We start from the raw sequence: 57,274 nt of genomic DNA, 5'->3' as shown, positions 1-57,274 counted from the left end.
AGCCGTCGCTATCTTCCGGAGCGGGCAGGGGATGGAGCGCATTGAGCGGGATACCATCCTGCCGTACGGCGGCTTGCAGCATGTTCCGGGCTTCTGCGCTGATCGAGACAGGAACCGGGATCCAGCGCTCATCTATTCGAACGCCCTGTTTTTTCGTCCTGGGGCTGTCAGGCATATTCACCTTCCTTTTATTTTCGACGGGGTCGCGAAGAGAGGTAAAGGGCACACATAATCATAACTCTGGCAGCATGGGAGATATATAGGCATGTTTATACGATGTATTGTTCTGCACTGGCGGTTAAACTATCAGCAAAAAGATTGCCATGAAATTTGATCGCTTAACATGAAGCTACGTTTTCTTTGTGTCAGAATTAATCATCTGCTGATAACCGACGGGGTTATGGATGTGAAGAAGTTCCTTATCTTTTGCCTGTTGCCACTTTTTCTGACGGGTTGTAAACCGGGGGGAGAGAAGGCAATGCAGCTGGCACAGGCCGCGGTAGCCAATGATATGAACGATCCTGAAACGACGAAATTCCGCAATGTATATTATGTGCAGGAAGAAGAGAAACCGGATGGTACCCTCAGGGGCACTGTCTGTGGAGAGATCAATGGCAAGAACATGTTTGGCGCTTATGATGGCTATCAACCATTCCTGGTGGTGCTGGAAATGAAGTCTAAGGGAACCTTCTCTAAGGGGGTAACCTATACTATTCCTTTTAAGCATGTTTTTGCAGATATCGTAGCGGCAAGGCAAACAAAGATATATCGCGATCGCTGTGCGAGACAAAAATAACGTTAATCCGTAGCCCACCTCCAGCATCAGGTGGGTTTTTTATTGTATCTTTAAAGTGGTTTTAGCTCTGCATTGTAGATGCTGGTTCGCCCCTCATTAATTTGTAACAGATATCTCCTAAATTCGGACAGTCCGTTATTTACAGTCTATTCTTAACTACACGCCGTGATACCTGTGTCATGATTGACAGGTATGACATCCATACGTCTGTAGATGAGGGAACTATGAAAAAAACAATCGTCGCGCTGTCTGCGCTTTTCCTGGCCGCTCCGGTGTTTGCTAACACGATTACACATGCATCCGATGAAACCGTTGCCGAAGCGCATAAGGGCGCTAACGCGGCAAAAGAGAAGCTGCATCAGGCGCAGAATAAAGGCGAGGAGCTGAAGCTGAAGTCGGAGCACGCAGCAGAAGGGAAAAGTGACACCATGGGCAGCAGGGTGAGTGAAAAATCTCAGGAAACCTGGCATAAGACCAAAGAAGGCACTGAAAAGGGCTGGAACAGCACCAAAGAAGGCGCCGAGAAGGGCTGGAATAAGACGAAAGAGGGCGCTGAGAAGGGCTGGGATAAGACAAAAGAAGGTACAGGTAAAGCCTGGGATAAGACCAAAGAAGGGTCTGAAAAAGCCTGGGATAAGACCAAAGAAGGCGCAGAGAAAGGTTGGGATAAAACCAAAGAAGGCGCTGAAGATCTGAAGAAAAAAGTGACCGAATAATCATACTGATTCGGAACATTAACAGCCCACGCAATGCGTGGGCTGTCGTGTTTATAGCATCTGCCAGACAAAACCCACTTTCAGCATTGTCTGGCGATGCGCGCTGCTGCTGGAAACAGAGGTATTTTTTAACTCAATAAATGGTGCCAGACTTTTGGTAAGCCGGTAGCTGACTTGCAGTTTCCCTTCTGCGTCTTCCCGGTGCTTGCGATACAGCGGTTGGTTGCTTTTCTTATATTTAATCCCGTAGTTTAGGGTCGTTCTGGCTATTTTGTAGCCGTTCATTAACTGCCAGATTTGGGTCTGCTTACGCGCTTTGCCTGTAGTCCTTTTTATCTCATAGCGATACATCAGCGATAGTTTCTGACGATCGCTATAGTGATAGCTCAATTTCACCTGTGGTTTATATTTACGGGAATTGGTTTTTCTGCTCCAGCCCATTTCCGGAGTGACATCCAGCAATGAGGACAAATGAAATTTCTGCTTCAAGTGATATTTTAATTCATCGTGGCCGTCGTGGCTCCATGCGGCGACTCCTGGGGACCGGGCAGAACGTTTATATTCCAGACCTGCACCGAAGCCGCCGGAAAAGCTATGGCTGATACCCAGGCTTTCTTTATGGATCTTATCGACATCGGCGATTTCATGGTAATACTTCAGCTCCAGCGCGCAGGCGTGATGAACCGCACTGCACAGGAACAGCAGCAGCGAAATAAGGTATTTCATGATGGATGGGCTCCGCGCCGCGCTATTGCGGCGAAGCGGCCCGCAGGGAAGGATTCCGCTGCGGGCGTTCAGTCAGTTGTTATTACCACTCAGAGTGCCAGTCGATCTCCGGCAGGGCGTCTGAATCGATAGCCTTATGCATATGATCCAGGCTGGAGGCCAACGGGCAGAGGGTTCCGACCTCGGTTTTACGGCAGTCCGGGGCGCGATACTCGGTTTTCAGCAGCGGGTGCTGGTTATCCAGCGACGTCAGGTTGCGAACCTGATCCAGACTCTGGGACTGGAACAGAATACGGATATAGCGCTGTCCGCTGTCGTTGTCACGCCAGCGTTCGAACACCAGGCTGCCTGCCGGCGGAATATTGCCCTGCGGGTAGTTGCTCTGCTGCCAGTTAAAGCCCAGCAGCGTACGCAGAAACGCAACGTTGGTATCATGGGCCACAATCAGCAGCCAGCGCGCTTCGGGCGGCCCTTTTGGGTCACGTTTACCGGGCTGTAGCGCCAGCGCTATCTGGTTAAGCAGCACCGAGCCGCCGCGCCGGGCCACCAGCGGAATATCGTTGGTCAGACTATATCGCAGGGTGAGCAGCGGCATCAGGGCTGCGACCTCTTCAGCGTTACGGGCATGCCCAAAGGCGACCTGTTCCGGCGGCAGATTTTCGCTCCAGCCCAGGCGAATGGTCTCTGCCATATTCGACAGTACATTCAGCCCCTGAATTGCGACCTTGCCATTGGCGCTGACCTGCGGCGTCCAGGGCTCATCGAAGGCCGGGCAATTATCGCCAGCGCAGACTGCCTGCTTCAGTCGGGCGACATCCCCGGCATAGCGCTGTTTTAGTTGTTCGGGAGAGCCCTTCATCGCCTTATCGATAGCGGCCTTCGCCTGCTGTGGATCCAGCGTAACCAGTCCCATTTTCAGCGCGTGAAACAGCGGGTCATGGTCACCCTTCAGGCCATGGATCGCGACGCCGCAGCCGGGAAAGGCGCCATCGGTCAGCGCCCTGGCGGTGGCGCGGGTACGCTGTAGCGGGCTGGCCCAGACATAGAGATCGCCCGGGGCGGGGCAGCCCGCCGACAACAGACCGTGCTGGCGCAAGCTCTCCGCTTCGGCCCGGCCTTTCAGCAGGGCGGCGGCATAGCCGTGACCGGTAAGCTCGCCGTCGCGGTTATACCAGACAGGCCAGGCGCGACCGCTTCCGGCCTCCATGGCGCTACGGTTGCCCGGCGTCGGGGGGCGAACTCCGTGGCGGCTGACCTCCACGACTTTTTCCAGCGTCCAGGAAGAAGCCGCCTGTGCGCTGCCTGCGGAAATGGCGGCAAGAAAAAGCCCCGCCAGGAATTGACGTAATCTAAACATGCTGTTGTCCTTATTGGTTTGATGTCGGCCTGAATCAGGCGCTGACAGAGTGCCTGAGGCTGTTGCGTCGGATAACAATCGCGGCGGTGATGCAGGACATCAGCACAGAGGCCAGTCCGGTCGCCACCCAGAATATCGACAGGGCATGGAAATTGTAGAGCGTTTGCCCCGCTTCGATAACGGACGTTTTACTGATGATAACACCGGTAATAAATTCGCCCACTCCGGCGCCGACATAGCTGGCGATGCCGATAGTGCCCAGCGCCGCGCCGGCGGCTTTCTTCGAGGAGATATCCACCGCGATAAGCCCCCCCAGGAAGCAGGTGAGCGCGCCAATAGAGGCGCCGAACAGCACCATGGCGCAGATATCGCTGTAATAGTGGCGAGGGAACCAGAGAATCAGCGCCAGACCCGCCAGATTCAGCATACCGATCAGGGCCGCCATAATGCTGCGGTTATTGGAAAAGAAGCGATCGGAGAGGACGCCGGCGATAAGGGTACCGGCAATACCGGCTACGGCGTTAACCCCAACGATACCGGATGCCTCCAGGGTGCTGTAATGTTTGGCCTGCTGCAGGAAGAAAATTCCCCACGAGTTAATAGCGTAACGGTCGACGTACATAAAGGCGGAGGCCAGCGCCAGAGTCCAGAGAGCCGGATTACGCAGCGAAAACAGCTGCTTTTTCAGTACCGAACCGCTGGTGTGGGTATCATCTTCTTCCTGAGGCGTCATAGCGGGGTAGCCGGCGCTTTGAGGAGAATCACACATCAGAAACAGAATCAGCACGATGCCCACCGCCCCCAGAGCGGCCGTGGTCAGGTAGCCAGCATGCCAGCCGTAGCCTGCAATGACTGCGGCGATAACGATGTAGGTCATCGCTTCGCCGATATTATGGGCGGTGGACCAGATACCGTAAAAAGTACCGCGTTCCTGATCGCCGTACCAGCGCGCCAGCGATACCGCGCAAGGGCCAACGCCCATCGACTGAGCCCAGCCGTTAATGCCCCAAAACAGCGTCAGCAGCACTACGTTAGTGGTTACACCCATCATCAGATTCATGACGGCGCTCAGCAGCAGGCCGAAAGCCATAAAGCGCACGACATTGGCGTGATCCGCCAGAAAGCCGTTGACCAGCTTGCCCACGGCGTAGGTGAAGAACAGAGCGGAGCCAATCACTCCGAGATCGGTGGGCGTTAGTCCCAAATCCACCAGGGCGCTTTTGGCCACGGTGAAAGAGAGGCGGCAGACGTAAAACATCACATAGGCGACGGTCATCGCCAGGAAGGTGCGCCAGCGTAGCAGGCGGAACGCCTTTTCGTTAGATCCCCCTCGCGATCGAATTGCGGGAGATGCTTTAAAAAAAGCCAGGATACCAGACATTGTTCTTACTCCACGGTAGGGATTGAATATCAACGTGGCTATGTGTTCACTGACTTCTTCCTTAGGTCATCGACTCTGTTTTGCGTTGGCGTTTCGTTGCGGACGCATTTCGCCGCTCCGATACCGCCAGGGCGCATCAGAGTGTTTCAGTTGGGCATACCACTATGCCTGCCGCAGCCTGATCTGTGCACAAAGGTGACTTTCCGCTGTCGCACATCAGCCAACGTCGTCGTTCAACGGCGGCTTGTTATTGTTCTGGCCGCCGTTTTGTCACAACCGGATTCCGGTTGTGAAGCTGCTACTTCAGTGGTTGGGCGATCATCTCCGCCAGCTGCGGATAGAGCGCTGGCGTACTCATTAATACCGGATTGCCGTGGGCCAGGCCGCCGTCTTCCAGGTAGCGATTGACGACGCCCCCCGCCTCCTGTACCAGAACCAACCCTGGCAGGCTATCCCAGGGATTCATATGCGGTTCGTAGTAGCCAATCAGGCGGCCGGCGGCGACCTGGGCTGTCATCAAGGCCCCGGATCCGCTACGAATGAACATGCCGCCGGCAGCGAGCAGATGGCCGATAAAGGGGACGAAATCTTCTGGCTTCACCCGATGCGAAGTACCCACGCCCATCACCCCTTCTTGCACCGTATGGGCGCCGTGTACCCTGATGCGCTCCTGGTTCAGGAAAGCGCCATGGCCACGGCAGGCGTGAAACAGCTCCTGGTGGTTGGGATCGCACACGACGCCGACGATAGGTTCGCCGCGATAAAGTATCGCCAGCGAGACGCACCAGGTGTGCAGGCCGTTCAGAAAGCAGGCGGTACCATCGATAGGGTCGACCACCCACAGATACTCCGAATCCCGGGGCTGTCCGCCGCTTTCTTCACCCAGGAAACCGTCATGTGGGAAGGTGGCGGTCAGGGTATCACGAACCAGATTTTCCACGTCACGGTCAGCCTGGCTTACCACATCCTGCAAGTCACTGCCTTTATGCTCTACGGCAAGCTTCTGACGCTTGCGGTAAAACGTCATGGCCCGCTGTGCCGCCCGCTCTGCCAGTTCGCAGGCGAACTGATAACGTCGCGCTATTTCCGCGGAGATTTCCGGGGGTAATTCTGTGGTCATATGTCGTTTTCCTTTTGATTGCACACGTGTGCAATTTCAGGGTTAAAAAAATGCCCGACCGGCAGAAGGCAGTATGGGCACATTTCCGACCCGGTTCTGTGATCCCTGCCAAATAAAACAAACATTCTGTTTTTGTGTAAATAAAATAATAATTTCGCTTAGCGGCGGGCAATTAACTGAACGGGAATCACCTTTTTAACCGGCGGGCGACTCTCGTCTTCCATACGCTGGATGAGCAGCGATACGGCTTCAGTGGCCAGCTGTTCCACATCCTGGCGCAGGGTGGTCAACTGCCGGGCGGCATATCCGGCTTCCGGAATATCGTCAAAGCCTATCAGCGGTAGCGTCGGAGTCGTCCTTCCCCGTTCCAGGGCATCGCGCAATCCCAAAGCCAGGGTATCGGTGGCACAGAACACGCCGTCGATACCCGGTTGCCTGATTAAGGGCTCAATCGCGTTGAATCCCGCATGGTAGTCGCTGCCGTGAACATCGATACAGGTAACGCCGCTCAGCGCCTGACAGAAAGCTTCCCGGCGCTGTCGGGTGCTAAAGTTAGCGGGCTGTTCGCCAATAAACGCCGGATGGCGGCAGCCGCGCTGCTGCAACCAGCGGGCGGCCTGACGCGCACCGTCGACGTTATCGCTATAAACCACGTCGGTACCCGGCAGGTCGGTGTCGCGATTGATGATTACTACGGGAATGCTACGGGCCACATATTCCTGGGCCAGCGACAACGGCGGCGCGCCGGAAGTCATAATAATCCCCGCGACGTGATAGCTCATCAGATCCCGCAGGCCGGGCGCTTGCTGGCAGCTATCTTCAGCGTTAACCAGCAGAGGAATCAGCCCCTGGCGCGCAAGCTGGTGGGTGAGGGGGCCGATCAACTGGTTGCGAAAGGCGTTGCTGAAGCCCGCGGTTACCAGCCCGACAAAATTGCTGCGTCCTTTGTTGATACTGCGGGCCAGAATATTGACCTGATAGCCCAGCGTCCGGGCCGCTTCTTCCACCCTGCGACGGGTTTCGGGCGCCACGGACGCCCCCGGGGTAAAGGCGCGCGAAACGGCGGAGCGGGAAACACCAGCCAGCCGGGCGACATCGCTGGCAGTAACCCATTTTTTCTCGGTGCTCATGGCTTCTCCGGTGGACGATAGCAGACTTCTACTCTACTGGAAGTGGTCTGTGCTATCTATCGTTCATAGGAAGCATCGCTTGCTTATGCGAAACTCCCGACGTCGTGGCTTCGACAGCGTAGCGACCTGCGTATACACTTTCCCCCGAAATTTTATTTGAGCCAGGATTACCCTATGACCTCGCTGCAAAGACCCGTACTGACGCTTCCGGACGGCGCCGATAAACTGTTACTGCACTCCTGCTGCGCGCCATGTTCAGGGGAAGTGATGGAGGCCATTCAGGCGTCGGGCATCGACTACACGATCTTTTTCTACAATCCGAATATCCATCCGCAGAAAGAGTATCTTATCCGCAAGCAGGAAAATATCCGCTTCGCGCAGCGGCACGGCGTACCTTTTGTCGACGCCGACTACGATACGGATAACTGGTTTGAGCGGGCAAAAGGGATGGAGTGGGAGCCGGAGCGTGGCGTTCGCTGTACCATGTGCTTTGATATGCGCTTCGAACGTACCGCGCTGTACGCCTGGGAGAACGGCTTTCGCGCCATCAGCAGTTCGCTGGGTATTTCACGCTGGAAGAATATGCAGCAAATCAATGACTGCGGGCGACGCGCCGTGGCGCCTTATGCCGGAATGCATTACTGGGACTATAACTGGCGCAAGCAGGGCGGTGCGGCAAGGATGGTGGAAATCAGCAAGCGCGAGCGTTTTTATCAGCAGGAGTATTGCGGCTGTGTTTATTCATTACGCGATACTAATCTGCACAGGAAGAATCAGGGGCGGCCGCTGATTAAGATAGGCGTTCGTTACTATGGCGACGACAGCGATGCGGAGTAACGTCAGCTCCCGGCAACAGAGGTGAAACGGATGGAAGCACAATATTGTCCAGACTGCGAAGGTTTACTGGTACAAGAGGGGGAGCGGGCCCACTGCCCTGACTGCGGGCGGGATTTTCAACTGCAGGCGCGCTGCCCAGAATGCCATCAGCCGCTGGAAGTGCTGAAAGCCTGCGGCGCGGTGGATTACTTTTGCCGTAACGGTCATGGTTTGATCTCGAAAAAGCGGGTGATCTTTGCCCCCGGCGCCGGTGATTAGAGATCGCCGCACGCCTCGCCGTGCTCCCACAGATCTTTTAGCGCTGGTGGGGCGCTAGCCTCCGGCACCAGCAGGATCAGATCCTGATACTGCGTGCTGACGTGGCGGGTCCAGGTTATCTGGATCCGGTAGTAGCGTTGGTCGCCCCGGCCGGGGGAGTTCGGGCGCCCGGGGGGCAGCCCCAGCGGCAGCACCTGGCGCAGAATATCGCATACCCGGCGGCGGCTCGCTTCGTCGAGCGTGGCCAGTATGATGCGCCGCCGGGCGGAAAGGCGAGGAATCCAGGCAAAGCCGCCTTCACGGGCCAGCTCTACGATGGCGTCATCGGTCAGTTCGGGAAAGATCTCCATTACAGAACGCCCACTGTTTTCCACGCCTGCTCAATGGCGCCAGCGACTGCGTGGTCAAAGCGCCGACGGGCGTGATTCAGAGTCAGTTGCGCAAAGGTGGCGAAGTTGGCATCCTGGGGCAGTTCGCTGTCGCACAGCGTATCGTACCAGACGCGTCCGGCTTGCTCCCAGGCGTAGCCGCCCAGCGCGCTGGCCGCCAGATAAAAGGCGCGATTGGGGATGCCGGAATTCAGATGGACGCCGCCGTTATCTTCCCGGGTTTTGACAAAATCATTCATATGGCCAGGTTGGGGATCCTTGCCCAGCAGTGGATCGTTATAGGCACTGCCGGGATCGGACATTGAACGTAACCCCTTGCCGTTAATTCCTGACGCCAGCAGATCGGCGCCGATCAGCCAGTCGGCCTCATCGGCGCGCTGGCGCCTGTGATATTGCTTCACCAGACTGCCGAACACGTCCGACAGCGATTCGTTCAGGGCGCCCGCCTGTTCAAAATAGACCAGCGCGGCTTCGTGCTCGGTTACGCCGTGGCTCAGCTCGTGGGCCACCACGTCGATAGCAATAGTAAAGCGGTTAAAAATTTCGCCGTCGCCATCGCCGAATACCATCTGCTGGCCGTTCCAGAAGGCGTTCTGATACTCCTGCCCGTAGTGGACGGTGCCGATAAGCGACATACCCTGGTTATCCAGCGAATCGCGCTGGTATTCACGCCAGAAAAAGTCGTGAGTGATACCCAGATAGTCGTAAGCTTCGTCCACGGCGCTGTCGCCGCTGGCGGGCTGGCCCTCTTTACGCGCTGATACGCCGGGAAGCTGTTCCTGATGCTTCGCGTCGTAGATATCGCGCGTCAGCGTGCCTTTAGCGCCAGCGGCGGCATGGCGTTGCCGGGGGTAGCCCTGGGCCATTAGCGTCTGTACGTGGGTTAGCGTCTGAAGAGCGCAGCGCTGCTGGGGCGCCGAGCCGTGGGTGATAATTCGGGCCAGGATATAGGGTGGAATTACGCCGGGAAAATGGTTACGTCTCATATGGCCTCCCTGATATCGGATGCCTTCCGGTACGTCGCTTAAGTATAGCCGCCGGAAGACGTACCGGTGGTTCAGGGGGCTTTTTTTGCGCGTTGCTTTTTTTCGGGCGTGACGCGGGTCACCTGGCTTTCCACCCAGCCATCCGCCAGGCGGGTGGTCAGGCTGTCGCCAGCGTGTACCTGGGCGGTCTGTTTCAGCACTTTGCCGTCAGCGGCGGAGGTCACGCTATAACCACGGGCAAGGGTCGCCAGCGGGCTAACGGCCTCCAGATGAGTCAGGGCGCTGGCGAAGCGCTCGCGGGTGGCGCTCAGGCGTCGGGACAGGGTCTGAGACAGCCGATACTCCAGATTCTGAACCCGGCTGGCGGCGCGATGGATACGGGGTAGCGGCTGCTGCTGGTCAAGTCGCCGGCCCAGACGCAGCTGACGCTCATTCGCGCGCTTCATTTGCTGCTCCAGGGCGCCGTCCATTCGCTGGCGCAGTCGGATAAGTGCGGTCTGCTGGCGGGCCAGTCGCAGCTGCGGATGCTGCTGCTGCAGACGGTGATTCACCTGGGCATAGCGCCGGGCGCAACCGGCCAGGTAATAGTCCATCGCCATTTCCAGCCGGTGCTGTTGGCCCTGGAGCTGGCGCAGCAGCTCCTGCTGATTGCGGCTGACGATCTCCGCTGCGGCTGAAGGGGTCGGGGCACGCAGATCGGCCACGAAGTCGGCGATGGTGACATCGGTTTCATGGCCCACGGCGCTGACAACGGGAATGCGACTGGTGAAAATGGCCCGGGCCACCCGTTCGTCGTTAAAGCTCCACAGATCTTCCAGCGAACCGCCACCGCGCCCGACGATCAGTACGTCACACTCATTACGGCGGTTAGCCAGTTCGATGGCGCGTACGATCTGCGCGGGCGCTTCGGCGCCCTGAACGGCGGTAGGGTAGATAACCACCGGCAGCGAGGGATCGCGGCGCTTCAGTACATGCAGAATATCGTGCAGTGCGGCGCCGGATTTCGACGTCACCACCCCCACCCGGTGGGCCGGGGCGGGCAGCGCCTGCTTCAACGCCGGATCGAACAGACCCTCTTCGCTAAGCTTTTGCTTAAGGCGTTCGAACTGCTGTTGCAGCAGACCATCGCCGGCGGGCTGCATGCTTTCGGCGATAATCTGGTAGTCGCCGCGCGGCTCATAGAGCGTGATATTGGCCCGAATCAGCACCTGCTGGCCCTGTTCCGGTCGGAAAGTGACGCGGCGGTTGCTGTTGCGGAACATGGCGCAGCGCACCTGGGCGCCGTCGTCCTTCAGCGTGAAGTACCAGTGGCCGGAAGCCGGGCGGCTAAAGTTGGAGATTTCGCCGCTTATCCAGACCTGGCCCATTTCGCGTTCCAGCAGCTGGCGCACCGTCTGGTTAAGACGAGTGACGGTAAAAACGGAGGCGGGGAGAGTCGAAGGCATGTGAGCTGGATCAAATTCCAAATCAGCAGGTTATTCAGTCGATAGTACCGCTCCGACAGGTGAAGGCAAGTTTTTTAGCAAAAAAATGTAGATGCAACCGATTACCACCTGTATAATGCCGCGGCAATATTTTATCTGTTCTCCAACTCCCCAGGTCGAGATATTGCCCATGCTACGTATCGCTAAAGAAGCACTCACGTTTGACGACGTTCTGCTGGTTCCCGCACACTCCACCGTTCTGCCGAACACTGCCGACCTCAGTACTCAACTGACCAAAACCATTCGCCTGAATATTCCGATGCTCTCTGCGGCCATGGATACCGTGACCGAAGCGCGTCTGGCGATTGCGCTGGCGCAGGAAGGCGGTCTTGGTTTTATTCACAAGAATATGTCCATTGAGCGCCAGGCCGAAGAGGTTAAGCGCGTGAAGAAACACGAAAGCGGCGTGGTGACCGACCCGCAGACCGTTCTGCCTTCCACCACCCTGCAGGAGGTGAAAGAGCTGACCGAACGTAACGGCTTTGCCGGTTACCCGGTGGTTAACGAAGCTAACGAGCTGGTGGGTATTATCACCGGTCGCGACGTGCGCTTTGTGACCGACCTCAGCCAGCCCGTCAGCGCCTATATGACTCCGAAAGAGCGTCTGGTTACCGTGCGCGAAGGCGAAGCCCGCGACGTGGTACTGACCCGCATGCATGAGAAGCGCGTTGAGAAGGCGCTGGTGGTGGACGAAGGCTTCCATCTGCGCGGTATGATCACCGTTAAGGATTTCCAGAAAGCCGAACGTAAGCCGAACGCCTGTAAAGACGAGCATGGCCGTCTGCGCGTCGGCGCTGCGGTTGGCGCGGGCGCCGGTAACGAAGAGCGTATCGACGCGCTGGTCGCTGCGGGTGTCGACGTACTGCTGATCGACTCCTCACACGGCCATTCCGAAGGGGTGCTGGAGCGAATTCGCGAAACCCGGGCCAAATATCCGGATCTGCAAATCATCGGCGGCAACGTTGCGACCGCCGCCGGCGCGCGCGCGCTGGCCGATGCCGGCGTCAGCGCCGTGAAAGTGGGGATCGGCCCCGGCTCTATCTGTACCACCCGTATTGTGACCGGGGTAGGGGTTCCGCAAATCACTGCCGTTTCCGACGCCGTCGAGGCGCTGGAAGGCACCGGCATTCCGGTTATCGCCGACGGTGGTATCCGTTTCTCCGGTGATATCGCTAAAGCTATCGCCGCCGGCGCCAGCGCGGTGATGGTCGGCTCCATGCTGGCGGGCACCGAAGAGTCTCCGGGGGAGATCGAACTCTATCAGGGCCGCGCCTTTAAATCCTACCGTGGGATGGGCTCGCTGGGCGCGATGTCCAAAGGCTCTTCCGATCGCTACTTCCAGAGCGACAACGCCGCCGACAAACTGGTGCCGGAAGGCATTGAAGGGCGAGTCGCCTATAAGGGCCGCCTGAAAGAGATAGTGCACCAGCAGATGGGCGGCCTGCGCTCCTGTATGGGCCTGACCGGCTGTGGTACTATCGACGCCCTGCGGACTAAAGCTGAGTTTGTACGCATCAGCGGCGCGGGGATTCAGGAAAGTCACGTTCACGACGTGACCATCACCAAAGAGTCCCCCAACTATCGTCTGGGCTCCTGATATTACTCGCCCGGCCTCTGCGCCGGGCGATTTACTTTAATTGCTACTGCCTCGGAATAAACGTCAATGACGGAAAACATTCATAAACATCGCATACTTATTCTCGACTTCGGTTCTCAGTATACCCAGCTGGTGGCGCGCCGCGTGCGTGAACTGGGCGTGTACTGCGAACTCTGGGCGTGGGATGTGACTGAAGAACAGATTCGTGAGTTTAACCCTAACGGGATTATTCTTTCCGGCGGTCCGGAGAGCACCACGGAAGCTAACAGCCCGCGTGCGCCGCAGTATGTCTTTGAGGCGGGAGTGCCGGTATTCGGCGTGTGCTACGGCATGCAGACCATGGCGATGCAGTTGGGCGGCCATGTTGAAGGCTCCAGCGAGCGTGAATTCGGCTATGCCCAGGTGGAAGTCACCACCAATAGCATGCTGGTGGAAGGCATTGAAGATGCCCTGAGCGCCAGCGGTAATCCGCTGCTGGATGTCTGGATGAGCCACGGTGACAAAGTCACCGCCATCCCCGACGGTTTTGTCACCGTCGCCAGCACCGAAACCTGCCCGTTCGCCATTATGGCTAACGAAGAAAAACGCTTCTACGGCGTGCAGTTCCACCCGGAAGTCACTCATACCCGCCAGGGCCTGCGGATGCTGGAGCGCTTCGTGCGCGATATCTGCGGCTGCGAAGCGCTGTGGACTCCGGCGAAAATCATCGACGACGCCGTTGAGCGCATCCGCCAGCAGGTGGGTAACGATAAGGTGATCCTCGGCCTGTCCGGCGGCGTGGATTCGTCTGTGACCGCAATGCTGCTGCACCGCGCCATTGGCGATCGCCTGACCTGCGTCTTCGTAGACAACGGTCTGCTGCGTCTGAACGAAGCGCAGCAGGTGATGGAGATGTTCGGCGACCACTTCGGTCTGAACATCGTTCACGTCCCGGCGGAAGATCGCTTCCTGTCGCAGCTGGCGGGGGTCGATGAGCCGGAAGCCAAGCGTAAAACCATCGGTCGCGTGTTCGTGGAGGTGTTCGACGAAGAGGCGCTGAAACTGGAAGACGTGAAGTGGCTGGCCCAGGGAACCATCTATCCGGATGTAATCGAGTCCGCGGCCTCTGCTACCGGCAAGGCGCACGTGATTAAGTCTCACCACAACGTGGGCGGCCTGCCGAAAGAGATGAAGATGGGCCTGGTCGAACCGCTGAAAGAGCTGTTTAAAGACGAAGTGCGCAAGATTGGTCTGGAGCTGGGGCTGCCGTTCGATATGCTGTATCGCCATCCGTTCCCGGGGCCGGGTCTGGGCGTACGCGTGCTGGGCGAAGTGAAGAAAGAGTACTGCGACCTGCTGCGTCGCGCCGACGCTATCTTCATTGAAGAACTGCGTAAGGCCGATCTGTACGACAAGGTCAGCCAGGCATTCACCGTCTTCCTGCCGGTGCGTTCGGTCGGCGTTATGGGTGACGGCCGTAAGTACGACTGGGTGGTTTCCCTGCGCGCGGTGGAGACCATCGACTTTATGACCGCTCACTGGGCGCATCTGCCTTATGAATTCCTGGGTCGCGTTTCTAACCGCATCATCAATGAAGTGGATGGCATCTCCCGCGTGGTGTATGACATCTCCGGCAAGCCGCCGGCAACCATTGAGTGGGAATAAACTGATAACCCTTCCTGTGTTTTCATGAACAGGTAAAAATGCAATCAACCCTCTGTGTTTTTACAGGGGGTTTTTATTTATGTGCATTCGTGTTTCCTCACTCCTGTTCACACTTTTTAGCGGTATTTCTCACGGGGAACGATGGTCAAGTTATGTTTCATTCGTAATTGAATGATAATAAAGGATTTAACCATCATGTAGCGGTTTGTTGTTTTATGATGACTTGCGGGTAAGGGAATTATTTTTTATATGAGGCGACACAATTTGTGATTCCGGGGCTGATAGTGCTCCGGAGGTTTTGCCAGCGTCTTAAGCGTTAATACACTGAAATAAGAGAAGATCCGCAAAGGCTCGCTAAAAGCCTTTTAGCGAGCCTTTGCGGGCGCACATTGTTTATTCAGGGGCAGGATTTTTTTGCCCGAAAATATTTGTAAGCGCCAGTTCTTCCTGCATTGGTAGAGCGCTGTCTGTTGAAATGCTGTCGCAACATGCCCTTCTTTTGTATATCCCATTGACATATCCCATGATTACCTTATGCTGGCTCTGTGTACAAAACTTCACCACGGGAGGTGAGGATGGAAAAGACAACCGTATTCAAAAGCAACCGTAGCCAGGCGGTGCGTCTGCCAAAAGCGGTAGCTTTACCGGAGGATGTCAAACACGTGGATATCGTCGCGGTAGGGCGAACGCGCATTATTACTCCCACAGGCGAAAGCTGGGACAGCTGGTTTGATGGTGAGAGCGTGACGTCTGACTTTATGGCCGCCCGTGAGCAGCCTGGTGATCAGGACAGGGAAGGGTTCTGATGCTCAAATACATGCTGGATACCAATATCTGTATCTATACAATTAAAAATAAACCTCAGGCAGTCCGGGAGGCGTTTAATCAGCATTACGGGCGGATGTGTATCAGCTCTGTCACTATGATGGAGCTGATTTACGGCGCGGAAAAATCTGTCAGCCCGGAGAAAAACCTGCGCGTGGTCGAAGGATTCATCGCCCGGCTGGAGGTGCTGAATTATGGTATCGATGCGGCGGTACAGGCGGGGCAAATCCGGGCAGAACTGGCAAGAGCAGGTACGCCCGTTGGTCCGTATGACAGCATGATTGCGGCCCACGCTCGCGCACTGGGTTTAATTCTGGTGACGAACAATACCCGTGAGTTCGAACGTATTAATGGATTACGTCTGGAAGACTGGAGTATTAGCTAAGTTATTTAGTTCAAAGACAATGACAGGGGAATGATTTAACGTCTGGCGCATAAAAGCGATAAACCCCCTCTAATCCCGCGTGAATGCGGGCTTTTTTGTTTTTGGGCCCGCCTTGTGCTACTGAATACGGACACTTGTACTAACGACGAATTAATCAAATCGGGAGAACGCAAGATGTCTGATAAACCCACTGTTGCGCTTCTTGGCCCGGGGGCAATCGGGACCACTATCGCCGCGTTATTGCATGACGTTGGCCAGACGCCGGTGCTTTGCGGGCGTACCGCGCATCCGCAGTTAATTTTGCGGCACGATGAGGAGGCGATCGTGGTGCCAGGCCCGGTATTGAACGAGCCGGCGGCTATTGATCGCCCGTTCAGTCTGGTGTTCGTCGCGGTGAAAACCACCCAGGTCGCTGACTGCGCCGGCTGGCTGGCTGCGTTGTGTGATAAAAATACCGTGGTATGCGCGCTGCAAAATGGCGTCGAGCAGGAAAGCCAGTTAGCGCCCTACGTCAACGGCGCGACGGTGCTGCCTTCGGTGGTCTGGTTTCCGGCCCAGCGTGAGCCGGATGCCTCAGTCTGGCTGCGCGCCAAGCCGCGCCTTACCCTGCCCGACGTGCCGCAGGCAGGGCGGATAGTTAATGCGCTCAGTGGTTCAGGGTGCGCGGTTGAGCTATCAGCCGATTTTATCTCCGTCGCCTGGCGTAAGCTGCTGCAAAACGCGGTCGCGGGTCTGATGGTGCTGGCTAACCGGCGTGCCGGAATGTTCTCGCGAGAAGATATCATCGAACTGGCGCTGGCTTATCTGCGCGAATGCCTGGCGGTGGCCCGTGTCAGCGGCGCGTCGCTGAACGATGATGTTCCCCGGGAGATCGTCGATCTTTTCCGCCGCGCTCCTGCTGATTTAGGCACCTCAATACTTGCCGACCGCCAGGCTAATCGCCCGCTGGAGTGGGATATCCGCAATGGCGTGATACAGCGTTATGGTCGCGCTCACGGTATTCCTACCCCCATTAGCGACGTGCTGCTACCCTTGCTGGCGGCAGGGAGCGAGGGGCCGGGATAAGGCTTATCTCCCTGCGGGCTCGATGAGTGATTAGCTGATACGTTGTGCGGCTGCCGCGGGGGCCGGTTGCGCGTTTTGGTCTTCCGCTCCGCGGATGAATCGCGCTCGCCAGGGTTTTAGCACCAGCAGCGCCAGAAGGGCGCAGGTAATGTCCAGGCTAATGGCGCAGCCGAAGACCAGGTTCCAGCTGGCGGTATGCTGATAAAGCAGCGCCGCCAGCGGCCCGCCGAAGACCGAACCTATGCCCTGAGAAATATAAAGCCAGCCGTAATTGGTGGTAGCGAAGCGGGTGCCGAAGGTATCGGTCAGAGTGGCGGGAAACAGCGAGAAAATCTCGCCCCAGCCGAAAAATACCACGCCGGAAAGCAGCACGAACAGCAGCGGGTCGTCCTTGCACAGCAGCCACAGCGTCATGGCGATGCCTTCCAGACCAAAGGCGCAAAACATCATCTTTTCCCGGCCGATGCGGTCAGAGAGATAACCGCATACCGGTCGGGTCAGACCATTCATCACACGATCGATGGTCATGGCCAGCGGCAGCGCCGCCATACCCAGAATGGTGATGGAGGTGATACCAAAATCACCGGCGAAGATGGCCATTTGCGACGTCACCATCAGGCCGGAAGTCGACATCATGGCCATCATGGCGAACATCAGCCAGAACAGCGGCTGGCGTAGCATTTCCCGGGGGGTAAAACTGCGGGCGCTGACGTTAAGTGGCGTATCGACCTGTTGTGCTGGCTGGGGTTTTGGTGCGCGCAGCCCCTGGCCGGCGATAAACCCTATTACCGCCATCAGCAGGCCGAACTGCCACAGGGTATTTTCCAGCCCTTTTGTCGCCAGCGCGATGGTGATTGGGAAGGTGGTCAGTATTGCGCCCATACCGTATCCTGCGGCCACCATGCCGGTCGCGAAGCCGCGCTTATCCGGGAACCAGCGCACCATCAGCCCGACCACGCCAATATAGACAATACCGGTTCCCAGACCGCCCAGCACGCCGTAATAGAGATACAGCTCCGTCAGGGAGTTGATTCGGGCCGCCAGCATCCAGCTGATGCCGGTTAATACCGTGCCCAGAGTAATCAGGCGGCGTGGGCCAAAGCGGTCGATTAGCCGCCCCTGAAACGGTGAAAAGAAGGTTTGTAGAATAATCAACAGTGAAAAGGTGAGCTGAATTTCCGCCAGCGGCGCCTGCAACTTTTCCATCATGGGCCGGGTAAAGAGCGCCCAGACGTATTGCGGGCTGGAGATCGAAATCATGCAGACTAACCCCAGCGCCAGCTGGCCCCATTTCATTTTATGACTGGCAACAACTTCGCCCGATATCGTGGTATTGGTCATATCGCCGCTCCGGTTCAGTGAGAGTGAACCTGCGTTGCATCAACCGTGCCATACCAAAAAAATCAGCATTCAGCCCATATTGGTCAAGGGCTGGCGCACTGGTATTGCCATAATGAAGGCGTTGCTGGTTGCCCTGTCATGAAGCAGAAGGGGCGTTTGGGGTGCAACGGAAAGCGTTTCACGACTATTTTGTGGCGTGCTTTCTGGTTTTCCTTTTTGGGGCTGGACAGGCAGCTCCAAAAGCGCGATTTACTTTGCTGGAAATGTGGACATGGGATGAATGGCCGGCATTCGCGGTTGTCCGGAGCGGGCGTTGCAGGTGACTTGCGTTGAGCCGGAAATGGCGATGGCGGCACCGGAGTTTCTGACGGTACTGAGCGCCATCATGCAGATGCCAGCGCATGTGCTACCTCAATCGGGTTAGAACCCGTCGCTTATGTGGTTTTTGGGCTGGAATAAGTCGATAATTAGTCGATGATTCTTTACTCAAAGGGACAGGTTCGGGGTATGATCCGGGCCCGTTATCGCAGCAAGGCGCAGAAGCGGTTATGACGTTACTGGCGTAAGACGTTATCCTGGGAAGCGGTCAGGCTGGTTTGCTGGGCGCTGACTTTTTCCTGATGGTGGTGCCATGCGCCGATGGAAGAGTAAACGAAGCGGGCAAAGAAAACGATAAAGCTGATAAGCAGTACGATACGGATCATGCGACCGTTCGATCGCTGTCGTTTTCGCGTGCCGGTAAACTGTGTCACGAAGAGGTCCTGTCGGTAAGCCCGGGTGGGCGATAGTTTCATTAGGGCACAGCAGGAATGTGGGGTCAATGTTTGTACTGTAAAAAAACGTCAGATGTCTGAGATGTTATATAAGTGTTTTTAATTAATCACCGGCTTGCTGGAAAAAAACGGTGTACATAAAAAAACAACCTTAAATAGTCATTGCAGGCTATGTAAATTGATTTTAATCAATTTTAACTTTCAGTGAGTCACTAAAATCAGCACTCACTTAAGAGAGGGGGAGCTGTGAGCCACTTTTCACCACAACGGTCAGGTTGGATGCCTGTCTGAAAATACCGTCAGGGATCTTCTGGTATTCTGAAGGACATCTAATGCAATTATCTGGCTGGTACCAACGACATAAAAATAAATGGTGGTGTCTTCCGTTAATTATTCCGGTTTTGATTCACCCACTAGCATTTTATTTTTCTGTCTATACGGAGCTGCACGGTGTTCGTGTGGTTCTTTACTATATGATGCCGGCGTTGATGCTGGCGCTGATGATGATCTTTAGCTGGGCGGCTCTGCCGGGGATCCTGCTGTCTATACTGCTTCATTACTTACCGCTGCGCGGCAGCTTTGACGGATTTGCCTCGGCGTTGCACTATTTATTGACGCTGACTATCTGCTGGGGCGGCTACAGTCTTTTTGTGCCGCGGCGTAATAACGTCAAGTTTGGCAATATGTATCAGACGGCGGCCCGTATGTTCTGGCTGGTATTTTGCAGCTCAACCCTCTTTTTTATGCTGTATCAGAGCGCTATTCGCTTTGGTTTATATGCGGCTCAGGTCAGCCTGTTGGGAAGTAATCCATGGAAAATCAGTACGCTGATTAATTATCAGGCGCAGCTGGTGAGCTGTCTTACCGGTTTGCCGTTTTGCTATTTTATTATTCGTATGTTGCGCCATCCCCGCTTTGCGCGCAGCTTTTTCTCGCAGATGCGCGCCCAGTTTCATCCCAATACCACCCGGCTGGAGCTGGGGTTGTGGTGGTGCTGCATTTTGCTGTTGATGAGCCTGCTGCTGCTACCGCTTACCGACGCCAGTACCATCTTTAATACCAACTACACCTTTACGTTAATGCTGCCGGTGATGATCTGGGGAGCTATGCGTTTCGGTTTTCTGTTTATCACTACGGTCTGGACGGTCATGCTGCTTATCGTCAGCCACTATTTTTACCGTTACCTGCCGCCCGGCCTTGATTTCGATAATCAGATGGCGCTGACCGTCTCCTGCTTTCTGGTGTTCTCATTTTCCATCTACCTGATGGCGGAAGTGACGACGCGCCAGCGCGTCAGTCATGAAAAAGTGCGCTATGCAGCCTATATCGATCCCGTGGTGCAGATGCCGAATCTGCGTGCCCTGAACCGGGATCTCAACAGCCATGCAGGTTCGATGCTGTGTCTGCTGCGCTTTCCGGAGCTTGAACTACTGAGCCGTAATTACGGTATGCTGCTGCGCATTACCTTTAAGCAGGAGTTGGCGAACTGGTTGAACGGCATGTTGCTGGAAGGGGAACAGCTCTATCATTTGTCCAGCGATGAACTGGCGCTGCGCCTGAATGGTGAAACCCAGAAGGAGCGCATCGAGGCGCTGGATGAACAGATTCGGCAGTTTCGTTTTAGCTGGGACGGTATGCCGTTTCAGCTCCAGGTCGGGATTAGCTACAGCTATGTACGCGCTCCGGTGGTTCATCATCACCTGTTGCTGGGGGAGCTCGGCACCATGGCGGACCACTCGGTGCATACCGGCTACCCGGAAAGCCTGCAGCTTTATGGCGCCCGCCATGTGCAGAACGCAGTAAAGAGCAAGGTGGATATGATGAACCATCTGCAGCGAGCGCTGGATAACGATGGTTTCTTTCTGTTGGCCCAGCCCATCGAAGGGGTGCGCGGCGACATCTATCATGAAGTATTGTTGCGCATGAAGGATGAAAACGGCGAGACTGTCGAGCCAGAATGTTTTCTGCCGGTGGCTCACGAATTTGGCCTGTCGTCGAAGATAGATCTGTGGGTGCTGGAAAAAACCATGGCCTTTATTTCCGATCATCGCGAAGTCTTGCCTGCCTGCCGCTTATCGGTGAATCTGACGCCGGCGTCGGTATGCCGCCCGCGTTTTGTGAATGACGTTCAGCGCCTGCTGAAACGCTATGATGTCCAGGCCTGGCAACTGGTGTTCGAGGTGACAGAGAGCCACTCGCTGACCAACGTTGAACAGGCGGGACGCACGCTTTCAGCGTTGCAGCACATGGGCTGTCGGGTGGCGATTGACGACTTTGGCACCGGTTACGCCAGCTATGCGCGCCTGCGTGACCTGAACGCTGACATTATGAAAATCGATGGCAGCTTTATCCGCAATCTGCTGGCCAGCAGTCTCGACTATCAGATTGTGGCTTCCATTTGCCAGCTGGCGCGTACCAAGAAGATGCAGCTGGTGGCCGAATCGGTTGAAAACGAAGAGACCCGGGAGGCCATCCGTAAGCTGGGGATTGACTATATGCAGGGCTGGGCTATTGGGCGCCCTCAGCCGCTGGCAACGCTGGCACAAGGCAAATAGCAAGGGTCGCCTGACGGCGGCCCTTATGGTTTATCAGGCGCCCGGTGCTGGCTCCTCTTCAATATTTAGCTTCCAGCCAGTGACGCTGCGCCAGTATTGCTGTTCTTTTTCCAGATCCAACAGTGACAGTGCGTTCTGGCTGAACCAGCCGTGGGGAAAACGCAGCGTCCAGTGATGGTCGTCGGTTTCCAGTACCAGCGTGGGGGGCGGGGTCGACGCCTGACGTTGATTATTCAGCAACACGCCCAGGCGCAGCAGCTTAATCAGTGGAATAAACTGTTTCTTTTTAAACAGCGTGAAGCGCGGTAGCTCATCAAGCTTAATGGCCTTACGGTGATAGCGTACCAGGGTTGCCATTAGCATCTGTTGCTCCTGGGTAAAACCAGGCAGATCGCTGTGCTGAAGAATATAGGCTGAATGGCGGTGCAGGCCGCTGTGGTTAATATTTAGCCCCACTTCATGCAGCATGGCGGCCCACTTGAGCAATACCGCCATCTGCGGATTGGCGAGCCTGGGATTCTGCTCCTGCCACTGTTCGAACATTCGCAGAGTCATTTCCAGCACCCGTTTCGCCTGCTCGCTGTCGATATTGTACTGGCTTGCCAGGCTCTGGGCCGTGCGACTACGGATATCCTGATGGCGAAAACGGCCCTCCATCTCGTACAGCACGCCTTCGCGCAGAGCGCCATCGGAAAGGCGCAGTTCTTTAATACGCAGCGAGTCGAAAACGCCGCACAGAATCGCCAGTCCAGGCACAAAGACCGCCCGACGTTCATCGGACAGGCCGGGCATTTTAAGCGAGCTGATGCGTTTATATTTCAGAACCTCGTTGCACAGTAGCTCCAGGCGTTCCGGTGTGATCATGCCATCTTTTTCGCCCATCGCCTGCAATATTTCATGGGCCGCCTTGATGGTACCGGAAGCGCCCAGGGCGACGTTCCAGCCTTCGATGCGAAACTGCCAGGCCAGGCCTTCCAGCTTCTGGGTAGCGGCCAGCCTTGCGCGGTTAAACCGGGCAGGAGAGATCTCGCCTTCCGGGAAGAAATTCTGCCCGAAGCTGACGCAACCCATGCGTCGGCTTTCCACCAGTCGCGGTTCGAAATTTTCGCCGATCACCAGTTCGGTAGAACCGCCGCCAATATCGATAACCAGCTTGCGCCCCCGTTCCGGCTGAGTATGTTCCACACCCATAAAAATCAGGCGCGCTTCTTCGTTACCGGAGATGATTTCAATCGGGTAGGGGATGACAGCCTCGGCGCGTTTCAGAAACTCCGCCGCATTCGCCGCCTGACGCAGGGTATGGGTGCCGACGATAGAGACATTGGCGGCGCTGAATCCCTGGAGCCGTTCAGCGAACAGCGCCAGGCAGGCCAGACCGCGATCCATGGCCTCTTCGCTCAGGATGTTATCGGCGTCAAGACCATCGGCCAGATGAACGCGCTGCTTAAGGCGGCCGATTATCTGCATTGCGCCATCCACCACCCGGGCGATGACCATGTGAAAGCTATTTGAGCCGAGATCGACCGCTGCGAACTCCTGCGGTCGGGGGGCTTGTTGAGTGATCGGCATAGATATTATTCAGGCTGTTCCAGAGATTTGATGTATTCATAAATCGCCTGCTGCGAGCGTACTTTACGGCGGTTACCGCGCGGTACATAGCGATTACTGAGCTCTTTGTCGATGATGCGCGCCTTAACGGTGTCGCTAAACAGAATAGCGATAATGTCCAGCACTCGCTGCTTCAGGCGTGGATCAAGCAGGGCAACGGCGACTTCAATGCGGTAATCGATGTTACGCGTCATCCAGTCCGCCGAAGAGAGGAAGACTTTTTTGTCGCCCCCGTTTTCAAAGACGTAGACCCGATCGTGCTCCAGGTAACGATCGACGATGCTGATGACCCGAATATTTTCGCTGATACCTTCCAGATCGGGGATCAGCGAACACATGCCGCGCACCAGCAGATTCACGGGGACACCGGAACTGGAGGCGGCATACAACCGATCCACCAGGCCTTTATCGACCAGGTTATTCAGCTTCAGAGTAATGCCTGAAGGCAGTCCCTGTTGCGCGTTGGCGATTTCGTTATCCACCAGTTCGTAGAGCAGGCGACGCGAGTTCTGTGGCGAAACCATCAGGTGGTCGAAGCTCACGGGTCGATAGGGGTTTTCAATAAAGTTAAATACCCGGCGCACCTCGTTGGTAATACGGGCGTCGGCAGTCAGCAGCGAGTAGTCGGTATAAAGACGCGCAGTCTTTTCGTTGAAGTTGCCGGTACCGATATGGGCGTAGCGTACCACCTGCTCGCCTTCGCGCCGGGAGATCAAAAACAGCTTGGCGTGAATTTTCAGTCCCGGCGCTGAAAAGATGACGTGCACCCCGGCTTCGGTCAGGCGTTTGGCCCAGTGAATGTTGGCCTCTTCATCGAAGCGCGCCTGAAGCTCCACCACCACCGTGACCTTTTTGCCGTTGTGGGCGGCGTGGATCATTGAATCGATAATGCGCGAATCTTTGGCCACCCGATAGATATTGATTTTGATAGAAATCACATTTGGATCGAAGGAGGCCTGGCGCAGTAATTCCAGAACGTGTTCGAAGGTGTGGTAGGGATAATACAGCAGTACATCGCGTTCGCGGATGGCGTCGAAACCGTTACGGAAACGATCGAACCAGATATGACGCAGACGCGGCATCGGCTTATTCACCAGGTTGGCTTTACCCACGTTGGGAAAGTCGATGAAGTCCTTAAAATTGTGGTAGCGGCCACCGGGAATAATAGAGTCATAGCGCGAGATCGACAGTTTGTCGGCCAGCAGCTGCACCATGGCGTCCGGCATATCGCGCTGATATACGAAGCGTACCGGCTCGGCGGTCAGGCGCTGCTTCAGGCTGGAGGACATTAATTCCAGCATTCCTGACTCCATTTCATGCAACAGCTCGTATTCGGCGTCGCGGGTCATTTTCATGGAGTAGGCGTTCAGGGCGTCGTAGTCGAAGAAACCGCTAAAGATCTCATCCAGGCAGTAGCGCATGATGTTATCCAGCAGGATCATTGGCTTCCGGCGGCGCGGTGTTTCTGGCGGCAGGTTAACGAAGCGCGGCACCTTATCGGAAGGGATCTCCAGCAGCGCATACTTAATATCCGAGCCGCGAATGATTTCGACCGTCAGGTAGGTGTAATCGTCTTTCAGAAACTGAACCAGATCGGTTTCCCGGGTAATCAGGATCGGCGTAATGTGCGGACGCAAATAGTGCTTAAAATAATGGCGCAGCCAGTTCTGTTGGTTAGGGGAAAGCTGGCGCTCGTTAATCAGGAAAATCTGGTTACGCGCCATTTCCAGCAGCAGGTCGTTATATAGACCGTCGAACTCCTGATCCGCCTTTAGCACCCGGGCCTGGATTTTGCTCAGCAGATGGCGGGAATTGGAGTGGGTTCCCTGCTCCTCGTTAATCAGAATCCGCCGTTTCAGTTCGGCAAAGCGTACCTTGTAAAACTCATCCAGGTTATTGGAATAGATGCCCAGAAAACGCATGCGCTCGATAAGGGGATTCGACTTATCCGCCGCTTCCTGGAGCACGCGCTCGTTAAAGGATAACCAGCTTAGTTCTTTCTCAATGTACAGCTTTTCCTGACCCATGCGACTCACACTCCGTTTGGTTGGCTCCCGTTTCCGGACGTGGAAAATCCGTCTCGGCGCCTATTATGGCGAGCAATATCCGGGAATGTCCAACGCCAGGCAGAAGTATCGGACAAGACTCTCCTTCCCGGGCGGGAAGGAGAGGGGTTATTCGTCAGCGGCGTAACCCTGGGGAGGCAGGCGCTGCCCGTCCAGCCAGGCGGCGCTGTCGCGCATGCTCAGCCGGCCATTCAGAAACCAGCCGATCGCCAGCGGGTAGATAGCATGCTCCTGATGCTGAACCCGGGCGATCACGGTTTCTTCGTCATCGCCGTCAAAGATGGGCACCCGGGCCTGGAGAATTACTGGGCCGCCATCCAGCTCTTCGGTCACGAAGTGCACCGAGGTGCCGTGCTCGCGATCGCCGTTGTTCAGCGCCTGGCGATGGGTATGCAGACCGGGGTATTTCGGCAGCAGGGAAGGGTGGATATTAAGCAGACGGCCGCGGTAGTGAGCCACGAAGGCGGGGCTGAGAATGCGCATATAGCCCGCCAGTACCACCAGATCGGGGGCGTGCTCATCAATCTGCGCCATTAGCGCCCGATCATAGGCTTCACGATCCGGATAGTCGCCGGGCGAGAGCGCAAACGCGGCGATATCTGCCGCGCGAGCGCGCTCAAGACCGTAAGCATCGGCTTTATTGCTGAATACTGCCTCAATGGTGCCGTCGATTCGTTGCCGCTGGCAGGCGTCGATAATTGCCTGCAGGTTGCTTCCATTGCCCGAAATAAGCACCACTATCTTTTTCATTACCCGATAACCACGCGTTGTTCAGAGTCGGAGGCCCTGATAATACCGATTTTCCATGCCTTTTCACCTGCCGCGTTAAGCAGAGCGATGGCTTTTTCGGCGGCATCAGGCGCCAGTGCGATAACCATACCTACGCCGCAGTTAAAGGTGCGGTACATTTCATGGCGGCTAACGTTGCCCGCCTGCTGGAGCCAGTCGAATATCGCCGGCCACTGCCAGCTGGATTCATCGATGACCGCCTGAGTATTGTCCGGCAGAACGCGCGGAATGTTTTCCCAGAAACCGCCGCCGGTCAGGTGGGCGATAGCGTGAACGTCGCACTGTTCGATAAGTTTAAGCACCGATTTCACATAGATACGAGTCGGCGCCAGCAGGTGATCCGCCAGCGGCTGGCCGTCGAGTTGGGTAGTGAGCGGGTCGCAGCCGCTGACTTCGACAATCTTACGTACCAGCGAGTAACCGTTGGAGTGCGGGCCGCTGGAGCCGAGTGCTACCAGCACGTCGCCATCGGCCACTTTGGTTCCGTCGATAATCTCCGATTTCTCTACCACGCCGACGCAGAAACCCGCTACGTCGTAATCTTCGCCGTGGTACATGCCGGGCATTTCAGCGGTTTCACCCCCGACCAGCGCGCAGCCCGCCTGAAGACAGCCTTCGGCGATGCCGCCGACGACGCTTGCCGCGGTATCCACATCCAGCTTACCGGTAGCGTAGTAGTCAAGGAAGAACAGCGGCTCAGCCCCCTGAACTACCAGATCGTTGACGCACATGGCCACCAGATCGATGCCGATGGTGTCATGACGTTTCAGATCCATCGCCAGACGCAGCTTGGTGCCGACGCCATCAGTACCGGAAACCAGCACCGGTTCGCGGTATTTCTGCGGCAGAGCACACAGTGCGCCAAAGCCGCCAAGCCCCCCCATGACTTCCGGGCGGCGGGTTTTCTTCACCACCCCTTTGATTCGGTCGACCAGTGCATTGCCCGCATCGATATCAACACCGGCGTCTTTATAGCTGAGAGAGGTTTTATCGGTCATAAGGTCAGGTTCCAGCGCGGTAGAAAAAATCGCGGTGATTCTAACAGCCCAGGCAAACGTTTGCGAGCCCTTCCGTTAATGAAACATTCCTGTTCCGGATCGGTAAGGTACCAGGGGATGGAACAGGGCTCTGCTCTATACTGATCCGAAATCGCTTGATCCCGATCAAGCGTCTCAGGTATGGCGCTGCGGCGAAAAAGCGGTATAATCCGGCGATTTTTTTTTACGCGGCTGACGCATTTGGGGAGATAGAGCATGAAGATTGTGGAAGTGAAACACCCACTCGTAAAACACAAACTGGGTTTGATGCGCGACGTGGATATCAGCACTAAACGTTTTCGTGAGCTCGCCTCGGAAGTGGGAAGTCTGCTGACCTACGAAGCGACGGCCGGTCTGGAAACCGAAACGGTGACTATCGAAGGCTGGAACGGCCCGGTGGACATTGAGCAGATCAAAGGTAAGAAGATCACCGTGGTGCCGATTCTGCGCGCCGGTCTTGGCATGATGGAAGGCGTACTGGAAAACGTACCGAGCGCGCGCATCAGCGTGGTGGGCGTTTACCGCGACGAAGAAACTCTGGAGCCGGTACCTTACTTCCAGAAGCTGGCTTCGCAGATCGACGAACGTATGGCGCTGGTGGTGGATCCGATGCTGGCGACCGGTGGCTCAATGATAGCGACTATCGATCTGCTGAAAAAAGCGGGCTGCCACAATATTAAGGTGCTGGTACTGGTCGCGGCGCCGGAAGGCCTGGCAGCGCTGGAGAAAGTTCACCCGGATGTTGAGGTATACACGGCCTCTATCGATCAGGGACTCAACGAACACGGATACATTATTCCGGGCCTCGGCGATGCCGGGGATAAGATATTTGGCACCAAATAATTGATTCAGCCGACTTTCACAGTCGGCTTTTTTTTGGATTTTCTTTCTCAGTTCATCACACAGAGGATATTGTTATGACGCGCCGTGCTATCGGGGTGAGTGAAAGACCGCCGCTGTTACAGACGCTCCCACTCAGTCTGCAGCATCTGTTTGCCATGTTCGGATCCACCGTACTGGTGCCGATTATGTTTCATATCAACCCAGCAACGGTTCTGCTGTTCAACGGCATCGGCACCCTGCTCTATCTGGTTATCTGTAAAGGGAAAATTCCGGCCTATCTGGGCTCCAGCTTCGCCTTTATTTCACCGGTATTGCTGCTGTTGCCGCTTGGCTATGAGCTGGCGCTGGGCGGCTTTATCGCCTGTGGCGTGCTGTTCTGTCTGGTGGCGCTGATTGTGAAAAAGGCGGGTACCGGCTGGCTGGACGTGATGTTTCCACCGGCGGCGATGGGGGCCATCGTGGCGGTTATCGGTCTGGAGCTGGCGGGCGTGGCCGCCAATATGGCGGGTATGCTGCCTGCCGACGGTCAGTCGGTGGATGGCACCACGCTCTCTATTGCGCTGGTGACCCTGGGCGTTACTGTCTTTAGTTCGGTTATTTTCCGCGGTTTCCTTGCGATTATCCCGATTCTTATCGGCGTGCTGGTGGGCTATGCCTTCTCTTTCTATATGGGCGTGGTGGACGTGACGCCGATTCGTGAAGCGCACTGGTTCGCACTGCCCACCTTCTATACACCAAAATTTGAGTGGTTCGCGGTGCTGACCATTCTGCCCGCTGCGCTGGTGGTGATTGCCGAGCATGTCGGCCACCTGGTGGTGACCGGAAATATTGTGCGTAAGGATCTGGTGCGCTCCCCGGGCCTGCATCGTTCGATGTTCGCTAATGGATTTTCCACCGTGATCTCTGGTTTCTTCGGCTCTACGCCGAACACCACCTATGGCGAAAACATCGGCGTGATGGCGATTACTAAGGTGTACAGCACCTGGGTGATCGGCGGTGCGGCTATCCTTGCGATTCTGCTCTCCTGCGTCGGTAAACTGGCGGCGGCGATCCAGATAATCCCGGTACCGGTCATGGGTGGGGTTTCACTGCTGCTGTACGGCGTGATTGGCGCTTCGGGTATCCGGGTATTAATTGAATCCAAAGTGGATTTCAGTAAGGCCCAGAACCTGATTCTGACCTCGGTGATCCTGATTATCGGTGTCAGCGGGGCTAAGATTCACATCGGTGCCGCCGAACTGAAAGGCATGGCGCTGGCGACCGTGGTGGGCATCGCTCTGAGCCTGATCTTCAAAGCGATTAGCATTCTGCGCCCGGAAGAGACGGTGCTGGAAGCGGACGACGAGGAACAGCAGGCTCCGCGTGCCTGATCCTTATGTAATCTGGCCCGTGCTTTCGCGGGCCAGGTTCAACCCTTTCACTAAACTGTGATAAACTTCCCCGCGATTTTTTCGCAAGTTCTGGTTGAGGTCCCTCTGAACGCACCAGCTCAGCTCTCTTTGCCACTCTATCTTCCTGATGATGAGACGTTCGCCAGCTTCTGGCCGGGCGATAACCCGGCGTTGCTCGCTGCGTTACAGAACGTTCTGCATCAGGATCATAGCGGTTACATCTACTTCTGGTCGCGAGAAGGGGGAGGGCGTAGCCATCTTCTGCATGCCGCCTGTGCGGAGCTTTCCCAGCGTGGTGAAGCGGTGGGGTATGTGCCGCTGGATAAGCGAACCTGGTTTGTGCCTGAGGTGCTGGAAGGAATGGAACAGCTGTCGCTGGTCTGCATTGATAATATCGAATGTATCGCCGGGGATGAACTGTGGGAGATGGCTATCTTTAATCTCTATAACCGCATTCTGGAGTCCGGCAATACCCGGTTGTTGATCACAGGCGATCGTCCGCCGCGCCAGCTTAATCTGCAACTGGCGGATCTGGCATCGCGCCTGGACTGGGGGCAGATCTACCGCCTGCAGCCGCTTTCTGATAACGATAAGCTTCAGGCGCTGCAACTGCGCGCCCGGCTGCGCGGTTTCGAACTGCCGGAAGATGTGGGCCGCTTCCTGCTCAAAAGGCTGGATCGCGAAATGCGCACCCTGTTTATGACGCTCGATCAGCTTGACCACGCTTCTATTACCGCGCAGCGCAAGCTGACCATTCCATTCGTGAAAGAGATTCTTAATCTGTAGCTACGATTAGGCCAGCAGTTCCAGTACCTGCTCTGGCGGTCGGCCGATGCGCGCTTTATCTCCTTTCACCACGACAGGGCGCTCAATAAGCTTCGGATTTTTCACCATCGCCTGAATCAACTGCGCTTCGCTAAGGCTGTCGTCGTCCAGATTTAGCGTCTTGTAGAGATCTTCTTTCTGGCGCATCAGGCTGCGGGCGCTTTCAAACTCCAGCATGTTAAGCAATTTACCGATAGTCGCCTCATCCGGCGGCGTTTCCAGATAGAGCACGACTTCCGGCTCGACGCCGTTCTCTTTTAGCAGCTTGAGCGTCTCGCGACTCTTGGAGCAGCGGGGGTTGTGGTAGATGGTGACGGTACTGGACATGCTTAATAAGCTCCTTAACTATTCTTTTGGTACTGGCTGAAACGCTGCTGTAGCTGGCGCAGCTGATCGATACGTGCATCGTAACGCGCCTGTTGCAGACTGCCCACTTTTACCTGGCTGCTGGCGCTGCTTAACAGCGTAATGGCTTGATCCAGCTGGCCGCGTAACGCCAGCAGTTCGGCCCGGGCGGCCAGCTCCCGATCGCGATTGCCCTGGGCGGCTTCCGCCTGGGCCAGCAGATCCCAGCCGTTGGTGTCGTCGCGATGCGAGAAGGTGTAGCGATTAAGGATACTGGCGGCTTTGGCTGACTGCCCGCTCTGAACGTAAGCGTTCGCCAGGTTAAGCTGCAGCACCGGGCTATTTTTCAGCCCGGAAGCGGCGTTCAGGCGGCTGATGGCTGAAGCCGCTTTGTTTTGGCCAAGATCGATATCTGTTGCGAGATCGAGATACCAGGGGTTGTTCGGGCTGGCGCTCAGCAGCGGCTGGAGCTGACGCCAGGCTTCGGCGTAGTTTTTATTTTCCATTGCCTGCAGGGCCCGGCCGTAGCGGGCGGCGTGCTGCTGGCGCGTGTTTCCTTTATCCAGGCTATCCAGCAGATCGCTGGTGAGCTGGTTGCGCCCGGTGTTATACATCCCCAGCACGCGCACCTTCGCCATATAGAAGGCTTCCGACGACTGGGTGACTACCGGACGCATTTGGTTGGCGCGGTTGCGGGTATCGGACAGGCGGCTTTCCGGCAGGGGGTGCGTCAGCAAAATTTCCGGCGGACGGCTGGAGTAGCGCGCCTGGTCGAGCAGCTTATCCAGAAACGCGGGCATCGCCTGGGGATCAAACCCGGCGCGTTGCAGCACCTGCAAACCGATACGGTCGGCTTCCTGTTCGTTCTGCTGGGTGAAGCTGATCATCCCCTGGCGACTACCGGCCAGGGTGCCTGACATGGCCGCCATTCCGGCCTGGGGGCTGGCCATCGCCAGTAGTATCGATCCCAAGGCGCCGACCCAGGTCAGCGGCGCATAGCGCTTCTGATCTTCCATGGCTCGCGCCAGGTGGCGCTGGGTGACGTGGGAAATTTCGTGAGCCATGACCGAAGCCAGCTGGCTTTCGTTATCGGCATAGCGAAACAGTGCCGAATGCAGGACGACATTACCGCCAAAAAAGGCGAAGGCGTTGATTTCATCATTGCTGATCAGATGAAAATAGAACGGCGTGCGCACCGAGTGGGCGTGATTTACCAGACGCATACCCAGCTCGTTAATATACTGATGGAGTAGCGGGTCGTTAATCAGCGGAGCGCTGCCGCGCAGCTGGCGAATATAAAAGTCGCCCATCTGCATCTCCTGGGCGATGGAGAGCGTGCTTGCGGCGGTGGTTCCGATATCCGGCAGTTGATCTACGGCGCTGTCGTCGGCAAAGGCCGGCGCCGTCTGACTCGCCATCATGGCGGTAATGAGGGTGGCAACCAGTGTTTTTTTCAACTGCCTGAACATAGCCTCTATCCTGTGTAATCAGCGTCTTCTTTATGACAACCGATCGGCGTTTGGGTTCTTGCCGGAAGGTAAACGGGAGTGTAGCTGCCAGGAGCCATGAAAGGAAAGCTTAATTGTCCGCTCGGGTTTCAGGGGAATAAAAACGCGCCCTTTAGCGCAACATTTCGCTACAATCTGAGCGCATTTTTTTCATCAGGAGACCCCAGGGTTAAGGAAATATGCTCGAACTTTTAATGCAATGGTACCGTCGCCGCTTCAGCGATCCGGAGGCGATTGCGCTTCTTGTGATCCTGGTGATGGGCTTCGGTATTCTGTTTTTCTTTTCCGGCCTGCTGGCGCCGCTACTGGTGGCGCTGGTGCTGGCCTGGCTGCTGGAGTGGCCAACCGCCCGACTGGAGAATATGGGCTGTTCGCGCTGGCTCGCCACCAGCGTGGTGCTGGTGCTGTTCGTTGGCATTCTGTTGTTAATGGCGCTGGTCGTCGTACCGGTGGCCTGGCAGCAGGGAATCAATTTGATCCGCGATCTGCCCAATATGTTGAATAAGCTGGCTGACTTCGCCGCCACGCTGCCCAGGCGTTATCCGGCGCTGGTGGACGCTGGCATCATTGATGCTATGGCGGAAAATCTGCGGGCGCGTATGACGCTGCTTGGCGAGTCGGTGGTGAAGTATTCGCTGGCCTCGCTGGTGGGGTTACTGACGCTGGCGGTCTATCTGGTGCTGGTGCCGCTGATGGTCTTTTTCCTGGTAAAGGATAAAGTGCAGATGCTCAATGCGGTGCGACGGGTATTGCCACGCAATCGCGGACTGGCCGGGAAAGTCTGGGCCGAAATGAATCAGCAGATAACCAACTATATTCGCGGCAAGGTGCTGGAAATGGTGATTGTCGGCGTGGTGACTTATTTAGGCTTTCTGTACTGCGGCCTTAATTATTCGCTGCTGCTGGCGGTGCTGGTGGGTTTTTCGGTGTTGATCCCCTATATTGGCGCCTTTGCGGTCACCATTCCGGTGGTCGGGGTCGCACTGTTTCAGTTTGGCCTGGGTGCCGAATTCTGGACCTGTTTTATTATCTACCTGGTGATACAGGCGCTGGACGGCAACCTGCTGGTGCCGGTGCTGTTTTCCGAAGCGGTGAACCTGCATCCGCTGGTGATTATTCTGTCGGTAGTCATTTTCGGCGGACTGTGGGGATTTTGGGGCGTTTTCTTCGCGATTCCCCTGGCCACGCTGATTAAAGCGGTGGTACGTGCCTGGCCGGATACCCTGGTAGATGAACAGAAGGCAGGCTAACCCTTAACGGCAGACCCGCTGAATGTTATGGCAGCGGGGCTGTCGCTTTTGGCTTAAGAAGATATGGAATCAGGCGCTGTGGTCTTTCAACCAGGCCAGCACGATATCGTGATGGTTACTGGTTTTAAAGTCGTCGAACACGTGTTCGATTTTTCCGCTACCGTCAATCAGGAAACTGGTGCGGTGAATGCCGTCATAGGTCTTGCCCATAAAGCTTTTTTCACCCCAGATGCCAAACTGTTCGCATACGCTGTGCTCTTCGTCAGACAACAGGGTAAAGTTCAGCAGATCCCGGTCGGCAAAGCGGGACAGCTTCTCTGGCTTATCGGTACTGATACCGAGAACCTCGACGCCATACTTTTTCAGCTCATCCATGTTATCGCGCAGACCGCAGGCCTGAACGGTGCATCCGGGCGTCATTGCTTTCGGATAGAAGTAAACCAGAACACGCTGCCCCTGGAAGTCGGTTAAATTTACCTGTTCGCCGTCCTGATCGGGCAGGCTAAATTTAGGGGCGATATCGCCGGCTTTCAGTGGATTCATATGACACTCCGTCTTATTCATCATCTTGTTGTGGATAATTCACAACGCTAATAGTGCCTTGCGCATTGAGTTCTGTACACAAGTCTTTGAAGGCTTGCTCAATGTTTGTCGCATCCTGAAGCGCCGGGCTGTGAGCCGCGATTTGCACATAGAGCTGCGGCGTTCCTGGCTGTTCGTTTTCATCGTTTGCCTGAGTTCTGGAAATCAGTTCAGCGATATTCATCTGATGAGAGTCGAACAGATCGGTAAATCGCTCAATCAGGTGAGGGGAATCCGCGACTTCCACCTGGACACGCACCGTAGCAGGCATGGGCTGGCGTGCCTGGGCGGCCGTACGTTTCATTACGATCAACAGATCCAGCTCGGCGCCTTTAAGTGGCAGCGTGGACTCAATCCGGGTAATCGCGTTCCAACTGCCGGAAAGCAGCATTATAAAGGTGAATTCATCCCCCAGCATGGCCAGTCGGCTATCTTCGATATTGCAGCCACAACTACTGACGTGTCGGGTGATGGTATTCACGATGCCGGGACGGTCCGCACCCAGAGCGGTGATGACCAGATAGTGTTGTGATGGCGCTGTCAAACCTGAGCTTCCTGTGGATCTGTAGAGGTAATCATAAGGAAAGCATAAAAAAATCCGCCATACAACCGCACAGGCGCCCTGGCCGCTTGCTTTTACTGCGGCTCCAAACGTACCATTGTGGCACTAGTGTACGGAGAGGATGGACCATGTTCACGGGAAGTATTGTCGCGCTGATTACGCCGATGGACGATAAGGGTAACGTCTGTCGGGCCAGCCTGAAGAAACTGATTGATTACCATGTCGAAAGTGGAACTTCGGCAATTGTCTCGGTAGGGACCACCGGCGAGTCTGCCACGCTGAGCCACGATGAACATGGCGATGTGGTCATGATGACGCTTGAGCTGGCGGACGGTCGTATTCCCGTGATTGCGGGGACTGGCGCGAACGCTACCTCGGAAGCCATCTCTCTGACCAAACGGTTCAACGATAGCGGCATCGTCGGTTGTTTGACGGTGGTGCCTTACTATAACCGCCCCACTCAGGAAGGCCTGTTCCAGCACTTTAAAGCGATTGCTGAAAACACCAGCCTGCCGCAAATTCTGTATAATGTTCCCTCCCGTACCGGTTCCGATCTGCTGCCGCAGACCGTTGCGCGTCTGGCGCAGGTGCCGAATATTGTCGGTATTAAAGAAGCGACAGGGAACTTAAGCCGCGTCAATGAGATCAAAGATCGGGTCGCGGATGACTTTATTCTGCTTAGCGGCAACGACGACAGCGCGCTGGACTTTATGCAACTGGGCGGTCACGGCGTGATTTCCGTAACCGCCAACGTGGCGGCGCGTGATATGGCGCGGATGTGCGAACTGGCCACTGCGGGCGATTTCGCCGCCGCACGCGAAATCAACCGACGCCTGATGCCGCTGCACGAACGTTTATTTATTGAACCCAATCCTATCGCGGTGAAATGGGCCAGCAGGGAGTTGGGACTTGTGGCGACCGATACGCTTCGCCTGCCGATGACCCCGCTGACCGCGGAAAGTCGTCCGGTAGTGCGCGACGCGCTGAAGCACGCCGGTTTGCTGTAAAGTTTAGACCCTAAATAATTCAGGCTGCCTGCTTATGGGGTAGCCTGAAGTATGACGGGATTTAGGGAGAATTGATGGCTTACTCAGTACAAAAAAAATCAACTGTGGCAAAGGTGGTGGGCCTGTCGCTCGTCATGATGCTTGCCGCCTGCAGTTCCGACTCGCGCTATAAGCGTCAGGTTAACGGCGACGAGTCCTACCTGGAAACGCCGGAACTGGCCGAGCTGCATGCTCCGTCCGGGCTGATATTGCCGCTGCAGAACGGCCAGTATGACGTTCCGTCGGCGCGCTCCGGCGGTGCCGTCGGTAAAAAGCTCGATATTCGTCCGCCCGCTCAGCCGCTGGCGCTGGTGACCGGGGCGCGCACTCAGTTCACCGGAGACACCGCGACCATGCTGCTGGAAAGCGGGAAGCAGGGCTCCCTCTGGCCGCAGGTGGTAAGCGTTGTTCAGGCGCAGAACTACCCGATCATGAAGCGGGAAGATGCGAATCAGAGCCTGACTACCGACTGGGTAAACTGGAACCGCGCCGATGAAGATCAGCAGTATCGTGGCCGCTACCAGATTAGCGTTCAGCAGCAGGGCTATCAGCAGGCGTTGACCGTGAAGCTGCTGAGCCTGGAGCAGAACGGTAAACCGGCTGCCGACGCGGCTTCGATGCAGCGTTACAGCGCGCAAATGCTGAACGCGATTGCAGGCGGTCTGGAGCAGAACCAGAACACGCGCAGCAGCAATACCAGCACCGGCCGTATCGACGTACAGAGCGGGGCGGACGATACCGGCCTGCCGATGCTGGTGGTTCGCGCGCCCTTTAACGAGGTCTGGAACCGTCTACCGTCGGTGCTGGAAAAAGTGGGGATGAAGGTTAACGATACCACGCGTTCCCAGGGCAGCATGACGCTGAGCTACGATCCGCTTTCCGATAGCGACTGGCAGGCGCTTGGCGCTCGCGATCCGGGCCTGACCAGCGGCGACTATAAGCTGCAGGTCGGCGACCTCGATAACCGCAGTAGCCTGCAGTTTATCGACCCGAAAGGGCACACGCTGACCCAGTCGCAGAACGATGCGCTGGTGGCGGTATTCCAGGCCGCGTTCAGCAAGTAATCCCGGGGCCGGCGTCAATACGCCGGCCTTTTCAATTCGCGTTAATACACTAACTACGTAAGTAGTGATTACACCTGGAGTAATGAAAGATGCAAAAGCAAGCTGAGTTGTATCGAGGCAAGGCGAAGACCGTTTACAGCACCGAGAACCCCGATCTACTGGTGCTCGAATTTCGCAATGATACGTCAGCAGGCGACGGTGCGCGCATCGAACAGTTTGATCGCAAAGGGATGGTGAACAATAAGTTTAACCATTTCATTATGAGCAAACTGGCAGAGGCGGGGATTCCGACGCAGATGGAAAAGCGGCTCTCCGACACCGAATCTCTGGTGAAGAAGCTCGATATGGTGCCGGTTGAGTGCGTTATCCGTAACCGCGCCGCAGGTTCGCTGGTTAAGCGTCTCGGTGTGGAAGAGGGTATTGAACTGAATCCGCCGCTGTTCGATCTGTTCCTGAAAAACGACGCCATGCACGACCCTATGGTTAACGAGTCTTACTGTGAAACATTCGGCTGGGTGAGCAAAGAGAATCTGGCGCGGATGCAGGAACTGACCTATAAAGCGAACGATGTGCTAAAGAAGCTGTTTGACGATGCCGGTCTCATCCTGGTGGACTTTAAGCTTGAGTTTGGTTTGTTTAAAGGCGAAGTGACGCTGGGCGACGAATTTTCGCCAGACGGCGCCCGACTGTGGGATAAAAACACGCTCGACAAGATGGATAAGGATCGCTTCCGTCAGAGTCTGGGTGGCGTTATTGAAGCGTATGAAGAGGTTGCTAAACGTCTCGGCGTTAATCTGGACTAACTGCGCAATCGTTTCCGTTGCTTGCTGTGGAGCCCGCGTTTTGCGGGCTCTCTCTTTTCTGCCGGTTCTCTGGCCAGCGGTTTTTTTCCGATTCTTTCGTATCATTGCCGTTTAGCTTCGGGAAATACTGGCCCGTCCCCCCGGATATCGCTCATAATTAACCTTATTATCCGAACAACAGGAATGATGTTATGCGTTGGCAAGGGCGTCGCGAGAGCGACAATGTTGAAGATCGTCGTAACCAGTCGCAGGGGGGCTTTCCCGGTGGAGGCCGCGGTTTCCGACTGCCGCGCGGTAAGGGGGGCATTATCCTGCTTATTGTCGTGCTGGTGGCTGGCTATTACGGATATGACCTGACGCCGCTTCTGAGCGGCGGCGGGCCGTCGCAGCTTCAGCAGCAGAGTTCTCAGTCTATTAATCCCAATGAGGATGAAGCCGCGAAATTTACTTCGGTGATTCTGGCAACCACCGAAGATACCTGGAGCCAGCTGTTCCAGCAGATGGGCAAAACCTATCAGAAGCCAAAACTGGTTATGTACCGCGGATTGACCCGTACCGGTTGCGGAACCGGCCAGTCGGCGATGGGGCCGTTCTATTGCCCGGCGGATAGCACGGTATATATCGATCTCTCCTTCTATGATGAGATGAAAAACAGTCTGGGCGCCGATGGTGATTTTGCACAGGGTTACGTAATCGCTCACGAAGTAGGGCATCACGTACAGAAACTTCTGGGTATTGAACCCAGGGTTCGCCAGATGCAGCAGAACGCCTCTCAGACTCAGGCTAACAAGCTTTCGGTGCGTATGGAGCTTCAGGCCGACTGTTTCGCCGGGGTATGGGGCCACAGTATGCAGCAGCAGAACATCCTGGAGGTCGGTGATTTGCAGGAGGCGTTGAACGCTGCTGAGGCGATTGGTGATGATCGGCTGCAAAGCCGCAGTCAGGGCCAGGTGGTGCCGGACAGCTTCACCCACGGTACCTCCGAACAGCGCTACACCTGGTTCAAACGTGGTTACGACAGCGGCGATCCGCAGCAGTGCGACACCTTCGGCAATAATCTGTAACCGATGTGGTTAAATAAGCTTAATGCCCTGACGCGTCACCAGCAGCGTCAGGGCATTCGTCGTTTACTGGTGCTGAGCGGCGAGCCGGAATGGAGCGCTGCTAGCGCCCGGCGTCTATCACAGCTGCTCGCCGGTGACTGGCTGTGGGTAGGTGAAACCGCAGAACTGGCGCTCCACTGCGCCCCGGGCGCGATTCGTCGCCTGCTGGGTCGCGAGTTTTTGCACGCGATATTCGATGCCAGAAGCGGACTGGATGCAGAAGCGCTGGCGGCATTAGCGGGAACGCTACGGGCCGGTAGCTGGCTGGTACTGCTGGCGCCGCCGTGGACGACGTGGCCACAGCGGTCGGATGCAGATAGTCTGCGCTGGAGCGGTCAGCCGCAGCCGATTGCCACCCCCCGATTTATACATCGTCTTCAACAGGCGCTAATACAGGATCCGCAATCTATTATCTGGCGTCAGGGGGAGGCGCCGCGCCTGCCGACGCCCGTCGAGCGTCCGGACTGGCAACCTGGCGCCGGAGGCCCGCTGGTCGGGCAGCAGGAGATTCTTAATCAACTGCTCACCATGCCCGCTGGGGTAGCTGTGGTCACCGGGCCGCGCGGACGTGGCAAATCCGCGCTGGCAGGAATGCTGGCGCGACAGGGTGACGGTACGGCGGTGATTACCGCCCCGACCCGGGCGGCTACCGATGTGCTGACCCGGTATGCCGACGAACACGGGCTGTTTATGGCACCGGATGCGCTGCTGCAGGCGATACGACAGGGGGCGTCGCCTCGGGGAGAGTGGCTGATCGTTGATGAAGCGGCCGCCATTCCGGCGCCGCAGTTGCGTCAGTTGATCGCCGCTTATCCCCGAACCCTGCTGACGACGACGGTACAGGGCTATGAGGGCACCGGGCGCGGTTTTCTGCTTAAGCTGTGCGCATCATTGCCCCGGCTGCGGCGCTTTACTCTTGATACGCCGGTGCGCTGGGCCGCAGGCGATCCGCTGGAGCGAATTCTCGACCAGGTAATGTTGTTCGACGATCGTCTGGCGACGCCCGGTGAGGGCGATGTGCACTATCAAACCCTGACCAGGGGCGCCTGGCAGGGCGACGATGGCCCTGAGGCGCAGACCTGGCGACTGCTCGCCGGCGCGCATTACCGCACTTCGCCGCTGGACTTACGGCGCCTGCTGGACGCCCCTGGCCAGCGTTTGCTGACGGCGCGCATCGGCGAGCAGGTGGCGGGCGCGTTGTGGCTGGTGGAAGAGGGGGGATTAACGCCTGAACTGAGCGAAGCGGTATGGGCCGGTCTGCGGCGCCCGCGTGGTAATCTGGTGGCACAATCGCTGGCGGCCCATGGCGGTTCTGCCGACGCCGCCGTCCTGAAAGGGCTGCGTATCAGCCGGGTGGCGGTGCATCCGGAACGCCAGCGCCAGGGAATTGGCAGTCGGTTACTGGCGGGCGCCGATGAGATGAGCGATGGCGCTGACTACCTTTCCGTCAGCTTCGGCTATACCGATGAGCTGTGGCGCTTCTGGCAGCGTGCGGGTTTCGTTCTGGTGCGCATCGGCACGCACGTCGAGGCCAGCAGCGGCTGCCATACGGCGATGGCGCTGCGCCCGTTGAGCGCGCGAGGGGAAGCGCTAACGCAGCGTGAACATCGCAGGCTGCGGCGCGACGTGCACTGGCTACAGCCGTGGATTCGCGATCCGATTCCGGTTGCTCAGCTTTCAGAGACTACGCTTAATGATGACGACTGGCGCGATCTGGGCGGTTTCGCTTTTGGTTACAGGCCACCGGAGGCCTGCATCGGCACGCTACAGCGTTTGCTGATTAACACTCAGCTGGCGCTGCCCGGATTACGAGGATGGCTGGTGCAGGGGCTGGAGAGCGCTGAACTCTGCGTTCTGACAGGGGTAAGCGGCCGTAGGGCGCTGCTGATTCGCCAGCGCCAGGAGTGCGCTGCGGCGCTGAAAGCGCTGGATGCGCAACGGACAGAGACCCTGGAAGCCTGGCTGATGAAGGTCAAAAATTTTCAGTGACAGCATCAATTTTATGCCATGGCGATTTTTTGTTATTGGCGTAGAGTGGCTCCCGAAGAGCGTCAGGAGGCAACGATGAAACATGACCATTTTGTAGTTCAGAGTCCCGCTACTCCCCCTCAGCAACTGCTGCTGTTGTTCCATGGGGTGGGCGACAATCCGGTAGCGATGGGCGAGATCGGCAGCTGGTTTGCGCCGCAGTTTCCCGATGCGCTGGTGGTCAGCATCGGGGCGCCGAACCCGAGCGGGCCGGAGCCGGGACGCGAGTGGTTTTCCGTTGCTGGCCTCAGTGAAGAGAACCGCCAGGCGCGTATCGATGCGGTGATGCCGCACTTTAGCGCGCTGGTGCGTTACTGGCAGGAAAAGAGCAGCGTCATGCCCGCAGCGACGGCGCTGATCGGTTTTTCTCAGGGGGCGACTATGGTGCTGGAAAGCCTGAAAGCGGAGCCAGGGCTGGCGTCGCGTCTTATCGCCTTTAATGGGCGTTTTGGTGAATTGCCGGAGCGGGTTAGCGTGACCACCACCGTGCATTTAATTCACGGCGGCGAGGACCGGGTGATTGAGCCGCTGCATGCGGTGAAAGCCCATGAAGCTCTGCTGGCCGGCGGCGGCGATGCGACGCTGGATATCGTCGAGGATCTGGGGCACGCCATTGACAATCGCAGTATGCAGCTGGCGCTGGATCATCTGCGCTATACGGTGCCTAAGCACTACTTCGATGAAGCGCTGGGCGGTAAGCCTGGCGAAGACGATGTGATTTCGATGCTCTAAAACCTGCGGTTGCAGGCACTAAAAAACCGACTGGTGAGGTCGGTTTTTTTATGTTCCGGCGCGCAGCGGATGGCTCTGACCTGAGGAGGTATTGTTCTCATCTGACCATGAAGAGCCGCTGCGATGACAGGCTGCCCGGAGGGAAGCGGATGAAAACTTTGAACGATATGGTTCTCGTCGTCCCTAAAGCGTTGGTTGCGCTGCTGGAACTGATTCGCCGGCTTATTGTGCGGTAAAGGCGAAAACGTAGCTAAGGACGGAGGCTGCCAACTCCGTCCTCACGGATTACGGCTTCTTCTTCGGCCAGTCGTCGTCATCGTCCCACTTGTCGTTAAAGTCGCGGTGGGGCGGTAGATCGGGCTTATTGTCCAGATACTTCTTTGGGTCAACGCGTTTCAGATCTTTAATGACGTTGATAAAGATACCGACCAGAATCACCAGTACCAGTATCCACCAGTATTTACTTAGCCAGTCCATGCGCCTCTCCTGAAGGATGAATGGCCGCTCAGGCGACCAGTTGTTCCATAATACGTTGATACATCCGGGCCAGCAGTTGCAGGTCGGCGGCGTTCACGCATTCGTTAATCTTGTGAATGGTGGCATTCACCGGTCCCAGCTCCACTACCTGAGCCCCCATTCTGGCGATAAAGCGCCCGTCTGAGGTGCCGCCGGTCGTCAGCAACTGCGGTTTAAACTCATTATAGTGCTCAATGGCGTTGACCACCGCATCTACCAGGCGGCCGCGGGACGTCAGGAACGGCTGGCCAGACAGCCACCAGTCCAGAGTATAGCGTAGCTGATGGCGTTCCAGCAGTTCGCTGACTCGCTGTTGCAGCATTTCCGCGGTGCTTTCGGTGCTGAAGCGGAAGTTGAATTGTACGTACAGCTCGCCTGGAATCACGTTATTGCTGCCGGTTCCCGCCTGGATATTGGCGATCTGCATGCTGGTGGGAGGGAAATACTCATTGCCCTTGTCCCATTCGATATTGACCAGTTCATCCAGCATGGGGGCTGCGCGATGCACCGGATTATCCGCCAGGTGAGGGTAGGCTACATGGCCCTGGACGCCGTGAATGGTCAGGTTGCAGGTCAGGGAGCCACGGCGGCCGTTTTTCACTACGTCGCCCACCACTTCGCTGCTGGAAGGCTCGCCCACCAGGCAGTAGTCCAGGCGTTCGTTGCGCGCCATTAGCGTTTCCACCACCTTCACGGTGCCGTTTTTGGCGCTGGCCTCTTCATCGGAGGTTATCAGGAACGCCAGGCGACCGCGGTGGTTTGGGTGCTGGGTCACGAAACGCTCGGCGGCGACCACCATGGCCGCCAGCGAGCCTTTCATATCGGCGGCGCCGCGACCAAACAGCAGGCCGTCGCGGATGGTGGGTTCAAACGGCGGGTTGATCCAGCGATCGCCGTCGCCTGGAGGAACGACATCGGTATGACCGGCAAAGGCCAGGGTTTCTCCCTCGCCGCGCCAGGCCCAGAAATTGCGGGTATCCCCGAAGTCCATAGGCTCAATGGTGAAGCCAATAGCGCGCAGGCGCTCGATAAGCAGCTCCTGGCAACCTGCGTCGTCAGGGCTGAGGGAAGGGCGGCGAATAAGCTGTTGGGCCAGTTCGATGACCGGGCAAGACATACTACTTAACCTCATTAAAAAACTGCTGATAGCTGCTGTCACTGAAACCCAGCAGCATAGGCTGGTGCGGCGCGCAGAGCAATGGTCGTTTAATAATCGCCGGCATCTCCAGCATTAGTTCTATGGCCGAAGCGGCGTCGGTGATGGCGCCACGCCGCGCTTCATCCAGCTTACGCCAGGTGGTGCCGCGGGTATTAAGCAGCGGCTCCCAGCCCAGTTCGGCGACGAAGCTTTCCAGCAGTGCGGCATCCAGGCCATCGGCCCGGTAATCGTGGAAACGGTAGTCGATGTTTTCGGCTTCCAGCCAGCGGCGGGCCTTTTTAATCGTGTCGCAATTTTTTATGCCGTACAGAGTGACCATGCCTGGTTATCCTTGTGACTTTCAGCAAAGCGTCAGCATAGCAATTTGCTCTCTGTTGGGCTACTGCCGTTTCTCCGGAGAGCCCCGGCAGGACGACGCCCAAACTGGATAACGGCAACCCTTTCAGATTGCCATTATCCATACTGTTAATCGTCAGGACGTTCGCGTAGCGGGAAGCGACGCCGTACCAGTACAAAGAAAATGGGCACGAAGACGATCGCCAGCACGGTAGCGGCGATCATACCGCCGATAACGCCGGTACCCACCGCATGCTGACTACCGGAACCGGCGCCACTGCTGGTAGCCATCGGCAGTACCCCGAATACAAAGGCCAGCGAGGTCATCAGAATTGGGCGCAGGCGCTGGCGGCAGGCCTCCAGAGTGGAAGCGATGAGCTCCTTGCCCGCAGCATTCATGTCGTTGGCGAACTCCACAATCAGAATGGCGTTCTTCGCCGACAGACCGATCACCGTTAACAGCCCCACCTGGAAGTAAACGTCATTTTCCAGCCCCCTCAGCCAGGTGGCGAGCAAAGCGCCGGCAACCCCCAGTGGCACCACCAGCATGACCGAGAAGGGTACCGACCAGCTCTCGTAGAGCGCCGCCAGGCACAGGAACACCACCAGCAACGAAAGAGCGTAGAGTGCCGGAGCCTGAGCGCCGGAAAGTCGTTCCTGGTAAGACATCCCTGTCCACTCCAGACCGAAACCGGTGGGCAATTTCTGTACCAGTTGCCCCATAATATCCATCGCCGTACCGGTGCTGACGCCAGGTGCCGCTTCACCGACAATCTCCAGCGCCGAGTAGCCGTTATAGCGCTCAAGACGCGGCGAGTCGGTGACCCAGCGCGAGGTGGCGAAGGCGGAAAAGGGCACCATAGTGCCGGCGTTGTTGCGTACGTACCACTTGTCGATATCACCCGGCAGCATCCGGTATGGCGCAGCGGACTGAACATAGACCTTCTTCACGCGGCCTCGGTCGATAAAGTCGTTCACATAGCTGGAGCCCCAGGCCGTTTGCAGCGTGTCGTTAATATCGTCCACTGCAATCCCCATGGCCTGTGCCTTGCGCTGATCGATATCCACCTGCAGTTGTGGGCTGTCGTCCAGTCCGTTGTGGCGTACCCGAGTCAGACGCGGATCCTGATCCGCCATTGCCAGCAGCTGGTCGCGGGCCTTCATAAGCGCATCATGTCCCAGCCCGGCGTGATCCTGAAGCTCCATATCAAAGCCGGTGGAGTTACCCAGACCGCTGATAGCTGGTGGGCTGCTGGCATAGACCCGTGCTTCTTTAATGTTGCGGAAGGCTTTGGTCGCCCGTTCGATAATGGCGAACGACGAGCCAGTTTGTGGATCCCGGTCATCCCAGTCGTTCAGGCGGATAAACATACGCGCGACGTTCTGACCGTTGCCGCCCGGCCCGGAACCAATGGTCGCGAAGACCGAGCGTACGTTGTTTTTTTCTTCGGTCAGGAAATATTTCTCGATCTTCTCGACCACCTTCAGGGTCTGCTGCTGGGTTGAACCCGGCGGCAGCTGTACCGAGGTGGTAAAGACGCCGCGGTCTTCATCAGGAAGGAACGAGGTGGGTAGCTGCATAAACAGCACCACCATACCGCCCAGAATCAGCAGGTAGAGCACCAGCCAGCGCAGGGTGCGCTGCAGAATCTTGCCGACGCCGGCTTCATAGCGCTGCGCGTAGCGGTTAAAGGTGCGGTTGAACCAGCCGAAGAAACCGCGACTGCCGTGATGTTCGCCTTTCTTTAGCGGTTTTAGCAGGGTAGCGCACAGCGCCGGGGTCAGAATCATCGCCACCAGCACGGAAAGAATCATTGAGGTGACTATCGTAATAGAGAACTGGCGGTAGATAGCCCCGGTAGTGCCGCCAAAGAAGGCCATTGGGATAAAGACCGCCGACAGAACCAGAGCGATGCCCACCAGCGCTCCCTGTATCTGCCCCATCGATTTACGGGTAGCGGCCCTGGGCGATAGTCCCTCTTCGCTCATGATTCGCTCGACGTTTTCCACCACCACGATAGCGTCATCCACCAGCAGGCCGATAGCCAGTACCATTGCGAACATGGTCAGGGTATTAATGCTGTAGCCGAAAGCATAAAGCACCGCGAAGGTGCCAAGCAGTACTACGGGAACGGCGATGGTGGGAATCAGCGTCGCCCGAAGATTTTGCAGGAACAGGTACATTACCGCAAACACCAGTACCACGGCTTCGATCAGCGTTTTCACCACGTCGTGAATCGAGGCCTGGACGAAAGAGGTGGTTTCAAAGGCGATACGGTACTCCAGCCCATGGGGGAAGTACTGAGAAAGTTGATTAAGCCGGGTCAGCGCCAGTTTCGCGGTTTCCATCTCGTTGGCCCCGGAAGCCAGCTTAATCCCCAGCCCCGAGGCCGCCATTCCGTTATAACGGCTCAAATAGTCATATTTTTCCGCACCCAGCTCCACTCTGGCGACATCTCCCAGCGTGACCAGCGAACCGTCCTGGTTAACCCTGAGCGTGATATTGCGGAACTGATCCGGGGTTTCCAGCATCGCCTGGGCGTTGATAGTAGCGTTCAGGGCTTGTTCATCGACGGCGGGCGTCGCGCCCAGCTGTCCTACCGCCACCTGACTGTTCTGGGAGCGGATGGCGCTGACCACGTCCTGGGTAGTGAGCTGATAGCTGTTGAGCTTGTCAGGGTTAAGCCAGATACGCATCGAGTACTGGGTGCCGTAGGCATCAACATCACCCACCCCGTTAACCCGGCTTAGCGGATCCTGGATATTACTGGCCACATAGTCGGCGATGTCCTGCTTATCCATACTGCCGTCGGTAGAGACGAAGGCGATCATCAGAATGTTGGTATCACCGGTTTTTCTGACGGTGACCCCCTGGCTTTGCACCGCCTGGGGCAGCTTGCGTAGGGCGGACTGAAGCTGATTCTGCACCTGTTGCACGGCTTCATCGGGATCGCTACCCGCCTGGAAGGTGAGGCGAATGGTGGCCTGCCCGGTGTTGCTGCTCTGGGAGGACATATACATCAGATTATCGAGTCCGGTCATGTTCTGTTCGATAACCTGAGTCACGGTGTTTTCCAGCGTCTTTGCCGACGCCCCCGGGTAGTTAGCGGTGATCCGTACGTTCGGGGGGGCGAGGTCGGGATACTGTTCAACCGGCAATGACAAAATCGCCATCGTTCCCGTCAGACAGAGCAGGATTGCGATAACCCAGGCAAAAATCGGGCGGTCGATAAAAAAATTCGCCATGTTAAAGAGAGCCTCAAAACAGCAATGGGCGGAAAAACAGCGTGGTTATCACTCTATCCTCTTCCCCGGGTTTAAACGTGGAGAAAATAAGGAGATATTGTAAATTAAGGCCGATATATGCAGGTGAATGTACCGACGGGGGTTATAGCCCCCGATTCTCCAGAAACAGCACCGTGGCGGCGACGCGCGAGCGTACGTTCAGCTTGCGCAGCAGGTTGCGAATATGCACTTTCACCGTCTCTTCTGAAATGTGCAGCGTTCCGGCAATCTGTTTATTAGACAGCCCGCGGGCGACCTCCTGTAAGACGTCAAGTTCGCGTTCGGTCAGCGTGGCGAACGGGGATTCCTGAGCGCCGAACGCGTCGCGATGATTAAGGTATTCCCGGATACGTTCGCTAAAAGCGCCGCCCCGGGTAGCGCCCGTGCGGATGGCTTCCAGCAGCGCGTCGGGATCGCTGTCTTTCAATAGATATCCGTCGGCGCCGGCGTCGATCATGGCGCTGATATCCCCCGGCGCGTCGCTTACGGTCAGGATAATCACTCGCGCGGTGATGCCATCGCGGCGCAGGGCATGCAGGGTGTCCAGCCCGCTCAGGCCCTTCATATTCAGATCCAGCAGGATGATATCCGGTGCGACGCGTTCCGCCAGGCTCACGGCCTCTGCGCCGCTGCTGGCTTCTCCTGCTACGCTGAATATGTCGTCGGTTTCCAGCAGCTGGCGGATACCGCGGCGCATTAACGGATGGTCATCGACAATTAAAACCCGATAGCGAATTTTCTCTGACATGTATTGCTCCCTGGAGGATACTCTCTTGTTATCATTATGGCCGGCGTTCGGCCTGTGCTGTGCTTTCGTCTGTCACACCTGGGAAGCTAACGCGTACGCGGGTACCTCCTTGCGGCAGACGGGAAATCGTCAGTTCGCCGCCGAGGCAGTCGGCGCGCTCCTGCATAATATTAAGTCCGTAATGGCCTTCTGGCTCTTCAAGGCTGGGAATTCCCCGACCGTCGTCAACAATATCGGCAATATAGCGGTTGGGGGCCGCGCTGTGACAGTACACCCGAATGTGGCGGGCGCTGGCGTGACGAATGGCATTAAGTACCGCCTCGCGGATAATCTGTAGCAGATGAACCTGGCGTGGGGCGTCCAGCGCCTGGTCCGCCAGGTTGCAGATAAGCTCAATCGTCGCTTCGCTGCGATCGCGCAGCGGAGCTATCATCTCCTGTAGCGCTTCTGGCAGGTTGGCCTGCTGAAGCGTCAGGCGGAAGGTTGAGAGCAGCTCGCGCAGCTGGCGGGTGGCATCGTCCAGTGCCTGGGTAAAATCGCTGATGATGGCTCCGGCGCGCAGGTTCTCTTCCGGCACCGCGCGGCGCAGCAGCGCTAACTGAATGCGCAGATAAGAGAGCACCTGAGCCAGAGAGTCGTGAAGCTCCCGGGCGATTGTGGCACGTTCTTCCATCAGCAGTAACTGCTGGTGCTGCTTTTGGGCCTGGAGTAGCCAGACTCCACGCCCCAGCATATTGGCGACGCTTTCCATCAGTTGCAGAGCGGGTTGCTTGTCCGGCGCCTGCCAGCGTAAATGGCCGATGGTTTGCTGCTGCTGGCGAATTGGCGTACTTTGCCAGGGGAGATCGTTACGGGCCTGCCCGACGTTGAGGCACCAGTAATCGCCTACCTGCATCTCCAGCGCGCAGATCGGTTCGTGACGCAGGACGATATGCAACGCGTTCTGAAAGTTTTGATTATCGGTCACGCTGATAGTCATGGCCTGGGAACAGCCGTACAGCACCTCCAGCTGGCGGTTGGCCTCTTGCAGGCTCAGGGTTTTTTCCTGAACGCTCTCTTCCAGCCGCCGCCACAGTTTGTGCAGTTCGCCGGACATGCGGGTAAAGCTGTGCGCCAGCCAGCCCAGTTCGTTAGGCAGGCTGCTGTCGAGGCGCGGGTGGTCGAAATCGCCGCGTTCGATGGATTCACTGGCGGATACCAGCGCATTCAGCGGCGCTACGACCTGACGGCGAATGCGACGCAGGGTGAAAAAGATCAGGGTGATAATCGCCAGAAAACCGGCGGCCGATACCGCAACCATCACCATCATTTTATGTTCGGCATGATGTTGCAGGGCCAGTACGAACAGGTCGATCTGGCTGACATAGTCGGCGATATTGGCCTGATACCACTGGCGATCGCCCTGCGCCAGGCGCAAATCCATCTGGCGCCAGTTATCATGCAGGGCGCGGTAGCGCTGGCTGACCTCCCGAGGGGTAAGGGGGCTTTCCAGCGCCCGAAGCACCGGCGCTTTCAGGGTTTGTGCATATTGCGTTCGGTGCTGCGCCAGCGCCCGGGGATCGCCCTGTAGGTCATAGCCCAGTCGGTAGCTCTGCATGCGCAGGGAACCGGCGATGTTGACCGCCTCCGCATCCCGCATACTGCTGGAGAGCGTGAACAGCGCAGCGCCGGTCGTCAGCAACGACAGCAGGACAATCGAAAAAAAAGCGCGCGCTAGGCTGGTCGAAACCGGGCGTCTTACCATGGTGGGTTATTCATTTACTCATTGTTTATGTGGGCGCAAGCTATATCAGAAATGGCGAATGACGCAAAGCGTTTATCGTTGAAATTTCGCACGCTGTAGCAGCAGAATGCTGCCGGACACGCACTGGTAAAAACTGAATAACGTTACGTTCACGATTCCAGGCGATACGCTCAAATTTTATTGCATCTGCACAACGTTATTTGATCCATCACAGATTCCTCCGCATCGTTCATTGTCTGTCGCGCTAAATATCCTTACTAATGGTGCCTTTAAATTCCGTGCAGATGGACAATGCCATGATGAATTCTTTCGTCCTTGCCAGCGCGCAGCGCTGCCTGGGATGCCGTGCCTGCGAAGTCGCCTGCGTAATGGCCCATAATCAGCAGCGTCATCCGCTGACGCCTCAGGGTTTTTTACCGCGGATCAGAGTGGTGAAAGAGGCGGGCGTGCGTAATGCGGTTAGCTGCCACCAGTGCGAGAGTGCCCCCTGCCTGAAAAGCTGTCCGGTAGCTATTATCTCCCGGCGTGATGGGGTGGTGCAGGTGGCGCAAAGCGGCTGTATCGGCTGTAAATCCTGCGAAATAGCCTGCCCTTTCGGCGTGATGCAGGTGGTAGTGGACGATGAAGCCCCGACGGTGCAGGCGCTTAAGTGCGATCTGTGCGAAGGGCGTAATGGTGGCCCGGCCTGCGTGGCGGAATGTCCGACCGGGCTATGGCGCTGATTACGCCGCAGTGGCTCAGCGGTCAGGGCAAAAGTCGCCGCCAGCGGGCGGCCAGTGAGAAAGGGCTGGCGCCGGCGGTGAACGTCACGGCTGCCCGACTTCTGGCGGCGGTAGCGCCACGCGTCGAACCCGCAAAACGCGCAGCCGAAGTGCGCCGCCGGGACAGCCGGGAGATAGTGCTGCCGTTTGAGGAGAACCAGGCGCAGGAGCAGGCCCGACGCTGTCTTAGCTGCGGCACTCACAGTATCTGCGAATGGACCTGCCCGCTGCATAATCCTGTTCCCCGCTGGCTGGAGCGAGCGCAACATCAGGGGGAACGGGCGGCGATAGAGCTACTGCATCTGACCAACTGTCTGCCAGAGGTGACCGGGCGGGTCTGCCCGCAGGATCGCCTGTGTGAAGGCGCCTGTACGCTGCGTGACGAAGGCGGAGCCGTCACCATCGGTAATCTGGAGCGTTACGTTGCTGACCGGGCGCTGGAGCAGGGCTGGCGTCCGGATCTCTCCGACGTTGTCGCCAGTGGTAAACGGGTCGCGGTCATCGGCGCTGGCCCGGCAGGGCTGGCCTGCGCCGATCGCCTGGCCCGGGCCGGGGTGGCGGTCACGGTGTTCGACAGGCATCCGGAGATTGGCGGCCTGCTGACCTTCGGCATTCCCGCCTTTAAGCTGGATAAAGCGCTGCTGGCGCGCAGGCGTGAGATTTTCAGCGCTATGGGTATCGGGTTCGAACTTAACTGCGAGGTCGGCCAGGATATCGCAATGTCCCGGTTGCTGGCGCAGTACGACGCGGTTTTCGTCGGTGTGGGTACCTATCGCGCCATGACGGCGGGCATCCCCAACGAGGACGCCGATGACGTTTGCGCCGCGCTGCCTTACCTTATCGGTTATACCCGGCGCGAAATGGGGCTGGAGGCGTCGTCCGCATGGCCGTTGCGCGATATGGCCGGTAAAAAGGTGGTGGTTCTGGGGGGCGGCGATACGGCGATGGACTGCGTGCGCACTGCGCTACGTCAGGGAGCGAAAGAGGTGATCTGCGCTTATCGGCGTGACGAAGCCAATATGCCGGGGTCGAAAAAAGAGGTGAAGCACGCCCGGGAAGAGGGGGCGAATTTTGAGTTCAACGTTCAGCCTCTGTCCTTTGAAACTAACGGCCAGGGGCAGTTAACCGGAGTTCGAATGCTGCGTACCCTGATGGGGGAGCCGGATGCTCAGGGACGCCGTCGTCCGCAGCCGATTCCCGGTTCAGAGTTTATCCTGGCTGCCGATGCCGCCATCGTCGCTTTTGGTTTTCACCCCCACGCGCTTCCCTGGCTTGAAGAGCTGGGGGTGAAGCTAACCCGGGACGGTCGTATCAAGGCTGGCGTTGCCGGGTCGTGTCCTTATCAGACCAGCCATCCGCAAATTTTCGCTGGCGGCGATGCGGTGCGTGGGGCCGATCTGGTGGTCACCGCGATGGCGGAAGGTCGGCATGCGGCCAGGGGAATCCTTGATTACCTGGGGGTAGATATTTCGTCCTTAAGGGGTAGAAAATCTTCTTAATTTCGCCCCTGAAAGGTCGGGCCTGACAGGGGCGTTTCCCGTTTTACGCGCTGCTTTTCAACAAACTCAACCTAACCTTGATCGCGCTACGTGTTTTACCCCTAAAGGGTGATGTAGTGGTAGCTGCGGCTCGCCTATGTTAACGCCTGAAAACAGGATCGACGCAACGCTGCGGCGGCACGAATTCTGAAGTAACAAAAGTAATTCTCTTTCTTCTGGGTGCAATGGAATGGCGATAACGCAACTCTCGCGACGTGGTCTGCTGACCGGCTGGCGCCGTTCAGCACAGGCTATTCGTCCGCCGTGGAGCGGCCGTGAAGCGGTCTTTATCGAGCGCTGCATACGCTGCGGTGCCTGCGCGACAGCCTGCGAAAGCGCCATTATCCGTTCCGGCACCGGCGGCTACCCCGATATCGATTTTCACAACGGTGAATGCACCTTCTGCTACGCCTGTGCGCAGGTCTGCCCGCAAGCGCTGTTTGCGCCCCGGGACAGCGTCCCCTGGTCACTGCGGGCGGTGGTCGGCGACGGTTGCCTGGCTCGCCAGCAGGTGGACTGCCGCAGCTGCGAAGACAGCTGCGAGCCGCAGGCGTTGCGCTTTACACCTTCCCGTAACGGTGTGGCGACATTGCAGATAGATGCGTCGCGCTGTACGGGATGTGGCGCCTGTGTGGCGGGCTGTCCGGTTTCGGCTCTGAAACTGAGGAGTTCTGATGAACAGTAACTGGCAGGTCTGTGGGCTGATGGTGCAAACCCGCCCGGAAAACGTTGCGGCGGTAATCAGCGCGCTGAATGCGCTACCGGGCAGCGAAGTGACCGCCAGCGATGCCGAAACCGGCAAGCTGGCAGTCGTCATGGAAGCGGCATCCAGCAGGGTGCTACTGAACAATATTGAGTCGGCACGTGAACTCGCAGGCGTGCTGGCGGTGTCGCTGGTTTACCACCAGCATGAGAGCTAAGGTGAGGTAACACCATGAAACTCAGTCGTCGTAGCTTTATGAAAGCTAACGCCGTCGCCGCGGCTGCGGCAGCAGCCGGTATCAGCGTCTCTCCGGTCGCCCGCGCGGCGGTCGGCAAGAGCGATGCCATAAAATGGGATAAGGCGCCGTGTCGCTTCTGCGGTACCGGCTGTGGCGTGCTGGTGGGCACCCAGAATGGCCGCGTGGTGGCCAGCCAGGGCGATCCGGATGCGCCGGTGAATCGCGGGCTGAACTGCATTAAGGGCTATTTCCTGCCCAAGATCATGTACGGCAAGGATCGTCTGACTAAGCCGCTGCTGCGCATGCGCAACGGCCAGTACCACAAGGAGGGGGAGTTCACCCCGATTAGCTGGGATCAGGCTTTCGACATCATGGCGGACAAATTCAAGGACGCCCTGAAAACGAAGGGGCCAGGCGCCGTTGGGATGTTTGGCTCTGGTCAGTGGACCATCTGGGAAGGCTACGCTGCGGCCAAACTGTTCAAGGCGGGGCTGCGCTCTAACAACATCGATCCGAACGCGCGTCACTGCATGGCGTCCGCGGTGGTGGGCTTTATGCGCACCTTCGGGATGGATGAGCCGATGGGCTGCTACGACGATATCGAACAGGCTGACGCTTTCGTGCTGTGGGGCTCGAACATGGCCGAGATGCACCCGATCCTCTGGTCGCGCATCACTAATCGCCGTTTGTCAGATACCGGTGTGGAAGTCGCGGTACTCTCCACCTTCCGTCACCGCAGCTTTGAGTTAGCGGATAACGGTATGGTTTTCACGCCTCAGAGCGACCTGGCGATCCTTAACTACATCGCCAACTACATCATCCAGAATAACGCGGTTAATGAGTCTTTCTTTAAGCAGCACGTGAATTTGCGGCGCGGCGTGACCGATATCGGCTATGGCCTGCGCCCCAACCACCCGCTGGAGAAAGCGGCGAAAAACGCCGGTTCCGATGCTTCCGAGCCGATGAGTTTCGAAGAATACAAAGCCTTTGTAGCCGAGTACACCCTGGAGAAGACCGCCGGGATGAGCGGCGTGCCGAAAGATCAGCTGGAGCGGCTGGCGAAGCTGTACGCCGATCCGAATAAGAAGGTGATCTCTTACTGGACCATGGGCTTTAACCAGCATACCCGCGGCGTCTGGGCCAATAACCTGTGCTACAACCTGCATCTGCTGACCGGCAAAATCTCCCAGCCGGGCTGTGGGCCTTTCTCGCTGACGGGGCAGCCTTCCGCCTGCGGCACCGCGCGTGAAGTTGGCACCTTCGCCCACCGCCTGCCTGCCGACATGGTAGTTACTAACGAGAAACATCGCGCCATCGCCGAACAGCTGTGGCAACTGCCTGGCGGCACTATCCCTGCGAAGGTGGGCTTGCACGCTGTGGCGCAGGACCGCGCGCTGAAGGACGGCACGCTCAATGCCTACTGGGTGATGTGTAACAACAATATGCAGGCTGGCCCGAATATCGATGAAGATCGTATGCCGGGCTGGCGCGATCCGCGTAATTTCGTGGTGGTTTCTGATCCTTACCCGACAGTGAGCGCTCTTGCCGCTGACCTGATTCTGCCTACCGCCATGTGGGTGGAAAAAGAGGGGGCTTACGGCAACGCCGAGCGTCGTACCCAGTTCTGGCGTCAGCAGGTACAGGCGCCGGGCGAAGCGAAGTCCGATCTCTGGCAGCTGGTGAATTTCGCCAAACGCTTTAAGACCGAAGAGGTGTGGAACGAAGAGCTGCTGGCTCAGAAGCCGGAGTACCGTGGCAAGACCCTGTACGAGGTGCTGTTTGCCTCGAAGACCGTGAGCCAGTACCCGTTGAGCGAGCTGGCGGAGGATCAGCTTAACGATGAATCCCGCGAGTGCGGTTTCTATCTGCAGAAGGGGCTGTTTGAAGAGTACGCCGCTTTTGGGCGCGGCCATGGCCACGATCTGGCGCCTTTTGACGACTATCACAAGGCGCGCGGTCTGCGTTGGCCGGTGGTGGACGGTAAGGAAACCCAGTGGCGCTACAGCGAAGGCCACGACCCCTATGTAAAAGCGGGCGAGGGCTACAAATTCTACGGTAAGCCGGACGGTAAAGCGGTTATCTTCGCGCTGCCTTTCGAACCGGCGGCGGAAGCGCCGGATAAAGAGTATGACCTGTGGCTCTCGACGGGGCGCGTGCTGGAACACTGGCATACCGGCAGTATGACCCGCCGGGTACCGGAGCTGCATCGTGCTTTCCCGGAGGCGGTGCTATTTATCCACCCGCTGGATGCCAAACAACGCGGCCTGCGCCGTGGCGATAAGGTGAAGGTGGTATCGCGTCGCGGCGAGGTGATTTCAATTGTCGAAACTCGCGGGCGTAACCGGCCGCCTCAGGGGCTGGTCTATATGCCGTTCTTCGACGCCGCCCAGCTGGTTAACAAGCTGACGCTGGATGCGACGGATCCGCTCTCTAAAGAGACGGATTTCAAGAAGTGCGCCGTGAAACTGGAGAAGGTCTGAGCCTGTGGCCCGAACGGACGTGCCTGGAGCTGCCCGTCGTCGCTTTTTGCGCGATGTGACGCGCGCCGCCTGCGGTGTGTCGGCTGTGTTTGTCCTGTTGGGTATGCGTACCGGGAGCAGCCGCGCCAGCGGCGTTCGGCTGCGGCCCCCCGGCGCGCTGCCTGAGCCGGCTTTTTCGCGGGCCTGCGTACGCTGTGGTCAGTGCGTACAGGCCTGCCCTTATCAGACCCTGAAACTGGCGACCCTGGCCTGCGGCGAAGCGGCGGGCACGCCGTATTTCGTGGCCCGGGAGGTTCCCTGCGAAATGTGCGAGGACATTCCTTGTGTTGCGGCTTGCCCCAGCGGAGCGCTGGACGGCGAATTGTTCTCTATTGATGCGGCGCGCATGGGGCTGGCGGTTCTGCTGGATCAGGAAAATTGCCTGAACTTCCAGGGGCTGCGCTGCGATGTCTGCTACCGGGTCTGTCCCGCCATTGATAAAGCGATCACCCTGGAGCCGGAACCCAACAGCCGCACCGGCAAACACGCTCGCTTCCTGCCAACGGTTCACAGCAGCGATTGTACCGGCTGCGGTAAGTGCGAACAGGCCTGCGTGCTGGAACAGGCGGCGATTAAGGTACTGCCGAGGGAGCTGGCGAAAGGTGAACCGGGACATCACTACCGCTTTAGCTGGCTGGAGGGCACCGATGGCGAATCGTAAGCAGGAAGCCGGGCGCGATGCGCTGGCGGTGAAAGGGTGGTGGCGTAGCTACCGCTGGCTGTTGCTGCGGCGTCTGTGTCAGGCGATGGTGCTGGCGCTGTTTCTGTGTGGAAGCCTGGGCGGTATCTGGATCTTACGTGGCAACTACAGCAGTAGCCTGCTGCTGGATACGGTGCCGTTCAGCGATCCGCTGATGGTGCTACAAAGCCTGGCGAGCGGTCATCTGCCTGCGCCCCTGGCCCTGAGTGGCGCGCTGATCGTCGCCGGATTCTACGCCCTGGCGGGCAGGCGTCTGTTCTGTAGCTGGGTCTGCCCGGTAAATCCGCTGACCGACCTGGCCGCCTGGCTGCGTCGGCGGTTGGGGATTACCGCGTCGGCATCGCTGCCGCGCTGGCTGCGTTATTTGATTCTGGCGCTGGTTCTGGTGGGGAGTTTGCTTACCGGTAGTCTGCTGTGGGAGTGGGTGAATCCGGTATCCATTGCCGGACGCGGCCTGATCTTTGGCTTTGGCGCCGGGATCTTACTGTTGATCGCTCTGTTTCTGTTTGATCTGCTGGTGGTTGAACACGGCTGGTGCGGCCACCTCTGCCCGTTGGGCGCCTTCTATGGTCTGACCGGCGGTGCTGGCGCACTGGGCGTGACCGCCATCGGGCGCGAGCGCTGCACCCGCTGTATGGACTGTTTTCACATTTGTCCGGAGCCGCAGGTATTACGGGCGCCGGTACTGGATAAGCAGAGCCCGGCCCTGATTACCGGCCGCGACTGCATGACCTGTGGGCGCTGCGTTGATGTCTGCGCCGAAGAGGTTTTCAAAATAACAATTCGATGGAGTTCGGGAGCAAAAGATGAATAGCCCTGTCCGTAAAAAAGGAGTACTGCGCGCCCTGGCGGCGGCGCTGATGTTAATGACGAGTGGCATGGTGCTGGCGGAGGGCTCTGTGGATCTGAGCCAGTCGCCGGAAGTATCGGCGACCCCGGAAGGAACGATTCGCATGCCCAAACAGCAGGAACGCATGGCGCTGAACTATGTCAACCAGCCGCCGATGATTCCGCACAGCGTGGACGGCTACCAGGTGACCACCAACACCAACCGCTGTTTGCAGTGCCACGGCGTGGAGCACTATCGCACCACCGGCGCGCCGCGAATCAGTCCCACCCACTTTATGGACAGCGACGGCAAAGTGCTTACAGGCGTCGCGCCGCGGCGTTACTTCTGCCTGCAGTGCCACGTACCGCAGACCGATGCGCCGCCGATTGTGGAAAACACCTTTACGCCTTCCCAGGGCTTTGGCAAATAGAGGCGAACTGATGGAACAACAGAAAAAACCGGGCGTGATTCGCCGTCTGTGGCACTGGTGGCGCCGGCCGAGTCGTCTGGCGTTGGGTACATTGCTGCTGATTGGCTTCGGCGCTGGCATTGTCTTCTGGGGGGGATTTAATACCAGCATGGAGATGGCCAATACCGAACAGTTTTGTATCAGCTGCCATGAGATGCGCAATACCGTCTATCAGGAGTACATGGAGACGGTGCACTACAACAACCGCAGCGGGGTACGCGCTACCTGTCCGGATTGCCACGTACCTCACGAGTGGGGGCCGAAGATGCTGCGTAAGATCAAGGCCAGCAAGGAGCTGTATGCCAAAATCTTCGGGATCATCGATACCCCGCAGAAGTTCGAGGAGCATCGCCTGACCATGGCTCAGAACGAGTGGCGGCGAATGCAGAACAATAATTCCCAGGAGTGCCGTAACTGCCATAACTTCGACTATATGGATTTTACCGCCCAGAAGACCGTGGCGGCGAAGATGCACGACCAGGCGGTGAAAGAGGGGCAGACCTGTATCGACTGCCATAAGGGGATCGCCCATAAGCTGCCGGAGATGCACGGAATTAAAAACGGCTTTTAATCGTTGCGCTCTTCCTTGTAAGCCGCCTGATTGGGCGGCTTTCTTTTGGTTCATCGTAAATTAGCGTGCCGCTTTTTTTCAGAAAAAATGGCAGAACATGATGATGCAGTGGGCTGTTCCGTTCATTGCCGGGAAACTCCCTCTCCCGTTTCGGGTGTACGGTCCGGGGACATAGTGAACACTTGTTCGGGGACATGGTAGACACTTACAA

52 protein-coding genes and 2 pseudogenes (1 of these 54 cut by a window edge) are annotated in these 57,274 nt (G+C 57.3%); 29 read left to right on the top strand and 25 right to left on the bottom strand.

All coding sequences use genetic code 11. The features are described from left to right. Positions 1 to 175, bottom strand: the start of a protein-coding gene (locus tag V3W49_RS13065; RefSeq protein WP_500146016.1) for an alpha/beta hydrolase. The gene continues 842 nt to the left of window position 1, outside the view; only the first 175 of its 1,017 coding nucleotides appear in the window; its start codon is at positions 173 to 175; the stop codon falls past the left edge of the window. 231 nt (positions 176 to 406) lie between these two features. Between V3W49_RS13065 and V3W49_RS13060 the strand changes: the two genes are divergently transcribed. Continuing rightward, positions 407 to 796 (top strand): hypothetical protein, encoded by a 390-nt coding sequence (locus V3W49_RS13060; protein WP_500146015.1) that lies wholly within the window; start codon positions 407 to 409, stop codon positions 794 to 796. Positions 797 to 1,020: 224 nt separating this feature from the next. After that, positions 1,021 to 1,410: pseudogene (locus V3W49_RS13055) on the top strand (KPN_00521 family repetitive protein); the annotation flags it as partial. Positions 1,411 to 1,563: 153 nt separating this feature from the next. Here the strand turns inward: V3W49_RS13055 and V3W49_RS13050 are convergent. The 5 genes from V3W49_RS13050 to V3W49_RS13030 form a co-directional block, all read right to left on the bottom strand. Beyond that, complete coding sequence (locus V3W49_RS13050; RefSeq protein WP_500146014.1) at positions 1,564 to 2,238, bottom strand: oligogalacturonate-specific porin KdgM family protein; 675 nt, start codon at positions 2,236 to 2,238, stop codon at positions 1,564 to 1,566. 82 nt (positions 2,239 to 2,320) lie between these two features. Next, entirely contained in the window at positions 2,321 to 3,595 is a 1,275-nt protein-coding gene (locus V3W49_RS13045) for a histidine-type phosphatase (RefSeq protein WP_500146013.1), read from the bottom strand. Between the two features lie 34 nt (positions 3,596 to 3,629). Next, positions 3,630 to 4,976, bottom strand: coding sequence for an MFS transporter (locus tag V3W49_RS13040; protein ID WP_500146011.1), 1,347 nt, complete (start codon positions 4,974 to 4,976; stop codon positions 3,630 to 3,632). A gap of 298 nt (positions 4,977 to 5,274) precedes the next feature. Then, positions 5,275 to 6,096 (bottom strand): inositol monophosphatase family protein, encoded by an 822-nt coding sequence (locus V3W49_RS13035; protein ID WP_500146010.1) that lies wholly within the window; start codon positions 6,094 to 6,096, stop codon positions 5,275 to 5,277. 158 nt (positions 6,097 to 6,254) lie between these two features. Next, complete coding sequence (locus tag V3W49_RS13030) at positions 6,255 to 7,226, bottom strand: LacI family DNA-binding transcriptional regulator (RefSeq protein ID WP_500146009.1); 972 nt, start codon at positions 7,224 to 7,226, stop codon at positions 6,255 to 6,257. 174 nt (positions 7,227 to 7,400) lie between these two features. Between V3W49_RS13030 and V3W49_RS13025 the strand changes: the two genes are divergently transcribed. Next, entirely contained in the window at positions 7,401 to 8,063 is a 663-nt protein-coding gene (locus V3W49_RS13025; RefSeq protein WP_500146008.1) for an epoxyqueuosine reductase QueH, read from the top strand. A 30-nt stretch (positions 8,064 to 8,093) separates the two neighbouring features. Beyond that, a complete protein-coding gene (locus tag V3W49_RS13020) occupies positions 8,094 to 8,321 on the top strand; it encodes a zinc ribbon domain-containing protein (protein ID WP_500146007.1) in 228 nt (75 codons plus the stop codon). Here V3W49_RS13020 and V3W49_RS13015 read toward each other — a convergent pair. From V3W49_RS13015 to xseA, 3 genes are all read right to left on the bottom strand, one after another. Continuing rightward, positions 8,318 to 8,671 carry a protealysin inhibitor emfourin gene (locus tag V3W49_RS13015; protein WP_500146006.1) on the bottom strand — a complete coding sequence of 118 codons (354 nt, stop codon included), beginning with the start codon at positions 8,669 to 8,671 and terminating at the stop codon, positions 8,318 to 8,320. The two genes, V3W49_RS13020 and V3W49_RS13015, sit on opposite strands and share 4 nt — an antisense overlap. Continuing rightward, positions 8,671 to 9,696 (bottom strand): M4 family metallopeptidase, encoded by a 1,026-nt coding sequence (locus tag V3W49_RS13010; protein ID WP_500146004.1) that lies wholly within the window; start codon positions 9,694 to 9,696, stop codon positions 8,671 to 8,673. The genes V3W49_RS13015 and V3W49_RS13010 overlap by 1 nt, the downstream gene beginning before the upstream one ends. Positions 9,697 to 9,767: 71 nt before the next feature. After that, positions 9,768 to 11,141: an exodeoxyribonuclease VII large subunit gene (gene xseA, locus V3W49_RS13005; protein ID WP_500146003.1), complete on the bottom strand. Its 1,374-nt coding sequence runs from the start codon at positions 11,139 to 11,141 to the stop codon at positions 9,768 to 9,770. 169 nt (positions 11,142 to 11,310) lie between these two features. Between xseA and guaB the strand changes: the two genes are divergently transcribed. The 5 genes from guaB to V3W49_RS12980 all read left to right on the top strand — a co-directional run bounded on the left by guaB (position 11,311) and on the right by V3W49_RS12980 (position 16,696). Beyond that, a complete protein-coding gene (guaB, locus tag V3W49_RS13000; protein ID WP_500146001.1) occupies positions 11,311 to 12,777 on the top strand; it encodes an IMP dehydrogenase in 1,467 nt (488 codons plus the stop codon). A 66-nt stretch (positions 12,778 to 12,843) separates the two neighbouring features. Beyond that, on the top strand, positions 12,844 to 14,421 hold the full coding sequence (gene guaA, locus V3W49_RS12995) for a glutamine-hydrolyzing GMP synthase (protein WP_500145999.1): 1,578 nt from the start codon (positions 12,844 to 12,846) through the stop codon (positions 14,419 to 14,421). 575 nt (positions 14,422 to 14,996) lie between these two features. Beyond that, the gene (vapB, locus tag V3W49_RS12990) at positions 14,997 to 15,227 is read left to right on the top strand and encodes a type II toxin-antitoxin system VapB family antitoxin (protein ID WP_500145998.1); all 231 of its coding nucleotides are present in this window, start codon (positions 14,997 to 14,999) and stop codon (positions 15,225 to 15,227) included. Further along, the gene (gene vapC / locus V3W49_RS12985; protein ID WP_500145997.1) at positions 15,227 to 15,631 is read left to right on the top strand and encodes a type II toxin-antitoxin system tRNA(fMet)-specific endonuclease VapC; all 405 of its coding nucleotides are present in this window, start codon (positions 15,227 to 15,229) and stop codon (positions 15,629 to 15,631) included. Before vapB ends, vapC begins: the two co-directional genes overlap by 1 nt. 174 nt (positions 15,632 to 15,805) lie before the next feature. Continuing rightward, positions 15,806 to 16,696 carry an oxidoreductase gene (locus tag V3W49_RS12980; protein ID WP_500145996.1) on the top strand — a complete coding sequence of 297 codons (891 nt, stop codon included), beginning with the start codon at positions 15,806 to 15,808 and terminating at the stop codon, positions 16,694 to 16,696. Between the two features lie 30 nt (positions 16,697 to 16,726). Here the strand turns inward: V3W49_RS12980 and oxlT are convergent, their stop codons facing one another. Further along, positions 16,727 to 18,037 carry an oxalate/formate MFS antiporter gene (oxlT, locus tag V3W49_RS12975; protein ID WP_500145994.1) on the bottom strand — a complete coding sequence of 437 codons (1,311 nt, stop codon included), beginning with the start codon at positions 18,035 to 18,037 and terminating at the stop codon, positions 16,727 to 16,729. A gap of 280 nt (positions 18,038 to 18,317) precedes the next feature. Between oxlT and V3W49_RS12970 the strand changes: the two genes are divergently transcribed. After that, positions 18,318 to 18,461, top strand: coding sequence for a hypothetical protein (locus V3W49_RS12970; RefSeq protein ID WP_500145993.1), 144 nt, complete (start codon positions 18,318 to 18,320; stop codon positions 18,459 to 18,461). A 130-nt stretch (positions 18,462 to 18,591) separates the two neighbouring features. Here V3W49_RS12970 and V3W49_RS12965 read toward each other — a convergent pair whose 3' ends face one another. Then, positions 18,592 to 18,741 (bottom strand): YfgG family protein, encoded by a 150-nt coding sequence (locus tag V3W49_RS12965; protein ID WP_500146065.1) that lies wholly within the window; start codon positions 18,739 to 18,741, stop codon positions 18,592 to 18,594. A gap of 401 nt (positions 18,742 to 19,142) precedes the next feature. Here V3W49_RS12965 and V3W49_RS12960 point away from each other — a divergent pair, with 401 nt between their 5' ends. After that, positions 19,143 to 21,365, top strand: coding sequence for a sensor domain-containing phosphodiesterase (locus V3W49_RS12960; protein ID WP_500145991.1), 2,223 nt, complete (start codon positions 19,143 to 19,145; stop codon positions 21,363 to 21,365). A 33-nt stretch (positions 21,366 to 21,398) separates the two neighbouring features. Here V3W49_RS12960 and ppx read toward each other — a convergent pair whose 3' ends face one another. The 4 genes from ppx to purM form a co-directional block, all read right to left on the bottom strand. Continuing rightward, a complete protein-coding gene (gene ppx, locus V3W49_RS12955) occupies positions 21,399 to 22,934 on the bottom strand; it encodes an exopolyphosphatase (protein ID WP_500145989.1) in 1,536 nt (511 codons plus the stop codon). 5 nt (positions 22,935 to 22,939) lie between these two features. Further along, on the bottom strand, positions 22,940 to 25,000 hold the full coding sequence (ppk1, locus tag V3W49_RS12950) for a polyphosphate kinase 1 (protein ID WP_500145987.1): 2,061 nt from the start codon (positions 24,998 to 25,000) through the stop codon (positions 22,940 to 22,942). Between the two features lie 147 nt (positions 25,001 to 25,147). Next, positions 25,148 to 25,789 (bottom strand): phosphoribosylglycinamide formyltransferase, encoded by a 642-nt coding sequence (purN, locus tag V3W49_RS12945; protein WP_500145985.1) that lies wholly within the window; start codon positions 25,787 to 25,789, stop codon positions 25,148 to 25,150. After that, the gene (gene purM, locus V3W49_RS12940) at positions 25,789 to 26,826 is read right to left on the bottom strand and encodes a phosphoribosylformylglycinamidine cyclo-ligase (protein WP_500145983.1); all 1,038 of its coding nucleotides are present in this window, start codon (positions 26,824 to 26,826) and stop codon (positions 25,789 to 25,791) included. Before purM ends, purN begins: the two co-directional genes overlap by 1 nt. Positions 26,827 to 27,081: 255 nt before the next feature. Between purM and upp the strand changes: the two genes are divergently transcribed. From upp to V3W49_RS12925, 3 genes are all read left to right on the top strand, one after another. Beyond that, positions 27,082 to 27,708, top strand: a complete 627-nt coding sequence (gene upp, locus V3W49_RS12935; protein ID WP_500145982.1) for a uracil phosphoribosyltransferase — start codon at positions 27,082 to 27,084, stop codon at positions 27,706 to 27,708. A 74-nt stretch (positions 27,709 to 27,782) separates the two neighbouring features. Continuing rightward, positions 27,783 to 29,078 carry a uracil permease gene (uraA, locus tag V3W49_RS12930; protein ID WP_500145980.1) on the top strand — a complete coding sequence of 432 codons (1,296 nt, stop codon included), beginning with the start codon at positions 27,783 to 27,785 and terminating at the stop codon, positions 29,076 to 29,078. 105 nt (positions 29,079 to 29,183) lie between these two features. Next, positions 29,184 to 29,885, top strand: a complete 702-nt coding sequence (locus V3W49_RS12925; RefSeq protein ID WP_500146064.1) for a DnaA inactivator Hda — start codon at positions 29,184 to 29,186, stop codon at positions 29,883 to 29,885. A 6-nt stretch (positions 29,886 to 29,891) separates the two neighbouring features. Here the strand turns inward: V3W49_RS12925 and arsC are convergent, their stop codons facing one another. After that, on the bottom strand, positions 29,892 to 30,251 hold the full coding sequence (arsC, locus tag V3W49_RS12920) for an arsenate reductase (glutaredoxin) (RefSeq protein WP_500145978.1): 360 nt from the start codon (positions 30,249 to 30,251) through the stop codon (positions 29,892 to 29,894). A gap of 14 nt (positions 30,252 to 30,265) precedes the next feature. Further along, positions 30,266 to 31,738 (bottom strand): beta-barrel assembly-enhancing protease, encoded by a 1,473-nt coding sequence (gene bepA / locus V3W49_RS12915; RefSeq protein WP_500145977.1) that lies wholly within the window; start codon positions 31,736 to 31,738, stop codon positions 30,266 to 30,268. Between the two features lie 218 nt (positions 31,739 to 31,956). Between bepA and V3W49_RS12910 the strand changes: the two genes are divergently transcribed. Then, on the top strand, positions 31,957 to 33,027 hold the full coding sequence (locus V3W49_RS12910; RefSeq protein WP_500145976.1) for an AI-2E family transporter: 1,071 nt from the start codon (positions 31,957 to 31,959) through the stop codon (positions 33,025 to 33,027). Between the two features lie 69 nt (positions 33,028 to 33,096). On the opposite strand, the gene bcp is transcribed toward V3W49_RS12910, so the two are convergent. Continuing rightward, entirely contained in the window at positions 33,097 to 33,570 is a 474-nt protein-coding gene (bcp, locus tag V3W49_RS12905) for a thioredoxin-dependent thiol peroxidase (protein ID WP_500145974.1), read from the bottom strand. A 13-nt stretch (positions 33,571 to 33,583) separates the two neighbouring features. Further along, positions 33,584 to 34,153, bottom strand: coding sequence for a glycine cleavage system transcriptional repressor (locus V3W49_RS12900; RefSeq protein WP_500145973.1), 570 nt, complete (start codon positions 34,151 to 34,153; stop codon positions 33,584 to 33,586). 146 nt (positions 34,154 to 34,299) lie between these two features. Between V3W49_RS12900 and dapA the strand changes: the two genes are divergently transcribed. The 6 genes from dapA (at position 34,300) to ypfH (ending at position 40,947) form a co-directional block, all read left to right on the top strand. Next, the gene (gene dapA, locus V3W49_RS12895) at positions 34,300 to 35,178 is read left to right on the top strand and encodes a 4-hydroxy-tetrahydrodipicolinate synthase (RefSeq protein WP_500145971.1); all 879 of its coding nucleotides are present in this window, start codon (positions 34,300 to 34,302) and stop codon (positions 35,176 to 35,178) included. Between the two features lie 74 nt (positions 35,179 to 35,252). Continuing rightward, positions 35,253 to 36,281, top strand: coding sequence for an outer membrane protein assembly factor BamC (bamC, locus tag V3W49_RS12890; protein WP_500145969.1), 1,029 nt, complete (start codon positions 35,253 to 35,255; stop codon positions 36,279 to 36,281). A gap of 89 nt (positions 36,282 to 36,370) precedes the next feature. Beyond that, positions 36,371 to 37,084 (top strand): phosphoribosylaminoimidazolesuccinocarboxamide synthase, encoded by a 714-nt coding sequence (purC, locus tag V3W49_RS12885; RefSeq protein ID WP_500145967.1) that lies wholly within the window; start codon positions 36,371 to 36,373, stop codon positions 37,082 to 37,084. Positions 37,085 to 37,275: 191 nt separating this feature from the next. Continuing rightward, on the top strand, positions 37,276 to 38,148 hold the full coding sequence (ypfJ, locus tag V3W49_RS12880) for a KPN_02809 family neutral zinc metallopeptidase (protein WP_500145965.1): 873 nt from the start codon (positions 37,276 to 37,278) through the stop codon (positions 38,146 to 38,148). Between the two features lie 3 nt (positions 38,149 to 38,151). Beyond that, a complete protein-coding gene (locus V3W49_RS12875; protein WP_500145963.1) occupies positions 38,152 to 40,176 on the top strand; it encodes a tRNA(Met) cytidine acetyltransferase TmcA in 2,025 nt (674 codons plus the stop codon). Positions 40,177 to 40,251: 75 nt separating this feature from the next. Continuing rightward, positions 40,252 to 40,947 carry an esterase gene (gene ypfH, locus V3W49_RS12870; protein ID WP_500145961.1) on the top strand — a complete coding sequence of 232 codons (696 nt, stop codon included), beginning with the start codon at positions 40,252 to 40,254 and terminating at the stop codon, positions 40,945 to 40,947. Between the two features lie 285 nt (positions 40,948 to 41,232). On the opposite strand, the gene V3W49_RS12865 is transcribed toward ypfH, so the two are convergent. From V3W49_RS12865 to narQ, 6 genes are all read right to left on the bottom strand, one after another. Beyond that, positions 41,233 to 41,424 (bottom strand): YpfN family protein, encoded by a 192-nt coding sequence (locus tag V3W49_RS12865; RefSeq protein WP_138098845.1) that lies wholly within the window; start codon positions 41,422 to 41,424, stop codon positions 41,233 to 41,235. A gap of 28 nt (positions 41,425 to 41,452) precedes the next feature. After that, a complete protein-coding gene (gene dapE, locus V3W49_RS12860) occupies positions 41,453 to 42,580 on the bottom strand; it encodes a succinyl-diaminopimelate desuccinylase (protein WP_500145959.1) in 1,128 nt (375 codons plus the stop codon). Between the two features lies 1 nt (position 42,581). Next, positions 42,582 to 42,941 carry an ArsC family reductase gene (locus tag V3W49_RS12855; protein ID WP_500145957.1) on the bottom strand — a complete coding sequence of 120 codons (360 nt, stop codon included), beginning with the start codon at positions 42,939 to 42,941 and terminating at the stop codon, positions 42,582 to 42,584. 146 nt (positions 42,942 to 43,087) lie between these two features. Further along, entirely contained in the window at positions 43,088 to 46,204 is a 3,117-nt protein-coding gene (gene acrD, locus V3W49_RS12850) for a multidrug efflux RND transporter permease AcrD (protein ID WP_500145956.1), read from the bottom strand. 142 nt (positions 46,205 to 46,346) lie between these two features. After that, the gene (gene narP, locus V3W49_RS12845) at positions 46,347 to 46,991 is read right to left on the bottom strand and encodes a nitrate/nitrite response regulator protein NarP (protein ID WP_500145954.1); all 645 of its coding nucleotides are present in this window, start codon (positions 46,989 to 46,991) and stop codon (positions 46,347 to 46,349) included. A gap of 34 nt (positions 46,992 to 47,025) precedes the next feature. After that, the gene (gene narQ, locus V3W49_RS12840; protein ID WP_500145952.1) at positions 47,026 to 48,735 is read right to left on the bottom strand and encodes a nitrate/nitrite two-component system sensor histidine kinase NarQ; all 1,710 of its coding nucleotides are present in this window, start codon (positions 48,733 to 48,735) and stop codon (positions 47,026 to 47,028) included. A 299-nt stretch (positions 48,736 to 49,034) separates the two neighbouring features. On the opposite strand from narQ, the pseudogene aegA reads away from it, so the two are divergent. The 8 genes and pseudogenes from aegA to napC all read left to right on the top strand — a co-directional run bounded on the left by aegA (position 49,035) and on the right by napC (position 57,063). After that, positions 49,035 to 50,995 (top strand): annotated as a pseudogene (gene aegA / locus V3W49_RS12835) (formate-dependent uric acid utilization protein AegA). Between the two features lie 235 nt (positions 50,996 to 51,230). Then, positions 51,231 to 51,719 carry a ferredoxin-type protein NapF gene (gene napF, locus V3W49_RS12830; protein ID WP_500146062.1) on the top strand — a complete coding sequence of 163 codons (489 nt, stop codon included), beginning with the start codon at positions 51,231 to 51,233 and terminating at the stop codon, positions 51,717 to 51,719. Beyond that, positions 51,709 to 51,954 carry a chaperone NapD gene (gene napD / locus V3W49_RS12825; protein ID WP_500145950.1) on the top strand — a complete coding sequence of 82 codons (246 nt, stop codon included), beginning with the start codon at positions 51,709 to 51,711 and terminating at the stop codon, positions 51,952 to 51,954. Before napF ends, napD begins: the two co-directional genes overlap by 11 nt. Before the next feature lie 14 nt (positions 51,955 to 51,968). After that, positions 51,969 to 54,455, top strand: a complete 2,487-nt coding sequence (gene napA, locus V3W49_RS12820; RefSeq protein ID WP_500145948.1) for a nitrate reductase catalytic subunit NapA — start codon at positions 51,969 to 51,971, stop codon at positions 54,453 to 54,455. A 4-nt stretch (positions 54,456 to 54,459) separates the two neighbouring features. Next, a complete protein-coding gene (gene napG / locus V3W49_RS12815; protein ID WP_500145947.1) occupies positions 54,460 to 55,155 on the top strand; it encodes a ferredoxin-type protein NapG in 696 nt (231 codons plus the stop codon). Beyond that, the gene (gene napH / locus V3W49_RS12810; protein ID WP_500145946.1) at positions 55,142 to 56,008 is read left to right on the top strand and encodes a quinol dehydrogenase ferredoxin subunit NapH; all 867 of its coding nucleotides are present in this window, start codon (positions 55,142 to 55,144) and stop codon (positions 56,006 to 56,008) included. Before napG ends, napH begins: the two co-directional genes overlap by 14 nt. After that, entirely contained in the window at positions 56,001 to 56,453 is a 453-nt protein-coding gene (gene napB, locus V3W49_RS12805) for a nitrate reductase cytochrome c-type subunit (RefSeq protein WP_500145944.1), read from the top strand. The genes napH and napB overlap by 8 nt, the downstream gene beginning before the upstream one ends. 7 nt (positions 56,454 to 56,460) lie before the next feature. Continuing rightward, the gene (napC, locus tag V3W49_RS12800) at positions 56,461 to 57,063 is read left to right on the top strand and encodes a cytochrome c-type protein NapC (RefSeq protein ID WP_500146061.1); all 603 of its coding nucleotides are present in this window, start codon (positions 56,461 to 56,463) and stop codon (positions 57,061 to 57,063) included. The last annotated feature ends 211 nt before the right edge of the window (positions 57,064 to 57,274 follow it).

This window comes from Rosenbergiella sp. YN46 (assembly GCF_036620675.1).
Lineage (GTDB): Bacteria > Pseudomonadota > Gammaproteobacteria > Enterobacterales > Enterobacteriaceae > Jejubacter.
Note: the sequence above shows the minus strand (reverse complement) of the source record. Positions and strands in the feature narration are given on the sequence as shown.

Bases quoted from the DNA above. Each gene is read 5' to 3' on its own strand.
- V3W49_RS13050 (WP_500146014.1), bottom strand. From the start codon at position 2,238: ATGAAATACCTTATTTCGCTGCTGCTGTTCCTGTGCAGTGCGGTTCAT.
- V3W49_RS13045 (WP_500146013.1), bottom strand. From the start codon at position 3,595: ATGTTTAGATTACGTCAATTCCTGGCGGGGCTTTTTCTTGCCGCCATT.
- V3W49_RS13040 (WP_500146011.1), bottom strand. From the start codon at position 4,976: ATGTCTGGTATCCTGGCTTTTTTTAAAGCATCTCCCGCAATTCGATCG.
- V3W49_RS13035 (WP_500146010.1), bottom strand. From the start codon at position 6,096: ATGACCACAGAATTACCCCCGGAAATCTCCGCGGAAATAGCGCGACGT.
- V3W49_RS13030 (WP_500146009.1), bottom strand. From the start codon at position 7,226: ATGAGCACCGAGAAAAAATGGGTTACTGCCAGCGATGTCGCCCGGCTG.
- V3W49_RS13025 (WP_500146008.1), top strand. From the start codon at position 7,401: ATGACCTCGCTGCAAAGACCCGTACTGACGCTTCCGGACGGCGCCGAT.
- V3W49_RS13020 (WP_500146007.1), top strand. From the start codon at position 8,094: ATGGAAGCACAATATTGTCCAGACTGCGAAGGTTTACTGGTACAAGAG.
- V3W49_RS13015 (WP_500146006.1), bottom strand. From the start codon at position 8,671: ATGGAGATCTTTCCCGAACTGACCGATGACGCCATCGTAGAGCTGGCC.
- V3W49_RS13010 (WP_500146004.1), bottom strand. From the start codon at position 9,696: ATGAGACGTAACCATTTTCCCGGCGTAATTCCACCCTATATCCTGGCC.
- xseA (WP_500146003.1), bottom strand. From the start codon at position 11,141: ATGCCTTCGACTCTCCCCGCCTCCGTTTTTACCGTCACTCGTCTTAAC.
- guaB (WP_500146001.1), top strand. From the start codon at position 11,311: ATGCTACGTATCGCTAAAGAAGCACTCACGTTTGACGACGTTCTGCTG.
- guaA (WP_500145999.1), top strand. From the start codon at position 12,844: ATGACGGAAAACATTCATAAACATCGCATACTTATTCTCGACTTCGGT.
- vapB (WP_500145998.1), top strand. From the start codon at position 14,997: ATGGAAAAGACAACCGTATTCAAAAGCAACCGTAGCCAGGCGGTGCGT.
- vapC (WP_500145997.1), top strand. From the start codon at position 15,227: ATGCTCAAATACATGCTGGATACCAATATCTGTATCTATACAATTAAA.
- V3W49_RS12980 (WP_500145996.1), top strand. From the start codon at position 15,806: ATGTCTGATAAACCCACTGTTGCGCTTCTTGGCCCGGGGGCAATCGGG.
- oxlT (WP_500145994.1), bottom strand. From the start codon at position 18,037: ATGACCAATACCACGATATCGGGCGAAGTTGTTGCCAGTCATAAAATG.
- V3W49_RS12970 (WP_500145993.1), top strand. From the start codon at position 18,318: ATGGCCGGCATTCGCGGTTGTCCGGAGCGGGCGTTGCAGGTGACTTGC.
- V3W49_RS12965 (WP_500146065.1), bottom strand. From the start codon at position 18,741: ATGATCCGTATCGTACTGCTTATCAGCTTTATCGTTTTCTTTGCCCGC.
- V3W49_RS12960 (WP_500145991.1), top strand. From the start codon at position 19,143: ATGCAATTATCTGGCTGGTACCAACGACATAAAAATAAATGGTGGTGT.
- ppx (WP_500145989.1), bottom strand. From the start codon at position 22,934: ATGCCGATCACTCAACAAGCCCCCCGACCGCAGGAGTTCGCAGCGGTC.
- ppk1 (WP_500145987.1), bottom strand. From the start codon at position 25,000: ATGGGTCAGGAAAAGCTGTACATTGAGAAAGAACTAAGCTGGTTATCC.
- purN (WP_500145985.1), bottom strand. From the start codon at position 25,789: ATGAAAAAGATAGTGGTGCTTATTTCGGGCAATGGAAGCAACCTGCAG.
- purM (WP_500145983.1), bottom strand. From the start codon at position 26,826: ATGACCGATAAAACCTCTCTCAGCTATAAAGACGCCGGTGTTGATATC.
- upp (WP_500145982.1), top strand. From the start codon at position 27,082: ATGAAGATTGTGGAAGTGAAACACCCACTCGTAAAACACAAACTGGGT.
- uraA (WP_500145980.1), top strand. From the start codon at position 27,783: ATGACGCGCCGTGCTATCGGGGTGAGTGAAAGACCGCCGCTGTTACAG.
- arsC (WP_500145978.1), bottom strand. From the start codon at position 30,251: ATGTCCAGTACCGTCACCATCTACCACAACCCCCGCTGCTCCAAGAGT.
- bepA (WP_500145977.1), bottom strand. From the start codon at position 31,738: ATGTTCAGGCAGTTGAAAAAAACACTGGTTGCCACCCTCATTACCGCC.
- V3W49_RS12910 (WP_500145976.1), top strand. From the start codon at position 31,957: ATGCTCGAACTTTTAATGCAATGGTACCGTCGCCGCTTCAGCGATCCG.
- bcp (WP_500145974.1), bottom strand. From the start codon at position 33,570: ATGAATCCACTGAAAGCCGGCGATATCGCCCCTAAATTTAGCCTGCCC.
- dapA (WP_500145971.1), top strand. From the start codon at position 34,300: ATGTTCACGGGAAGTATTGTCGCGCTGATTACGCCGATGGACGATAAG.
- bamC (WP_500145969.1), top strand. From the start codon at position 35,253: ATGGCTTACTCAGTACAAAAAAAATCAACTGTGGCAAAGGTGGTGGGC.
- purC (WP_500145967.1), top strand. From the start codon at position 36,371: ATGCAAAAGCAAGCTGAGTTGTATCGAGGCAAGGCGAAGACCGTTTAC.
- ypfJ (WP_500145965.1), top strand. From the start codon at position 37,276: ATGCGTTGGCAAGGGCGTCGCGAGAGCGACAATGTTGAAGATCGTCGT.
- V3W49_RS12875 (WP_500145963.1), top strand. From the start codon at position 38,152: ATGTGGTTAAATAAGCTTAATGCCCTGACGCGTCACCAGCAGCGTCAG.
- ypfH (WP_500145961.1), top strand. From the start codon at position 40,252: ATGAAACATGACCATTTTGTAGTTCAGAGTCCCGCTACTCCCCCTCAG.
- V3W49_RS12865 (WP_138098845.1), bottom strand. From the start codon at position 41,424: ATGGACTGGCTAAGTAAATACTGGTGGATACTGGTACTGGTGATTCTG.
- dapE (WP_500145959.1), bottom strand. From the start codon at position 42,580: ATGTCTTGCCCGGTCATCGAACTGGCCCAACAGCTTATTCGCCGCCCT.
- V3W49_RS12855 (WP_500145957.1), bottom strand. From the start codon at position 42,941: ATGGTCACTCTGTACGGCATAAAAAATTGCGACACGATTAAAAAGGCC.
- acrD (WP_500145956.1), bottom strand. From the start codon at position 46,204: ATGGCGAATTTTTTTATCGACCGCCCGATTTTTGCCTGGGTTATCGCA.
- narP (WP_500145954.1), bottom strand. From the start codon at position 46,991: ATGTCAGAGAAAATTCGCTATCGGGTTTTAATTGTCGATGACCATCCG.
- narQ (WP_500145952.1), bottom strand. From the start codon at position 48,735: ATGGTAAGACGCCCGGTTTCGACCAGCCTAGCGCGCGCTTTTTTTTCG.
- napD (WP_500145950.1), top strand. From the start codon at position 51,709: ATGAACAGTAACTGGCAGGTCTGTGGGCTGATGGTGCAAACCCGCCCG.
- napA (WP_500145948.1), top strand. From the start codon at position 51,969: ATGAAACTCAGTCGTCGTAGCTTTATGAAAGCTAACGCCGTCGCCGCG.
- napH (WP_500145946.1), top strand. From the start codon at position 55,142: ATGGCGAATCGTAAGCAGGAAGCCGGGCGCGATGCGCTGGCGGTGAAA.
- napB (WP_500145944.1), top strand. From the start codon at position 56,001: ATGAATAGCCCTGTCCGTAAAAAAGGAGTACTGCGCGCCCTGGCGGCG.